The 57,671-nt window shown below is 52.0% G+C and carries 43 protein-coding genes (1 of these 43 running past the window's edge); 28 read left to right on the top strand and 15 right to left on the bottom strand.

The genetic code is table 11. The features are described 5' to 3' along the window. From OGX91_RS01245 to OGX91_RS01260, 4 genes are all read left to right on the top strand, one after another. On the top strand, window positions 1-482 hold a 482-nt coding region (locus OGX91_RS01245), incomplete at its 5' end, for a 4Fe-4S dicluster domain-containing protein (protein ID WP_155022056.1). A 1-nt stretch (window position 483) separates the two neighbouring features. Then, a complete protein-coding gene (locus tag OGX91_RS01250; protein ID WP_005123569.1) occupies window positions 484-1,347 on the top strand; it encodes a dimethyl sulfoxide reductase anchor subunit family protein in 864 nt (287 codons plus the stop codon). 331 nt (window positions 1,348-1,678) lie between these two features. Further along, on the top strand, window positions 1,679-2,827 hold the full coding sequence (locus tag OGX91_RS01255) for an MFS transporter (protein WP_005123568.1): 1,149 nt from the start codon (window positions 1,679-1,681) through the stop codon (window positions 2,825-2,827). A 207-nt stretch (window positions 2,828-3,034) separates the two neighbouring features. Continuing rightward, entirely contained in the window at window positions 3,035-4,456 is a 1,422-nt protein-coding gene (locus OGX91_RS01260; RefSeq protein ID WP_005123567.1) for an amino acid permease, read from the top strand. A 43-nt stretch (window positions 4,457-4,499) separates the two neighbouring features. Here OGX91_RS01260 and pflA read toward each other — a convergent pair whose 3' ends face one another. From pflA to ycaO, 4 genes are all read right to left on the bottom strand, one after another. Continuing rightward, window positions 4,500-5,240 carry a pyruvate formate lyase 1-activating protein gene (gene pflA, locus OGX91_RS01265; protein WP_003035751.1) on the bottom strand — a complete coding sequence of 247 codons (741 nt, stop codon included), beginning with the start codon at window positions 5,238-5,240 and terminating at the stop codon, window positions 4,500-4,502. Window positions 5,241-5,425: 185 nt separating this feature from the next. Next, complete coding sequence (pflB, locus tag OGX91_RS01270; protein ID WP_005123565.1) at window positions 5,426-7,708, bottom strand: formate C-acetyltransferase; 2,283 nt, start codon at window positions 7,706-7,708, stop codon at window positions 5,426-5,428. A 59-nt stretch (window positions 7,709-7,767) separates the two neighbouring features. After that, window positions 7,768-8,625, bottom strand: coding sequence for a formate transporter FocA (gene focA / locus OGX91_RS01275; RefSeq protein WP_003831909.1), 858 nt, complete (start codon window positions 8,623-8,625; stop codon window positions 7,768-7,770). Between the two features lie 404 nt (window positions 8,626-9,029). Continuing rightward, window positions 9,030-10,790: a 30S ribosomal protein S12 methylthiotransferase accessory factor YcaO gene (gene ycaO, locus OGX91_RS01280; protein WP_149692501.1), complete on the bottom strand. Its 1,761-nt coding sequence runs from the start codon at window positions 10,788-10,790 to the stop codon at window positions 9,030-9,032. Between the two features lie 446 nt (window positions 10,791-11,236). Here ycaO and serC point away from each other — a divergent pair, with 446 nt between their 5' ends. The 12 genes from serC to OGX91_RS01340 all read left to right on the top strand — a co-directional run bounded on the left by serC (window position 11,237) and on the right by OGX91_RS01340 (window position 25,356). Then, window positions 11,237-12,325, top strand: coding sequence for a 3-phosphoserine/phosphohydroxythreonine transaminase (gene serC / locus OGX91_RS01285; RefSeq protein ID WP_005123563.1), 1,089 nt, complete (start codon window positions 11,237-11,239; stop codon window positions 12,323-12,325). A 69-nt stretch (window positions 12,326-12,394) separates the two neighbouring features. After that, entirely contained in the window at window positions 12,395-13,678 is a 1,284-nt protein-coding gene (aroA, locus tag OGX91_RS01290) for a 3-phosphoshikimate 1-carboxyvinyltransferase (RefSeq protein ID WP_286625248.1), read from the top strand. A 171-nt stretch (window positions 13,679-13,849) separates the two neighbouring features. Continuing rightward, window positions 13,850-14,533: a (d)CMP kinase gene (gene cmk / locus OGX91_RS01295; protein WP_005123561.1), complete on the top strand. Its 684-nt coding sequence runs from the start codon at window positions 13,850-13,852 to the stop codon at window positions 14,531-14,533. 113 nt (window positions 14,534-14,646) lie between these two features. After that, entirely contained in the window at window positions 14,647-16,320 is a 1,674-nt protein-coding gene (gene rpsA / locus OGX91_RS01300; protein ID WP_003035776.1) for a 30S ribosomal protein S1, read from the top strand. A gap of 159 nt (window positions 16,321-16,479) precedes the next feature. Continuing rightward, a complete protein-coding gene (gene ihfB, locus OGX91_RS01305) occupies window positions 16,480-16,764 on the top strand; it encodes an integration host factor subunit beta (protein ID WP_003035780.1) in 285 nt (94 codons plus the stop codon). A 206-nt stretch (window positions 16,765-16,970) separates the two neighbouring features. Next, on the top strand, window positions 16,971-19,235 hold the full coding sequence (locus OGX91_RS01310; RefSeq protein ID WP_286625249.1) for a ComEC family protein: 2,265 nt from the start codon (window positions 16,971-16,973) through the stop codon (window positions 19,233-19,235). Window positions 19,236-19,271: 36 nt separating this feature from the next. Then, window positions 19,272-21,020: a lipid A ABC transporter ATP-binding protein/permease MsbA gene (gene msbA / locus OGX91_RS01315; protein ID WP_040231807.1), complete on the top strand. Its 1,749-nt coding sequence runs from the start codon at window positions 19,272-19,274 to the stop codon at window positions 21,018-21,020. Further along, on the top strand, window positions 21,017-21,994 hold the full coding sequence (lpxK, locus tag OGX91_RS01320) for a tetraacyldisaccharide 4'-kinase (RefSeq protein ID WP_286625250.1): 978 nt from the start codon (window positions 21,017-21,019) through the stop codon (window positions 21,992-21,994). The genes msbA and lpxK overlap by 4 nt, the downstream gene beginning before the upstream one ends. A gap of 41 nt (window positions 21,995-22,035) precedes the next feature. Further along, window positions 22,036-23,268, top strand: coding sequence for a winged helix-turn-helix domain-containing protein (locus OGX91_RS01325; RefSeq protein ID WP_286625251.1), 1,233 nt, complete (start codon window positions 22,036-22,038; stop codon window positions 23,266-23,268). A gap of 51 nt (window positions 23,269-23,319) precedes the next feature. Further along, on the top strand, window positions 23,320-23,502 hold the full coding sequence (ycaR, locus tag OGX91_RS01330) for a protein YcaR (protein WP_003035793.1): 183 nt from the start codon (window positions 23,320-23,322) through the stop codon (window positions 23,500-23,502). Continuing rightward, complete coding sequence (gene kdsB / locus OGX91_RS01335) at window positions 23,499-24,245, top strand: 3-deoxy-manno-octulosonate cytidylyltransferase (RefSeq protein WP_005123554.1); 747 nt, start codon at window positions 23,499-23,501, stop codon at window positions 24,243-24,245. The genes ycaR and kdsB overlap by 4 nt, the downstream gene beginning before the upstream one ends. Before the next feature lie 217 nt (window positions 24,246-24,462). After that, complete coding sequence (locus OGX91_RS01340; protein ID WP_005123553.1) at window positions 24,463-25,356, top strand: YcbJ family phosphotransferase; 894 nt, start codon at window positions 24,463-24,465, stop codon at window positions 25,354-25,356. Here OGX91_RS01340 and elyC read toward each other — a convergent pair. Further along, window positions 25,333-26,109, bottom strand: coding sequence for an envelope biogenesis factor ElyC (elyC, locus tag OGX91_RS01345; RefSeq protein WP_005123552.1), 777 nt, complete (start codon window positions 26,107-26,109; stop codon window positions 25,333-25,335). The two genes, OGX91_RS01340 and elyC, sit on opposite strands and share 24 nt — an antisense overlap. Before the next feature lie 135 nt (window positions 26,110-26,244). Between elyC and cmoM the strand changes: the two genes are divergently transcribed. The 7 genes from cmoM to OGX91_RS01380 all read left to right on the top strand — a co-directional run bounded on the left by cmoM (window position 26,245) and on the right by OGX91_RS01380 (window position 36,909). Then, window positions 26,245-27,024 (top strand): tRNA uridine 5-oxyacetic acid(34) methyltransferase CmoM, encoded by a 780-nt coding sequence (cmoM, locus tag OGX91_RS01350; protein ID WP_040231810.1) that lies wholly within the window; start codon window positions 26,245-26,247, stop codon window positions 27,022-27,024. A gap of 3 nt (window positions 27,025-27,027) precedes the next feature. After that, the gene (mukF, locus tag OGX91_RS01355) at window positions 27,028-28,350 is read left to right on the top strand and encodes a chromosome partition protein MukF (RefSeq protein ID WP_005123549.1); all 1,323 of its coding nucleotides are present in this window, start codon (window positions 27,028-27,030) and stop codon (window positions 28,348-28,350) included. Continuing rightward, on the top strand, window positions 28,331-29,035 hold the full coding sequence (gene mukE, locus OGX91_RS01360; RefSeq protein WP_005123548.1) for a chromosome partition protein MukE: 705 nt from the start codon (window positions 28,331-28,333) through the stop codon (window positions 29,033-29,035). Before mukF ends, mukE begins: the two co-directional genes overlap by 20 nt. Then, window positions 29,035-33,495, top strand: coding sequence for a chromosome partition protein MukB (gene mukB, locus OGX91_RS01365; protein ID WP_286625254.1), 4,461 nt, complete (start codon window positions 29,035-29,037; stop codon window positions 33,493-33,495). Before mukE ends, mukB begins: the two co-directional genes overlap by 1 nt. A gap of 261 nt (window positions 33,496-33,756) precedes the next feature. After that, the gene (gene ldtD, locus OGX91_RS01370; RefSeq protein ID WP_005123544.1) at window positions 33,757-35,508 is read left to right on the top strand and encodes a L,D-transpeptidase; all 1,752 of its coding nucleotides are present in this window, start codon (window positions 33,757-33,759) and stop codon (window positions 35,506-35,508) included. 176 nt (window positions 35,509-35,684) lie between these two features. Next, the gene (mepK, locus tag OGX91_RS01375) at window positions 35,685-36,233 is read left to right on the top strand and encodes a peptidoglycan L,D-endopeptidase MepK (RefSeq protein WP_003831948.1); all 549 of its coding nucleotides are present in this window, start codon (window positions 35,685-35,687) and stop codon (window positions 36,231-36,233) included. A gap of 28 nt (window positions 36,234-36,261) precedes the next feature. Then, window positions 36,262-36,909: an MBL fold metallo-hydrolase gene (locus OGX91_RS01380; protein WP_086523635.1), complete on the top strand. Its 648-nt coding sequence runs from the start codon at window positions 36,262-36,264 to the stop codon at window positions 36,907-36,909. Between the two features lie 603 nt (window positions 36,910-37,512). On the opposite strand, the gene aspC is transcribed toward OGX91_RS01380, so the two are convergent. The 4 genes from aspC to pncB all read right to left on the bottom strand — a co-directional run bounded on the left by aspC (window position 37,513) and on the right by pncB (window position 43,345). After that, window positions 37,513-38,703, bottom strand: coding sequence for an aspartate transaminase (gene aspC / locus OGX91_RS01385; RefSeq protein WP_005123542.1), 1,191 nt, complete (start codon window positions 38,701-38,703; stop codon window positions 37,513-37,515). Between the two features lie 183 nt (window positions 38,704-38,886). Continuing rightward, window positions 38,887-39,963: a porin OmpF gene (ompF, locus tag OGX91_RS01390; RefSeq protein ID WP_040231815.1), complete on the bottom strand. Its 1,077-nt coding sequence runs from the start codon at window positions 39,961-39,963 to the stop codon at window positions 38,887-38,889. A 613-nt stretch (window positions 39,964-40,576) separates the two neighbouring features. Next, window positions 40,577-41,977: an asparagine--tRNA ligase gene (asnS, locus tag OGX91_RS01395; RefSeq protein ID WP_005123540.1), complete on the bottom strand. Its 1,401-nt coding sequence runs from the start codon at window positions 41,975-41,977 to the stop codon at window positions 40,577-40,579. Between the two features lie 165 nt (window positions 41,978-42,142). After that, window positions 42,143-43,345: a nicotinate phosphoribosyltransferase gene (pncB, locus tag OGX91_RS01400; protein ID WP_005123539.1), complete on the bottom strand. Its 1,203-nt coding sequence runs from the start codon at window positions 43,343-43,345 to the stop codon at window positions 42,143-42,145. Between the two features lie 265 nt (window positions 43,346-43,610). On the opposite strand from pncB, the gene pepN reads away from it, so the two are divergent. Next, window positions 43,611-46,223 (top strand): aminopeptidase N, encoded by a 2,613-nt coding sequence (gene pepN / locus OGX91_RS01405; protein ID WP_040231816.1) that lies wholly within the window; start codon window positions 43,611-43,613, stop codon window positions 46,221-46,223. Between the two features lie 71 nt (window positions 46,224-46,294). Here the strand turns inward: pepN and ssuB are convergent, their stop codons facing one another. The 5 genes from ssuB to ssuE are packed head-to-tail and all read right to left on the bottom strand — an operon-like array spanning window position 46,295 to window position 50,545. Then, complete coding sequence (gene ssuB, locus OGX91_RS01410; protein ID WP_040231817.1) at window positions 46,295-47,062, bottom strand: aliphatic sulfonates ABC transporter ATP-binding protein; 768 nt, start codon at window positions 47,060-47,062, stop codon at window positions 46,295-46,297. After that, window positions 47,059-47,850 carry an aliphatic sulfonate ABC transporter permease SsuC gene (ssuC, locus tag OGX91_RS01415; RefSeq protein ID WP_005123536.1) on the bottom strand — a complete coding sequence of 264 codons (792 nt, stop codon included), beginning with the start codon at window positions 47,848-47,850 and terminating at the stop codon, window positions 47,059-47,061. Before ssuC ends, ssuB begins: the two co-directional genes overlap by 4 nt. A 10-nt stretch (window positions 47,851-47,860) precedes the next feature. After that, window positions 47,861-49,006, bottom strand: a complete 1,146-nt coding sequence (ssuD, locus tag OGX91_RS01420) for an FMNH2-dependent alkanesulfonate monooxygenase (protein ID WP_286625432.1) — start codon at window positions 49,004-49,006, stop codon at window positions 47,861-47,863. Beyond that, a complete protein-coding gene (locus tag OGX91_RS01425; protein WP_149691716.1) occupies window positions 49,006-49,977 on the bottom strand; it encodes a sulfonate ABC transporter substrate-binding protein in 972 nt (323 codons plus the stop codon). Before OGX91_RS01425 ends, ssuD begins: the two co-directional genes overlap by 1 nt. Next, a complete protein-coding gene (gene ssuE, locus OGX91_RS01430; protein ID WP_005123533.1) occupies window positions 49,970-50,545 on the bottom strand; it encodes an NADPH-dependent FMN reductase in 576 nt (191 codons plus the stop codon). The genes OGX91_RS01425 and ssuE overlap by 8 nt, the downstream gene beginning before the upstream one ends. Before the next feature lie 243 nt (window positions 50,546-50,788). Here ssuE and pyrD point away from each other — a divergent pair, with 243 nt between their 5' ends. Continuing rightward, window positions 50,789-51,799, top strand: coding sequence for a quinone-dependent dihydroorotate dehydrogenase (pyrD, locus tag OGX91_RS01435; RefSeq protein ID WP_286625262.1), 1,011 nt, complete (start codon window positions 50,789-50,791; stop codon window positions 51,797-51,799). A gap of 166 nt (window positions 51,800-51,965) precedes the next feature. Then, window positions 51,966-52,508, top strand: a complete 543-nt coding sequence (zapC, locus tag OGX91_RS01440; protein ID WP_005123531.1) for a cell division protein ZapC — start codon at window positions 51,966-51,968, stop codon at window positions 52,506-52,508. Here the strand turns inward: zapC and OGX91_RS01445 are convergent. Then, on the bottom strand, window positions 52,505-53,611 hold the full coding sequence (locus tag OGX91_RS01445) for a YcbX family protein (RefSeq protein WP_121584425.1): 1,107 nt from the start codon (window positions 53,609-53,611) through the stop codon (window positions 52,505-52,507). The genes zapC and OGX91_RS01445 overlap by 4 nt on opposite strands. A 98-nt stretch (window positions 53,612-53,709) precedes the next feature. On the opposite strand from OGX91_RS01445, the gene rlmKL reads away from it, so the two are divergent. Then, entirely contained in the window at window positions 53,710-55,818 is a 2,109-nt protein-coding gene (gene rlmKL, locus OGX91_RS01450; RefSeq protein ID WP_286625263.1) for a bifunctional 23S rRNA (guanine(2069)-N(7))-methyltransferase RlmK/23S rRNA (guanine(2445)-N(2))-methyltransferase RlmL, read from the top strand. Between the two features lie 12 nt (window positions 55,819-55,830). Then, window positions 55,831-57,671, top strand: partial view of an ABC transporter ATP-binding protein gene (locus tag OGX91_RS01455; protein ID WP_005123526.1) — the 5' portion only. 67 nt of this gene lie beyond the right edge of the window; the window shows 1,841 of its 1,908 coding nt (coding positions 1-1,841); its start codon is at window positions 55,831-55,833; the stop codon falls past the right edge of the window.

Raw genomic sequence — 57,671 nt, forward strand, 5'->3', positions numbered from 1 at the left:
ACTGGCAGGAAGATAACGGTGTCTGGCACCAGAACGTTTTCGCCTACTACCTCTCCATTGCGTGTAACCACTGTGAAGACCCGGCCTGTACCAAGGTGTGTCCAAGCGGCGCGATGCACAAACGTGAAGATGGTTTTGTGGTCGTGGATGAAGACGTGTGCATTGGCTGTCGCTATTGCCACATGGCCTGCCCGTATGGCGCACCGCAATACAATGCCGCCAAAGGACACATGACCAAGTGCGATGGCTGTCATGAACGTGTTGCTGAGGGTAAGAAACCCATCTGTGTCGAATCCTGCCCGCTGCGTGCGCTGGACTTCGGCCCGATAGAGGAACTGCGTAAAAAACACGGCACCCTGGCCGCGGTTGCGCCGCTCCCTGGCGCGCACTTTACCAAACCGAGCATCGTCATCAAACCAAATGCCAATAGCCGCCCGACCGGGGATACCACGGGTTATCTGGCTAATCCGAAGGAGGTGTAAGATGGGAAGTGGATGGCATGAATGGCCGCTGATGATCTTCACTGTTTTCGGGCAGTGTGTGGTTGGCGGCTTTATCGTTCTGGCGCTGGCGCTGATGAAAGGCGACTTACGCCCTGATTCACAACAGCGTGTGATTGCCTGCATGTTTGGCCTGTGGGTATTGATGGGCATCGGTTTTATTGCTTCCATGCTTCATCTGGGCTCACCGATGCGGGCGTTTAACTCCCTCAACCGTGTCGGTTCTTCCGCGCTAAGTAACGAAATCGCCAGCGGCTCGATCTTCTTTGCCGTTGGCGGTATTGGCTGGTTACTGGCGGTGTTGAAAAAAATGTCGCCGGCATTACGCAATCTGTGGTTAGTTCTCACCATGGTGCTGGGCGTCGTTTTTGTCTGGATGATGGTGCGCGTATATAACACTATTGATACGGTGCCTACCTGGTATAGTGTCTGGACGCCGATTGGATTCTTCCTGACGTTGTTTATGGGAGGTCCGCTGCTGGGATATCTGCTATTACGCGTTGCCGGAATTGACGGCTGGGCGATGCGACTGCTGCCTGCTATTTCAGTGCTAGCGCTGGTCGTGAGTGGCATCATGTCCGTGATGCAGGGTGCCGAGCTGGCGACAATCCACAGCTCAATTCAGCAGGCATCTGCGCTGGTGCCCGATTACGGTTCGCTGATGGCATGGCGGATTGTGGCGCTGGCTTTAGCGTTATGCTGCTGGATTGTTCCGCAGGTGAAAGGCTACCAGCCGGCAATACCGCTGCTTTCCGTCGCGTTTATTCTGCTGTTAGTCGGTGAGCTGATTGGCCGCGGCGTGTTCTATGGTCTGCATATGACCGTCGGCATGGCGGTCGCCAGCTAACCTGAAAATGCCGAATGGCATCGCGATTGTCCGGCCTACACATTACAGTACTGAACGTGTAGGTCGGATAAGGCGTTAATACGGTCATCCCACAAATAAAAGATGCCGATTATCCATGAATTTTTTCGACTGAACGTAGCGGGGTAATTTTGTTTTAGATCAATTAAAACAAATAGATGTACTTTCCCATTTTTTATCAATCCGCATTAAGAATCAGTAATACGAATCGATCCCCCTGAAAGCGCCTCAGGCCCCTGATTGCGCCGATTGACAATGTTTTTTGCAGTGGCATGATGCGCATGAAATTTGAACTTCCTCACGGTTTTTATTCATGTCCACCTATACCCGTCCCGTTATGCTATTGCTGTGCGGGCTGCTTCTGTTGACCCTGGCGATCGCCGTGTTAAACACGCTCGTCCCGCTTTGGCTCGCCCATGAAAATCTGCCAACCTGGCAGGTAGGTGTGGTCAGTTCGTCTTATTTCACCGGAAATCTGGTTGGGACGTTACTGACCGGGTACTTAATTAAACACCTCGGTTTTAACCGCAGCTATTACATCGCTTCGCTTATTTTTGCCGCGGGCTGTGTCGGACTGGGCGTCATGGTAGGTTTTTGGAGCTGGATGACCTGGCGTTTTATTGCGGGTATCGGTTGTGCCATGATCTGGGTGGTGGTGGAAAGTGCGTTGATGTGCAGCGGGACGTCGCGTAACCGTGGACGCTTACTTGCCGCCTATATGATGGTCTATTACGTAGGGACGTTTTTAGGACAATTATTGGTCAGTAAAGTCTCGACAGAATTAATGAATGTTCTGCCGTGGGTGACCGGCACTATCCTTGCCGGAGTATTACCGCTGCTCTTTACCCGCATTGTGAATCAGCAGGGTGATGAACAACAGTCAACCCCCATTGTCTCTATGCTGAAGCTTCGCCAGGCTCGTCTGGGTGTGAATGGCTGCATTATTTCCGGGATTGTGCTGGGGTCGTTGTATGGCCTGATGCCGCTGTACCTCAACCATCAGGGTGTCAGCAATGCCAGCATTGGTTTCTGGATGGCGGTACTGGTCAGTGCAGGTATTCTGGGACAATGGCCAATTGGTCGTCTGGCCGATAAGTTAGGTCGCCTGCTGGTTTTGCGCGTTCAGGTCTTTGTGGTAATCGTCGGGAGTATCGCCATGCTGAATCAGGCGGCGATGGCACCCGCATTGTTTATGCTGGGCGCGGCAGGTTTCACCCTTTATCCGGTGGCGATGGCCTGGGCCTGCGAGAAAGTAGAACATCATCAGTTGGTCGCTATGAACCAGGCATTGTTATTAAGCTATACCGTGGGTAGCCTGCTTGGGCCGTCATTTACCGCCATGCTGATGCAAAATTATTCTGACAGTTTACTGTTTATAATGATTGCCAGCGTATCGTTTATTTATTTACTGATGCTGCTGCGTAAGACAGGGCATACACCGAATTCTGTGGCGCATATCTGAACAGGATAAAAACAGGTTCCCATACATGCTGTTTATGTATCCTTTATAGGAGCCTGTTTTATTTAATCATCGCTATTCTTTCCTGAAAATAAAATGTGCAGAAGATTATAGTTTTACATTCTGCCGTTTCCGCTTGGCCATTTTACCGCGCATAATTCCTCGCTTCATTTATTGATTATCAAAAGTAGCGTCTACGAAGGATCGCCAATGGCAAGTGTGCAGGAAAAACAATTGCGGTGGTACAACATCGCATTGATGTCTTTTATTACCGTATGGGGATTCGGCAATGTTGTAAACAACTATGCTAATCAGGGATTAGTGGTTGTCTCTTCATGGATATTTATTTTTGCCCTCTATTTTATCCCTTATGCACTGATTGTCGGACAACTTGGCTCCACGTTTAAAGACGGTAAGGGTGGGGTTAGTACATGGATTAAACACACAATGGGTCCGGGACTGGCTTATCTCGCAGCGTGGACCTATTGGGTGGTGCATATCCCTTATCTGGCGCAAAAGCCACAGGCTATTCTGATTGCGCTGGGGTGGGCGCTGAAAGGCGATGGTTCGCTGATTAAAGAGTATACCGTGGTGGCGTTGCAGGGGCTGACGTTAGCGCTGTTTGTCTTTTTCATGTGGGTTGCATCCCGTGGCATGAAATCGCTTAAAATCGTTGGATCGGTTGCGGGGATTGCGATGTTTGTGATGTCCATTCTGTATGTCGTAATGGCCGTCACCGCCCCGGCGATTACTGATGTGCAAATCGCCACAACCAATATCACCTGGGAATCTTTTATCCCGCACATCGATTTTACCTATATTACAACGATCTCGATGCTGGTCTTTGCGGTCGGTGGCGCGGAGAAAATCTCTCCATACGTTAACCAGACGCGTAACCCTGGCAAAGAGTTCCCGAAAGGGATGTTAGTTCTGGCGGTTATGGTGGCGGTGTGCGCGATCCTGGGTTCTCTGGCAATGGGGATGATGTTTGACTCTCAGCATATTCCTGATGACTTAATGACTAATGGCCAGTATTACGCTTTCCAGAAACTCGGGGAGTATTACGGCATGGGTAACACATTGATGGTTATTTATGCAGTTGCCAACACGTTAGGTCAAATTGCGGCTTTGGTGTTTTCTATTGATGCGCCGCTTAAAGTTTTACTGGGCGATGCCGATCGCAAATATATTCCTGAAAGCCTGTGTAAAACCAATGCCTCTGGAACACCGGTGAATGGCTATATTCTGACACTGGTGCTGGTGGCCATTTTGATTATGTTGCCAACCCTGGGGATTGGCGACATGAACAATCTCTACAAATGGTTGCTAAATCTCAACTCTGTCGTGATGCCATTGCGTTATTTATGGGTGTTTGTGGCGTTTATTGCTGTTATTCGCTTAGCGCAGAAATATAAGCCGGAATATGTCTTCATTCGTAACCGATCGCTGGCGATGACGGTGGGAATTTGGTGTTTTGCGTTTACTGCGTTTGCCTGCCTCACGGGGATCTTTCCGAAAATGGAAGCCTTTACTCCAGAGTGGACATTCCAGCTCACGCTGAACATCGTGACGCCGTTTGTGCTGGTTGGACTGGGATTGATTTTCCCGCTGCTGGCAAGAAGAGGGCGTTAAAGGGAAATGTGGTGGGTAACAGGCTCGTTACCCACCACAAAGCTTAGTACATCACTTTGTGACCATACTGCTCAAGGATGCCTTTTACGCGTTCCATGGTCTCTTTTTTCGGCGGCTTCACGCCGTCGAGTTTGTACTCTTCACCCATTGCCACCCATTTGTGTTTGCCAAGTTCGTGGTATGGCAGCAGTTCAATTTTTTCGACATTGCCCATGTCACGGGTAAACTCGCCCAAACGGTGTGCTGAATCATCATCATCGGACCAGCCAGGCACGACAACGTAGCGGATCCACACTTTGATGTCTTTGTTAGACAGGTAACGAGCGAACTCCAGCGTACGATGGTTAGATACGCCGACCAGGTTCTGGTGGATCTCGTCGTTCATCTGTTTCAGATCGAGCATCACCAGGTCGGTGACTTCCAGCAGTTCATCAATCACTGGATCGTAACGGCGAACAAAACCGTTAGTATCAAGACAGGTATGAATCCCTTCTTTTTTACAGGCACGGAACCAGTCACGGACGAATTCAGCTTGCAGAATGGCCTCTCCGCCGGATGCCGTTACGCCACCACCGGATGCGTTCATAAAGTGACGATAGGTCACGACTTCTTTCATTAATTCATCGACGGTGACTTCTTTACCGCCGTGCGTATCCCATGTGTCACGGTTGTGGCAGTACAGGCAGCGCATCAGGCAGCCCTGGAAGAAGGTAATAAAACGGATGCCCGGGCCATCAACAGTGCCACAGGATTCAAAGGAGTGAATGCGACCAATAACTGACATTGCGGTGTTTCTCCAGGTGTGGCCCATCCGGGGCCAGTGTTAGTGCACAGTTATTAACTGTGTCGAGTCTGTTTTGGCTGTTATCCATAAGTATAGATAGCTGACAAAGCAGGCTATTAAAAAGGCCCCACTTACGTGGAGCCTTTATTGTACGCTTTTTAAAGTACGATTTCAGTCAAAACCAATTACATGGTCTGAGTGAAGGTACGAGTAATAACGTCCTGCTGCTGTTCTTTAGTCAGGGAGTTAAAACGTACTGCGTAGCCAGAAACACGGATGGTCAGCTGCGGATATTTTTCCGGATGTTCCATCGCATCCAGCAGCATTTCACGGTTCATGACGTTCACGTTCAGGTGCTGACCACCTTCGATGGACGCTTCGTGGTGGAAGTAACCATCCATCAGACCAGCCAGGTTGGTCTTACGAACTTCGTCGTCTTTACCCAGCGCGTTCGGAACGATAGAGAAGGTGTAAGAGATACCATCTTTAGCGTAAGCAAACGGCAGTTTAGCAACGGAGGTCAGAGAGGCAACAGCACCTTTCTGGTCACGACCGTGCATTGGGTTAGCACCCGGTCCGAACGGCGCGCCAGCACGGCGACCATCTGGGGTGTTACCAGTTTTCTTACCATAAACCACGTTAGAGGTGATGGTCAGAACAGACTGAGTCGGGATAGCGTTACGATAAGTAGTCAGTTTCTGAATTTTCTTCATGAAACGTTCTACCAGGTCAACCGCCATGTCATCAACGCGAGAGTCGTTGTTACCAAACTGCGGGTATTCGCCTTCGATTTCGAAGTCGATAGCCAGACCGTCTTCGTCACGAATCGGTTTAACTTTCGCATATTTGATTGCAGACAGGGAGTCAGCAGCAACGGACAGACCAGCGATACCACACGCCATGGTGCGGATAACGTCACGGTCGTGCAGCGCCATCAGAGAGGCTTCGTAGCTGTACTTGTCGTGCATGTAGTGAATAACGTTCAGTGCGGTGACGTACTGTTTAGCCAGCCAGTCCATGAAGTGATCCATGCGGTCCATAACTTCGTCGAAGTTCAGAACGTCGCCTTTGATCGGTTCAGATTTAGGACCAACCTGCATTTTCAGTTTTTCATCAACGCCACCGTTGATTGCGTACAGCATGGTTTTCGCCAGGTTTGCACGCGCACCGAAGAACTGCATTTGTTTACCAACAACCATCGGGCTTACGCAGCAAGCGATAGCGTAGTCGTCGTTGTTGAAGTCCGGACGCATCAGGTCATCGTTCTCGTACTGCAGAGAAGAGGTGTCGATGGACACTTTAGCGGCGAATTTCTTGAAGTTCAGAGGCAGTTTTTCAGACCACAGAACAGTGATGTTCGGCTCCGGAGAAGGACCCATGGTGTACAGGGTGTTCAGGAAGCGGAAGCTGTTTTTGGTAACCAGAGTACGGCCGTCAACGCCCATACCACCGATAGATTCAGTTGCCCAAATCGGGTCACCGGAGAACAGTTCATCATATTCAGGCGTACGCAGGAAACGAACCATACGCAGTTTCATGACCAGGTGGTCAATCATTTCCTGAGCGTCTTGCTCGGTGATTTTGCCCGCTTTGATATCACGTTCGATGTAAGCATCCAGGAAGGTGGATACGCGACCGAAGGACATTGCTGCACCGTTCTGAGATTTAACCGCGGCCAGGTAGCCGAAGTAAGTCCACTGGATAGCTTCCTGAGCGTTGGTAGCCGGACCAGAGATATCGCAGCCATATTTAGCCGCCATTTCTTTGATCTGACCCAGAGCGCGGTGCTGTTCAGCGATTTCTTCACGCAGACGGATAGTTGCTTCCAGGTTTACGCCGTTTTCCAGATCGGACTGCAGAGAGACGAACTGAGCATATTTGTCTTTCATCAGGTAGTCGATACCGTACAGCGCAACGCGACGGTAGTCACCGATGATACGGCCACGGCCATACGCATCAGGCAGACCAGTCAGAACACCGGATTTACGGCAGTTCAGAATGTCTTTGGTGTAAACATCGAATACGCCCTGGTTGTGGGTTTTGCGGTATTCGGTGAAGATTTTTTTCAGCATCGGGTCCAGTTCGCGATTGTACGCTTTGCAGGAACCTTCAACCATTTTGATGCCGCCAAACGGAATGATCGCACGTTTCAGCGGAGCTTCAGTCTGCAGACCAACAATTTTCTCGAGCGCTTTGTTGATGTAGCCAGCGTCGTGAGAAGTGATGGTAGAAGCAACGGAGGTGTCAAAGTCAACAGGCGCATGAGTGCGGTTTTCCTGTTTAACGCCTTCCATCACGCTGTCCCACAGTGCAGTGGTCGCATCAGTTGCGCCAGCCAGGAAGGACTCGTCACCCTCATATGGAGTGTAGTTTTTCTGAATGAAGTCACGGACGTTTACTTCATTCTGCCAGTCACCTTTGGTAAAACCTTCCCAGGCTGTGGCTAACTTTTCATTAAGCTCGGACATGTAACACCTACCTTCTTAAGTGGATTTTTTATTTACTGCGTGTAATGGGCATCATCAGATTAATGATGATCGTTACCACGCAGGTAAATGACCCAGTATGTCAACCCGACCAACAAACCGCCGCCGATAATGTTACCGATCGTAACCGGAATCAGGTTATCGGTGATGAAATTCATCACGGTCAGGTGAGAAAAATTCTCCGGAGAAGAACCGACAGCGGTCCAGAATTCCGGGGTGGCGAAATCACGTATTACGATACCCATAGGGATCATAAACATGTTTGCGATACTGTGCTCAAAACCGCTGGCAACGAACATTGCGACCGGTAATACCATGATAAACGCTTTGTCCATCAGGCTGCGGCCAGAGTAGCTCATCCATACCGCCAGGCACACCATCAGGTTAGCCAGAATACCAAGGCTTACAGCTTCAACAAAAGTATGGTGCACTTTGTGGTCGGCAGTTTGCAGGACGTTGAGCCCCCACGCGCCGTTGGCGGTCATATACTCGCCAGAAAGCCACATGAGTAACACAAAAATCAGCGCACCAATCAGGTTACCGACATAAACGTTAAGCCAGTTCTTCGCTAACTGACCCCAGGTAATACGACCACTGGCTTTAGCGACGACAATCAGTACGGTTGAAGTGAAGAGGTCAGCGCCGCAGACAACGCAAAGGATCAGCCCCAGGGAAAAGCAGATACCACCTACCAGCTTTGCCATGCCGAAAGGCATTGTGCCGGTACCGGTTGTGGCAGTGATATAGAAAACAAAGGCAATTGAAATGAACACACCGGCAGTAATTGCCAGATAGAACGTCTTAAGCGGATGTTTCGTTGCTTTATAGACGCCTGCTTCTTCGGCAACTTTGGCCATAGCAGCAGGAAGTATAAGATCAAAAGGGTTGTCAGCTTTCACACTAACTCTCTCTTTATTAAGTCGGCGACGAGATACTAACAAAGCATTATAGATGAGAATTTGATATAGATCATATCTCGCCTGGCTTATAGGCCCGCAAGGCGCATGGTTTTTATGCGATTACGGAGTAACTTGTTGATTATCCATATAAAAATAAATTTTAAAAATTATAAGGTGAGTTGAATTTTTTCTTTTTGTCTCCTGTCAGACAGTTAATTAAAATGGAGTAATTGAGATAAAAAAACACATTAATACGCTATTTTTTTTAATATCAACTACTAATATTTAACCTTGTTTTTACATTTATTTTCCGATTTGACCAAAATAAAAAACAGGGCGCTTAAAGCGCCCCGTAATATATCCCAGACAATACCTTTAGCCTACTTAGCGCAGGCTGACTGTCACTATTTTGACCAATGTGCAGCTTTCGCGCGTTGCAGCTTCTCATAGGCTTTCAGCAGAGACTGATGTGCCGGGAAAGCCTGCAGATCGCTATCAACGGTTTGCAGCCCGTAGAATGGCGCTTCGCCACTCAATGCCGCACTTGCCGCTTCAACCGCCTCGGCACCGTACATGCGGACAAACGCATTCAGATATTGCAGCGGCTGACGATCTTCTTCCTGAGAGAGCAGCAGTAGCGTTTGCAGACAGCGGTAGTAGTTGGCACGTTCAGCGCTAAAGACGGAGGCATTGAATTCCATCGTCCATTCCGTCCAGACCAGCGCCTGCTCCAGGTCGCCACCGGCCAGCGCCAGCATCACTTTTAGCTCGCCAATGCGCAGGGTATACCAGCCGTTATCCGCACCGGTTGCCAGACCAAGCAGTTCGCGTACGCGGGTGAAGTCGTCAAAGCCTTCTTCATCCAGCTGTTCGATCAGATTGAGATAGTCTTCTTTATCCCATTCACTGCCCGGCAGAGAGAGGATGGTGTCACGTAGATGGGCGCCCATGGCGTTGTTGGCTAACCACAGATCTTCAGCCGGGTAGATGTCAGACATTCCCGGAACAATAATACGGCAGGCGTAAACGCTCAGATGCTCATAGTCGGCGATGTAGACTTCCTTATCTTCCGCTTTGAAGATGGCCATCAGGGTGGCGAACTCTTCTTCTGTTGTACCGGAGAAACTCCAGTCAACGAACGGGTAATCGGCATCCTGCTTGAACAGATCCCAGGAGATCAGACCGCTGGAATCGATGAAGTGCGTTTCGAGGTTAGTGTGCTCAGCCACTTCTTCATCGTCGAAGGTTGGGGGAGTGAAGACATCAAGATCTTTCAGACCACGGCCCTGCAACAGTTCAGTGACGGTACGCTCCAGTGCAACACCGAAATCCGGGTGCGCACCGAAAGAGGCAAAACAGGTACCGTTAGCCGGGTTGAACAGTACAACGCAGATAACCGGGTATTTGCCGCCCAGCGAGCCGTCGTATGCGAAGATTGGGAATCCTTCGGCTTCCAGCTTTGCGATGGATTCAACGACTGCCGGGTAACGCGCCATCACTTCGGCCGGAATTTCCGGCAGGCTGATGCTTTCCGCGATAATGCGGTTCTTCACATAGCGCTCAAAAACTTCAGACAGCCCCTGAACGCGGGCTTCATTCGGTGTGTTACCCGCAGACATACCGTTAGATACGTACAGGTTACCGATAATGTTCATCGGAATGTAAACGGTCTGATTATCTGACTGACGGGTAAACGGCAGGCCGCAAACGCCGCGTTCTTCATTGCCGGATTGCAGATCGATAAGCATGCTGCCGGTCAGTTCATTGTCTGGATCGTAGAATGCACGCAGACGCGCATCCAGCAAACCTTCAGGTACGTCATCATCTTCTGTCAGTGGGAACCATTTTTCGTTCGGGTAATGTACGAACGGACCGTTGGCGATGGTGTCGCCCAGCCAGAAATCCGCAAAGAAGTAGTTAGTCGACAGACGCTCAAAATATTCACCCAGTGCGGAGGCCAGCGCCGCTTTTTTCGTCGCACCTTTACCGTTGGTAAAGCACAGCGCGCATTCTTTGTCGCGAATATGTACAGACCAGACGTTAGGAACGGGGTTCAACCATGAGGCTTCTTCAATTTGAAAACCGAGGTCGAGTAATTTTTGCTGGAAGCGAGCGATGGAATCTTCCAGTGCGGCATCTTTGCCGGGGATAAATGTTTGCGTCATGAAAATCACTTTTGTCGTACGGAAAGCGCGCAATGATACGGGTTTTCAATGAATGGCGCTATCGCCGCCGGAGCCTCGGCGTAAATAAAGCATTTGATTCACACCGTAGCGTGTTCAGTTGAATGTCTGCGGACTATCTGCTGAAGGGAAGGGGGGCTTCTTTCTTTATATATCTCTGCGCTATGCAAAACCAGAATGGTCGAAGGCCAGTCGGGCAAAACGGGCCACCTGATAGCGAAAATCTCGGTTTTTATCCGTCAATCCGATAGATTCTGTTGTGTGACGCATCGCTCATTTTTGCCCTGGTCGGTTTTACCCATTGCGGCGCGTGTCACTGAATGATAAAACCGATATCCACAGGAATAACTTATACCCAATGTCTGTCACAGGAATTATCGTAAACGACAGGATGTTGATTGGACAACAACACAACGTGGTGAGGGGAAATGGCTCAGGTCTTCAATTTTAGTTCAGGTCCGGCAATGCTACCGGCAGAAGTACTTAAACTGGCTCAACAGGATCTTTGTGACTGGAACGGTCTTGGCACGTCGGTAATGGAAATTAGCCACCGTGGCAAAGAGTTCATCCAGGTTGCAGAGGAAGCGGAGCAGGATTTTCGCGATCTTCTCAGTATCCCCTCCAACTATAAAGTGTTGTTCTGCCATGGCGGTGGTCGTGGGCAGTTTGCGGGTATTCCGTTAAATATTCTGGGTGATAAAACGACGGCGGATTACGTCGATGCCGGTTACTGGGCAGCCAGCGCGATTAAAGAAGCGAAAAAGTACTGCACGCCAAACGTTATTGATGCCAAAGTCACCGTTGACGGCCTGCGCGCTGTTAAGCCGATGAGTGAATGGCAGCTTTCTGACAACGCGGCGTATCTGCACTATTGCCCGAACGAAACCATCGACGGTATCGCGATTGATGAAACGCCGAATTTTGCCAGCAATGTGGTGGTTACGGCGGATCTGTCCTCGACTATTCTTTCCGCACCGCTTGACGTTAGCCGTTATGGCGTAATTTATGCCGGAGCGCAGAAAAACATCGGCCCGGCCGGGCTGACGATTGTCATCGTACGCGAAGATTTACTGGGTAAAGCCCACGTGTCTTGCCCGTCGATCCTTGACTATACCGTACTGAATGACAACGACTCCATGTTTAACACGCCACCGACCTTTGCCTGGTATCTGTCTGGCCTGGTCTTTAAATGGCTGAAAGGGCAAGGCGGTGTTAACGCGATGGATAAAATTAACCAGCAAAAAGCGGAACTGCTGTACGGCGTGATTGATAACAGCGATTTCTACCGCAACGATGTGGCGAAATCGAACCGTTCACGCATGAACGTCCCGTTCCAGTTGGCTGACAGCGCACTGGATAAACTTTTCCTGGAAGAGTCTTTCGCTGCGGGCCTGCACGCGCTGAAAGGGCACCGTGTGGTCGGCGGTATGCGCGCGTCCATCTACAATGCTATGCCGCTGGAAGGCGTGAAAGCGCTGACCGATTTCATGATCGATTTTGAGCGTCGCCGCGGCTAATCTGCTGTACTTTTCATCCCCGCAGCCAGCCTGTGGGGTTTTTATGTCTGTTTTTGAGAGTTGAGTTTCATGGAATCCCTGACGTTACAACCCATTGCGCGGGTGGATGGCACCATCAATCTGCCTGGATCCAAAAGTGTTTCTAACCGCGCTTTGCTGCTGGCTGCATTAGCAAATGGCACCACTGTCCTGACCAACCTGCTGGACAGTGATGATGTCCGCCATATGCTGAATGCGCTGAATGCGTTAGGGATTAGCTACACCCTTTCTGCCGATCGCACGCGTTGCGAGATAATCGGTAGTGGCGGCGCGCTGCATGCAGAAGGCGCTGTAGAGCTGTTCCTTGGTAATGCCGGAACCGCAATGCGCCCGCTGGCTGCCGCTCTGTGCCTGGGCAGCAATGACATCGTGCTGACGGGCGAACCGCGCATGAAAGAGCGCCCGATTGGTCATCTGGTTGATGCGCTACGCCAGGGCGGAGCCAACATTGAATACCTGGAGCAGGAAAACTATCCGCCTTTACGTCTGCGTGGTGGTTTCACCGGAGGACAAGTTGAGGTTGACGGCAGCGTATCCAGCCAGTTCCTCACTGCATTGCTGATGACTGCGCCGCTGGCGCCGCAGGATACGACAATCGCGATTAAAGGCGAGCTGGTATCCAAACCTTACATTGATATCACACTGAACCTGATGAAAACGTTTGGTGTTGAAATTGAGAATCAGAACTACCAGCGTTTTGTCGTGCAGGGTCAGCAGCAGTATCAGTCGCCGGGTGCATATCTGGTTGAAGGCGATGCTTCTTCAGCTTCCTATTTCCTCGCGGCAGGCGCTATTAAAGGCGGTACGGTGAAGGTTACCGGGATTGGGCGTCATAGCATGCAGGGTGATATTCGCTTTGCCGATGTGCTGGAAAAAATGGGCGCGACCGTGACATGGGGTGATGATTTTATTGCCTGTACTCGCGGTGAGTTGAACGCTGTCGATATGGATATGAATCATATTCCTGATGCGGCAATGACCATTGCGACCGCCGCGCTGTTTGCAAAGGGCACAACGACTTTACGGAACATATACAACTGGCGTGTCAAAGAGACCGACCGTCTGTTTGCGATGGCAACGGAGTTGCGTAAAGTGGGGGCGACGGTGGAAGAGGGCGAGGACTATATTCGCGTTACGCCGCCAGCGACGTTACAGTTTGCAGATATCGAGACCTACAACGATCACCGCATGGCGATGTGTTTCTCGCTGGTGGCGTTGTCTGACACGCCGGTAACCATTCTGGATCCTAAATGCACCGCCAAGACCTTCCCGGATTATTTCGAACAGCTGGCGCGTATTAGTACTCCTGCCTGATTTTGTTGCCGCACTAACTGGTGCGGCACATTCTAACATCTCCGATTGCCTATTTATTCTACACTCAGCTTCAATGATTCTGCATTTTTCACACAAAGATAACGATCATTGTCGTTGGCGCGTATAATGCGCGGCGTTCACGTTAACGTATGCCCGTTTAAGGAGAAAAAGATGACGGCAATTGCCCCGGTTATTACCATTGATGGCCCAAGCGGTGCAGGAAAAGGCACCTTGTGCAAGGCAATGGCGGAAGCATTGCAGTGGCATCTGTTAGATTCAGGCGCGATCTACCGCGTACTGGCGCTCGCAGCGTTACATCACCATGTTGATGTCACTTCTGAAGATGCTCTGGTACCGCTTGCCTCACACCTGGATGTGCGTTTTATCTCAACGGACGGCAACCTGGAAGTCATTCTGGAAGGCGAAGATGTCAGCGGTGAAATCCGCACCCAGGAAGTGGCGAATGCCGCCTCTCAGGTCGCTGCGTTTCCTCGCGTACGCGAAGCGCTGTTACGTCGTCAACGCGCGTTTCGTGAAGCGCCCGGCCTGATTGCCGACGGACGTGACATGGGGACCGTGGTATTCCCGGATGCACCAGTGAAAATTTTTCTGGACGCCTCCTCGCAAGAACGTGCGCATAGACGTATGCTACAGTTGCAGGAAAAGGGCTTTAGTGTTAACTTTGAACGCCTTTTGGCCGAGATCGAAGAACGCGATTACCGCGATCGTAACCGTGCTGTAGCGCCGCTGGTTCCCGCTGCTGATGCTTTAGTTTTGGATTCAACCCGATTAAGCATTGAGCAAGTGATTGAAAAAGCGTTACAATACGCGCGCCAAAAACTGGCTCTCGCATAAGTGCGACCGAATTTGCAGTACCCCCGTTGCAATGGATTGACAGCGGGTATGTTAAACAACCCCATCCGGCATGGAGCCAGGTGGACGTTAAATATGAAACCTGAAGATTAAACATGACTGAATCTTTTGCTCAACTGTTTGAAGAATCCTTAAAAGAAATCGAAACCCGTCCGGGTTCCATCGTTCGTGGTGTTGTTGTTGCTATCGACAAAGACGTAGTACTGGTTGACGCCGGTCTGAAATCTGAGTCCGCCATTCCGGCAGAGCAGTTCAAAAACGCCCAGGGCGAGCTGGAAATCCAGGTTGGTGACGAAGTTGACGTTGCTCTGGATGCAGTAGAAGACGGCTTCGGTGAAACCCTGCTGTCCCGTGAAAAAGCTAAACGTCACGAAGCTTGGATCACGCTGGAAAAAGCTTACGAAGAAGCTGCAACCGTTACTGGTGTTATCAATGGCAAAGTCAAGGGTGGCTTCACTGTTGAGCTGAATGGTATTCGCGCGTTCCTGCCGGGTTCCCTGGTAGACGTTCGTCCGGTCCGCGACACGCTGCACCTGGAAGGCAAAGAGCTTGAATTCAAAGTAATCAAGCTGGATCAGAAGCGTAACAACGTTGTTGTTTCCCGTCGTGCCGTTATCGAATCCGAAAACAGCGCAGAACGCGATCAACTGCTGGAAAACCTGCAGGAAGGCATGGAAGTTAAAGGTATCGTTAAGAACCTCACTGACTACGGTGCATTCGTTGATCTGGGTGGCGTTGACGGCCTGCTGCACATCACCGACATGGCATGGAAACGCGTTAAGCATCCGAGCGAAATCGTAAACGTTGGCGACGAAATCACTGTTAAAGTGCTGAAGTTCGACCGCGAGCGTACTCGTGTATCTCTGGGCCTGAAACAGCTGGGCGAAGATCCATGGGTAGCTATCGCTAAGCGTTATCCGGAAGGTACCAAACTGACTGGTCGCGTGACCAACCTGACCGACTACGGCTGCTTCGTTGAAATCGAAGAAGGCGTTGAAGGCCTGGTTCACGTTTCCGAAATGGATTGGACCAACAAAAACATCCACCCGTCCAAAGTTGTTAACGTTGGCGACGTAGTGGAAGTTATGGTTCTGGATATCGACGAAGAACGTCGTCGTATCTCCCTGGGTCTGAAGCAGTGCAAAAACAACCCATGGCAGCAGTTCGCGGAAACCCACAACAAAGGCGACCGTGTTGAAGGTAAAATCAAGTCTATCACTGACTTCGGTATCTTCATCGGCCTGGACGGCGGCATCGACGGCCTGGTTCACCTGTCTGACATCTCCTGGAACGTTGCAGGCGAAGAAGCAGTACGTGAATACAAAAAAGGCGACGAAATCGCAGCAGTTGTTCTGCAGGTTGATGCAGAACGTGAGCGTATCTCTCTGGGCGTTAAACAGCTCGCAGAAGATCCGTTCAACAACTGGGTTGCACTGAACAAGAAAGGCGCAATCGTAAACGGTAAAGTCACTGCAGTTGACGCTAAAGGCGCAACCGTAGAACTGGCTGACGGCGTTGAAGGTTACCTGCGCGCTTCTGAAGCTTCCCGCGACCGCGTTGAAGATGCAACTCTGGTTCTGAGCGTAGGCGACGACGTTGAAGCTAAATTCACCGGCGTTGATCGTAAGAACCGTGCAATCAGCCTGTCTGTTCGTGCTAAAGACGAAGCTGATGAGAAAGATGCAATCGCAACTGTTAACAAACAGGAAGATGCTAACTTCTCTAACAACGCAATGGCTGAAGCTTTCAAAGCAGCTAAAGGCGAGTAATATCGAGTGCTCTAAATCCTTTGTGCTGTTAACAGCACAAAGGGTGACGAGTAGCTTGACAGATTACAGGATTCGTCCTGTAATCAATGACAAAGGGCGGCTACGGCCGCCCTTAATCAATGCAGCAGCTAATTTTGCCTTTAAGGAACCGGAGGAATCATGACCAAGTCAGAATTGATTGAAAGACTTGCAACCCAGCAACCTCATATTCCCGCGAAAGCGGTTGAAGATGCAGTAAAAGAGATGCTGGAACATATGGCCTCGACTCTTGCGCAGGGCGAGCGTATTGAAATCCGCGGTTTCGGCAGCTTCTCTTTGCATTACCGCGCACCACGCACCGGACGTAATCCGAAGACCGGCGATAAAGTGGACCTGGAAGGAAAATACGTTCCGCACTTTAAGCCGGGTAAAGAACTGCGCGATCGCGCCAATATTTACGGTTAAGTCCTCAGCAAGACTTAGCCCCGAGAAAAGCACCTGTATGGGTGCTTTTTTCATTTTTACCTCTCTGTACTGGAATCTCTCTCCCAACTTATTTGTATGTTACATCTGCAGTTAAATAACAGCGGAATGCACCTCGTTTACCGGTAATTAGCTGCCAGACATCTGCTGAGTTGTCCTGCACACTCCCTGTCACAGGGAGGTGTCATATGAAAATAACAACAGTTAGTACGTGTGCGTTATGCGGCATTCTCCCGCTGACGGTATTACCCGTATTACCTGACATGCTGTGTGTCAGCTTTGTATTTGGTCTGGCGTGTCTGCTTTGCCTCATTCCTCATCGATATATGCATTACGCCGGGTTAGTCCTGCTGTTTTTCCTGTGGGGAATACTGGCAGCGAAAGAGGTTATCTGGACTGGTGATGCGCTCCCAGCCAAAACGCAGCAGGCTATCGTTCAAATAACCGGGACTGACAATATGACCACGCACTACGGTCAGATTACACACCTTCAGGGGAGCCGGATATTTCCTGCCGTTGGCGTCGTACTGTATGGGCAGTATTTACCCGGCGATGTTTGCGCTGGTCAGACATGGGCGATGACGCTGAAAGTTCGCGCTGTGCATGGGCAACTGAATGAAGGTGGATTTGATAGCCAGCGCTATGCATTGGCACAGCATCAGCCGCTGACGGGGCGTTTTCTGCAGGCCTCAGTGATTACGCCGCAATGCAGTCTGCGTGCACGTTATCTCTCCTCGCTAAAAACCACGCTTGCCGCCTATCCCTGGCAGCAAGTCATACTGGGGCTGGGGATGGGAGAACGTTTGTCTGTATCGCAGGCGGTAAAAAATATAATGCGTGATACCGGAACAGCACATTTGATGGCCATTTCCGGGCTGCATATTGCTTTTGCCGCACTCCTCGCTGGCGGACTGATACGAGGTGGACAATTTTTAATGCCGACACGCTGGATCTGCTGGCAGGCTCCGCTAGTCGGGGGTGTGCTCTGCGCTGCATTTTATGCCTGGCTGACGGGCCTGCAACCACCGGCATTACGCACGGTCATCGCGCTAATGGTATGGGGGGCACTAAAACTAAGCGGCAGGCAGTGGAGTGACTGGACGGTCTGGATTACCTGCCTGGCAGCAATTGTGGTAGTGGATCCGGTCGCGGTGCTTTCACAAAGTCTGTGGTTGTCTGCTTTCGCTGTGACGGCACTGATATTCTGGTATCAGTGGATGCCGATGCCGTACTGGCCGCTCTCGCGTATCGGACGTGCAGTGCTGGCGCTTGCTCATTTGCAATTTGGCATTACGCTTCTGCTTCTGCCTGCCCAAATCGCATTATTTCACGGTGTTAGCCTGAGCTCATTTCTGGCCAATTTATTTGCGGTACCGCTGGTCACATTTGTTTCAGTTCCTCTGATATTAGCGGGTATGGTCGTGCATTTAACCGGTCAGGTGATGATTGAGGCAGGCCTGTGGTATCTCGCTGACCGTTCCCTGGCGCTGTTATTTTGGGGTCTCAATAGCTTACCGGAAGGATGGCTCAACATTGATGCGCGTTGGCGATGGTTTGCACTGTCCCCATGGCTGATGCTTATTGCATGGCGATTAAATGCCTGGAAAACGCTACCGGTTGCCTGTTTTACCGGGCTTTTGTTATTGAGTGGGCCGTTCTGGAGAACACCCCGCGCTGATTTGTGGCAGGTACATATGCTGGATGTAGGACAGGGGTTGGCAATGGTGATTGTCCGTAATGGCAAAGCGATTCTCTATGATACCGGGTTGGCCTGGCCCGAGGGCGATAGTGCGCAGCAGTTGATCATTCCCTGGCTACGTTGGCACAACCTGGAACCGCAAGGGGTAATTCTAAGCCACGAACATTTGGATCATCGGGGAGGGTTGCAATCACTACGGCAAGCCTGGCCGTCACTGTGGGTCAGAAGTCCGTTGGGCTGGAAAGGGCATCTCCCTTGTTTTCGCGGGGAGCGTTGGCAATGGCAGGGATTAACATTTAGCGCACATTGGCCAGTCAGTGGAAATAAAGAGCAGGGGAATAACCATTCCTGCGTGGTAAAGGTGGATGACGGACATCAGAGTATTCTCCTGACAGGTGATATTGAATCCTCTGCTGAACAAAAAATGCTAAGTCACTACTGGCAGCATCTGCAGGCTACGTTTGTGCAGGTTCCACACCATGGGAGTAACACATCATCCTCACTGGCGCTGATTCAACGCGTTAGCGGACAGGCCGCAATAGCCTCAGCATCCCGCTACAATGCCTGGCGTCTACCGTCATGGAAAGTCCGACAGCGTTACCGGCAACAAAATTATCAGTGGCTGGACACACCCCACCAGGGGCAAATCACGCTGGATATTTATCAAAAAAGTTGGCGAATACGCAGCTTACGGGATCAGATTTTACCCCGTTGGTATCATCAGTGGTTTGGCGTGTTGGAGGATAACGGGTAGAATATGCGGCTATTCTAACAAATGCTGGTTTTTTGAATGCATAACGATAAAGATCTCTCTACGTGGCAGACGTTTCGCCGACTATGGCCAACCATAGCGCCTTTTAAATCGGGTCTGATCGTGGCGGGTATAGCGTTAGTCCTTAACGCGGCCAGCGATACCTTCATGTTATCGCTCCTCAAGCCATTACTGGATGATGGTTTTGGTAAAACTGATCGCTCTGTACTGCTGTGGATGCCTCTGGTGGTCATTGGGCTAATGATAGTTCGCGGTATTACGAGCTATGTCTCCAGCTACTGCATTTCATGGGTGTCAGGTAAAGTGGTCATGACCATGCGTCGCCGCCTGTTTGGTCATATGATGGGCATGCCTGTCGCCTTTTTTGATAAACAGTCTACAGGCACGTTGCTATCACGTATTACCTATGATTCCGAGCAGGTCGCGTCTTCGTCTTCCGGCGCATTGATCACTGTGGTACGTGAAGGGGCCTCAATTATTGGCCTGTTTATCATGATGTTCTACTACAGTTGGCAGCTGTCATTGATCCTAATTGTGCTGGCGCCCATCGTATCGGTGGCCATTCGAGTGGTCTCCAGGCGTTTTCGTAGCATCAGTAAAAACATGCAAAACACCATGGGGCAGGTGACCACCAGCGCAGAGCAAATGCTGAAAGGCCACAAAGAAGTTTTGATTTTTGGTGGTCAGGAAGTTGAAACCAAGCGTTTTGACAAAGTCAGCAACAAGATGCGTCTGCAGGGTATGAAGATGGTTTCCGCCTCTTCTATCTCTGACCCTATCATCCAGCTGATTGCGTCTCTGGCTCTGGCCTTCGTGTTATATGCGGCCAGTTTCCCAAGCGTAATGGAAAACCTGACGGCAGGGACAATCACCGTTGTCTTCTCTTCAATGATCGCCCTGATGCGTCCGCTGAAGTCACTGACTAACGTCAATGCACAGTTCCAGCGCGGTATGGCGGCATGCCAGACCTTATTTACGATTCTGGATAGTGAACAAGAGAAAGATGAAGGTAAACGCGTCATTGAGCGCGCTTCCGGCGATCTGGAGTTCCGTAATGTGACCTTTACCTACCCGGGCCGTGACATTCCTGCGTTACGTAACATCAACCTGAATATTCCGGCGGGCAAAACCGTTGCCCTGGTTGGACGTTCTGGTTCGGGTAAATCCACTATTGCCAGCCTGATCACGCGCTTCTACGATATCGATGAAGGGCAGATTCTGATGGATGGGCACGACCTGCGTGAATACACCCTGTCATCTCTGCGCGATCAGGTGGCTCTGGTATCGCAGAACGTTCACCTGTTCAATGATACGGTTGCCAACAATATTGCCTACGCGCGTACCGATATGTATAGCCGTGAGCAGATCGAAAAAGCTGCGCAGATGGCCTACGCCATGGATTTCATCAACAAGATGGATGATGGTCTGGATACGGTGATTGGCGAAAACGGCGTGCTGCTTTCAGGTGGTCAGCGCCAGCGTATCGCCATTGCTCGCGCCTTGCTGCGCGACAGTCCGATCCTGATCCTCGATGAAGCTACGTCGGCGCTGGATACCGAATCCGAACGCGCGATTCAGTCTGCACTTGATGAGCTACAGAAAAACCGTACCTCTCTGGTTATTGCTCACCGCCTTTCTACCATTGAACAGGCGGATGAGATCATCGTGGTAGAAGACGGGCTGATTGTTGAGCGCGGAACCCATAGCGAACTGCTTGAGCAGCGTGGGGTTTATGCACAATTACATAAAATGCAATTTGGTCAATGATCGCACGTATCTGGTCCGGTGAATCGCCGTTGTGGCGATTATTATTGCCACTTTCCTGGCTGTATGGTCTGGTGAGTGGCGGGATTCGTCTATGCTACAAGCTTGGGCTTAAACGTGCATGGCGTGCGCCAGTACCGGTGGTGGTGGTCGGCAATCTTACCGCAGGCGGCAATGGTAAAACACCGGTAGTCATCTGGCTGGTTGAACAGCTGCAGCAACGCGGTATTCGTGTGGGCGTAGTGTCTCGTGGCTATGGCGGGAAAGCGGCGACGTATCCGCTATTGCTAACAGCAGACACTACTAGCGCAGAAGCGGGTGATGAGCCTGTGCTTATCTTTCAACGTACCGGCGTACCCGTAGCGGTATCTCCGGTAAGATCGGATGCGGTAAAAGCGATCCTTGCTCACCATGATGTGCAGATTATTGTGACAGACGATGGGTTACAGCACTATCGTCTGGCACGTGATGTGGAAATCGTGGTGATTGACGGTGTTCGTCGGTTTGGTAACGGCTGGTGGCTCCCTGCGGGCCCAATGCGTGAGCGTGCGGGTCGGCTGAAATCGGTGGATGCCACGATCGTTAATGGCGGCGTGGCGCGACCGGGTGAAATTCCCATGCTTCTTGAGCCGGGGCTGGCCGTTAATTTACGTACTGGTGAACGCCGCGATGTCGCGCAACTGCCTGATATTGTCGCCATGGCGGGTATCGGCCATCCCCCCCGTTTTTTTGCCACGCTTGAGGCATGTGGCGCCAGGCCACAAAAATGTGTCGCACTGGCGGACCATCAGTCTCTGACCTACAGTGACGTCAGTGCGTTGTTAGCCGAAGGACAAACGCTGGTGATGACGGAAAAAGATGCCGTGAAATGCCGCGCATTTGCCGATGATAACTGGTGGTATTTACCCGTTGACGCACATCTGTCAGGCGAACGGCCTGATGCGTTGCTGGATAGCTTAATCTCGCTGACTCGCTGACTGATTCACGCTGCGGCAGCGAATCATTTATGAGGCCATAAATGTTGTTGCCGCGTCTTTCTCTGACGGATGCCCGTCATCTTCACCTTGCTGCCCAGGGGCTGCTGAAAAAAACACGCCGTCGGGCAACGCCTGCAGATATTCTTCCCACCATTTCGCGCATGTCGTTACTGCAAATCGATACCATCAATATTGTCGCGCGCAGCCCCTATCTGGTGCTGTTTAGTCGTTTGGGCGACTATTCCCCCCAATGGCTCGATGACTCCTTAATGCAGGGCGAACTGATGGAGTATTGGGCGCATGAAGCCTGTTTTTTACCGCGCAGCGACTTTACGCTGATACGCCATCGTATGTTGGCTCCGGAAAAAATGGGCTGGAAATACAAAGCGGCGTGGATGAAAGAACATGCTCATGAAATAGAGCAACTGTTGCAGCATATCCAGCATAACGGGCCGGTACGTTCAGCCGATTTCGAGCATTCGCGTAAGGGGGCCAGCGGCTGGTGGGAATGGAAACCACAAAAGCGGCATCTGGAAGGGCTTTTTACATCCGGGAAAGTGATGGTGGTGGAGCGGCGTAATTTTCAGCGAGTGTATGATTTAACGCATCGCGTCATGCCTCATTGGGATGATGAGCGTGACCGGCTGTCGCAGGATGAAGCCGAAATTATGATGCTGGATAACAGCGCCCGTAGTTTGGGTATTTTCCGTGAGCAGTGGCTGGCGGACTACTATCGCCTGAAGCGTCCGGCGTTAAAAAACTGGTGCGATATGCGAAGGGAACAGCGACATATAATTCCTGTTGATGTAGAAGGGCTGGGCACCTTGTGGCTGCATAGCCACCTTCAGCCGCAACTGGAACTTGCTCTGGCGGGAAAGTTGACTGCCACCCACAGCGCTGTTTTATCCCCGTTTGATCCGGTGGTCTGGGATCGTAAACGGGCAGAACAGCTGTTTGATTTTAGCTACCGACTGGAATGCTATACGCCAGCGCCCAAACGTCAGTATGGTTATTTCGTCTTGCCGCTGCTGTATCGCGGGCAGTTAGTTGGGCGCATGGACGCCAAAATGCACCGTAAAACCGGCGTGCTGGAGGTTATTTCGCTGTGGTTGCAGGATGACATCAAACCTGGGGTTACTCTGCAAAAAGGCTTGCTCCAGGCCATCAGTGATTTTGCTCGCTGGCAGCAGGCGACGCGAGTGACATTGGGGAATTGCCCGGACGGTTTATTTGCTGACTCCCGGCACGGTTGGGAAATAGACCCAGCCTCTTAATTGATTATGTTAATATTTACGGATTCACAATCCGGTCCATCTGGAGGAACTATGGATCATCGTCTGCTTGAAATCATTGCCTGCCCGGTATGCAATGGCAAACTCTGGTTTAACCAGGAAAAACAGGAACTGATTTGTAAACTGGATAACCTTGCTTTCCCACTGCGCGATGGCATTCCAGTTTTGCTGGAAACCGAAGCCCGTGTTCTGACTGCTGATGAGAGTAAATCATGAGTTTTGTGGTCATTATTCCTGCGCGTTATGCGTCCACACGTTTACCGGGTAAGCCGCTGCTGGATATCAACGGCAAGCCCATGATTGTGCATGTGCTGGAGCGAGCGCGTGAATCTGGCGCTGAGCGTATTATTGTTGCTACCGATCATGAAGATGTCGCTCGTGCGGTAGAAGCGGTGGGTGGCGAAGTGTGCATGACACGTGCCGATCACCAGTCTGGCACGGAGCGACTGGCGGAAGTTGTCGAGAAATGTGGTTTTAGCGATGATACCGTTATCGTGAACGTACAGGGTGATGAGCCGATGATCCCGGCGGTCATTATTCGCCAGGTCGCTGAGAATCTGGCGCAGCGCCAGGTTGGTATGGCGACCCTTGCAGCCCCGATTCACAGCGCGGAAGAGGCATTTAATCCGAATGCGGTAAAAGTTGTGCTGGATGCCGAAGGTTATGCGCTCTATTTTTCACGCGCGACCATTCCGTGGGATCGCGACCGTTTCGCCAAAAGCCTCGAAACGGTGGGCGATACTTTCCTGCGTCACCTGGGCATTTACGGTTATCGCGCCGGATTTATTCGCCGTTATGTAAACTGGCAGCCGAGTCCGCTTGAGCATATTGAAATGCTGGAGCAACTGCGTGTGCTGTGGTACGGCGAAAAAATTCACGTCGCCGTTGCTAAGGAAGTTCCTGGCACAGGGGTTGATACCGCTGAAGATCTTGAGCGTGTTCGCGCTGAGATGCCTTAGTTTTTCTCACGATTCTCCATTAAGATACGCTGAATAATTTAAGTTGCAGGAGGCTTGACTCACCTGCAGCTTGAAGTATGACGCGTATTTTTGGGAGGCGTATCGTATCGTTACGCTTTTCCTCCACTTTTCTTTTCATCAATTGATCTCATCCGGGTGACATCTGTCTGCACGACGCTCATTATGAAAGCAGTAGCATTTATGAGGGCAATCTGAAATGGAACAGTTGCGTGCCGAACTCAGCCATCTGCTGGGTGAAAAACTCAGTCGTATTGAATGCGTAAATGAAAAAGTGGATACGGCTCTGTGGTCACTGTATGACAGCCAGGGAAATCCGATGCCACTGATGGCGAGAAGTTTCACCACACCGGGGATGGCGCAGCAGTTAGCATGGAAAACCACCATGCTGGCACGCAGCGGAACGGTGCGTATGCCAGTCATTTATGGTGTCTTAACGCACGAAGAGCATCCCGGCCCTGATGTCCTGTTGCTTGAGCGTTTACGCGGTGTGCCGGTAGAAGCGCCTGCCAGAACGCCCGAACGCTGGGAACATTTAAAGGATCAGATTGTAGAAGGTCTGCTTTCATGGCATCGGCAGGATAGCCGCGGCTGTGTGGGAATGGTGGATAACACGCAAGAGAATATCTGGCCATCCTGGTATCGTCAGCGAGTAGAGGTGCTGTGGACTACGCTAAGTCAGTTCAACAATACCGGGCTGACGATGCAGGACAAACGGATCCTGTTTCGCACCCGTGAGTGTTTGCCCGCTTTATTTGAAGGATTCAATGATAACTGTGTGCTGATCCACGGTAATTTCAGCTTACGCAGTATGCTTAAAGACGCCCGTAGCGATCAGCTTCTGGCGATGGTGGGGCCTGGGTTGATGTTGTGGGCGCCGAGGGAATATGAACTGTTTCGCTTAATGGATAATGCGCTGGCGGAAAGCCTGCTATGGCAATACCTGCAGCGCGCGCCAGTGGCGGAGTCGTTCATCTGGCGGCGCTGGTTGTATGTGTTATGGGATGAGGTTGCGCAACTGGTCAATACCGGACGTTTTAATCGTTCCAACTTTGACCTGGCAACGAAATCACTGCTGCCGTGGCTCGCCTGAACCTTTTAGCCACTGCCAGATGCGCCCCAACGTTTCGTAACCAACACGATCGCTATGCATCAGCCAGACAGGCGAAGGAATTGCCCGCTCCCACGGATTGAGTGGGGAATCGATGGCCAGTTGATTGGCGGGTGCAGGCAAAGGATACAGTCCGGCCTGCTGGAAGAAAATCATCGCACGCGGTAAGTGCGATGCGGATGTCACCAGCAGGAACGGCGCATCGCCAATGGCCTGTTTCACTGCGGTCGCTTCTTCTTCGGTATCTTTAGGTTTATCCAGCGTAATGATCTCGCTGCGGGGGACGCCCAGCGACTGCGCCACGCGAGCGCCAGCTTCAGCCGTGCTGACAGTATTGGTCTTTGCGGCAGCGCCGGTAAAGATAAGCTTCGATCCCGGGTTTGCGCGCCATAGGCGAATACCTTCATTCAGACGTGGAAGGCTGTTGTTGATCAGGTTTGAACTCGGCGCCCACTGCGGATTCCAGGTATATCCGCCACCCAACACCACAATGTACTCCACTTTTTGCCTATCCTGCCAGGTTGGATAACTATCCTCAAGCGGTTTCAACAGGCTATCGGCGACGGGCTGCAAACTAAGAAGTAACAGCGCCAGCCAACTCAGACTAATACACACTTTCCCCGTTTTCTGAAAGCGGCTAAACCAGATTAACCCCAGGCCGATGCCCATCACAAGCAGCATCAACGGAAGCGGCAGCATCATACCGCCAATCACTTTCTTCAGCGTAAAAAGCATCCTTTTTGGTTCCTTTTTTAACCATACAGCAGGGGATCTGCAGGGATATTACACCAGGAAGGTTCATTCTCGGCGTGGGTGTGACAAAATAGCGGTTTTACTTAGTCGCCCTAAAGCCAGCCTGTGGAGAGCCCGATGCGGGATCGCAATTTTGATGACATTGCAGAGAAGTTTTCCCGTAACATTTACGGCACCACCAAAGGTCAATTAAGACAGGCTATTCTCTGGCAGGATTTGGATCGCCTACTGCCCACGCTCGGTGAACAGAAATTACATATTCTGGATGCAGGGGGGGGCGAAGGGCAAACGGCCATCAAAATGGCGGAGCGCGGTCACTTCGTGACATTATGCGACCTGTCCGGTGAGATGATCGCCCGTGCGCAACAGGCAGCAGAGGCAAAAGGTGTGAGCGGAAACATGCATTTCATACAATGCGCCGCTCAGGATGTTGCTGCGCATTTGGAAAGCCCGGTTGATCTGATATTGTTTCATGCTGTGCTGGAATGGGTGGCCGAACCGGTTTGCGTGCTGCAAACCCTGTGGTCGGTATTACGTCCCGGCGGCGCGTTATCGTTAATGTTCTACAATGCTAACGGTCTGCTGATGCACAACATGGTCGCAGGGAATTTCGACTATGTGCAGGTTGGGATGCCAAAACGTAAAAAACGTACGCTTTCACCAGACTATCCGCGTGAACCAGGACAGGTTTATCAGTGGCTGGAAGAGATCGGTTGGCAGATAACCGGTAAGACAGGCGTACGCGTGTTTCATGATTATCTGCGAGATAAGCATCAACAGCGTGACGGTTATGAAATGTTACTTGAGTTAGAAACGCGCTATTGCCGCCAGGAACCGTATATCAGCCTTGGCCGCTATATTCATGTCACCGCGCGCAAACCGCAGATGCAAGGATAACCTATGAGTGAATTTTCCCAGACAGTCCCCGAACTGGTTGCCTGGGCCAGAAAAAATGACTTCTCCATTTCTCTGCCGGTAGACAGACTTTCGTTCCTGCTGGCGGTAGCCACGCTGAACGGTGAGCGACTTGACGGTGAGATGAGTGAAGGCGAGCTGGTGGATGCGTTCCGCCATGTGAGTGATGCGTTTGAGCAAACCAGCGAAACCATCGGTGTTCGCGCCAATAACGCGATTAACGACATGGTACGTCAACGTCTGCTGAACCGCTTTACCAGCGAGCAGGCGGAAGGTAACGCTATTTATCGTTTAACGCCGCTGGGAATTGGCATCACGGATTACTATATTCGTCAGCGCGAATTCTCTACATTGCGTTTGTCGATGCAGTTGTCGATTGTTGCTGGTGAGCTGAAGCGTGCGGCAGATGCTGCCGCGGAAGGTGGTGATGAATTCCACTGGCACCGCAACGTCTATGCGCCATTGAAGTATTCGGTAGCGGAAATTTTCGACAGTATTGATTTGACTCAGCGCATTATGGATGAGCAGCAGCAGCAGGTAAAAGACGATATCGCACAGTTGCTGAATAAGGACTGGCGGGCGGCAATTTCCAGCTGTGAAATGCTGCTGTCTGAAACGTCTGGTACGCTGCGTGAGCTGCAGGATACGCTGGAAGCGGCAGGGGATAAGCTCCAGGCGAACCTGTTACGCATTCAGGATGCGACGATGGCACATGACGATCTGCATTTTGTCGACCGGTTGGTGTTTGACTTACAAAGCAAGCTCGATCGCATTATCAGCTGGGGTCAGCAATCCATCGATTTGTGGATCGGTTACGATCGTCACGTGCACAAGTTTATCCGTACCGCGATCGATATGGACAAAAACCGCGTCTTTGCCCAGCGTCTGCGCCAGTCCGTGCAGACCTACTTTGACGATCCGTGGGCGCTGACCTATGCCAACGCCGATCGTCTACTGGATATGCGCGACGAAGAGATGGTGCTGCGTGATGAAGAGGTCACCGGCGAGTTGCCCGCCGATCTGGAATATGAAGAATTTAACGAGATCCGCGAACAGCTGGCGGCAATTATCGAAGAGCAGTTGGCTATCTATAAATCCAGACAAACGCCACTGGATCTCGGATTGGTCGTGCGCGAGTATCTGGCGCAATACCCACGTGCGCGTCACTTCGACGTAGCGCGTATTGTTATTGATCAGGCGGTACGTCTTGGCGTAGCGCAAGCAGACTTCACCGGACTGCCCGCGAAATGGCAGCCGATTAATGATTACGGAGCCAAGGTACAGGCGCATGTCATTGACAAATATTGAACAAGTGATGCCGGTAAAGCTGGCGCAGGCGCTGGCGAATCCGTTATTTCCAGCGCTGGATAGCGCTTTACGTTCGGGTCGCCATATCGGCCTGGATGAACTGGATAATCATGCCTTCCTGATGGATTTTCAGGAATATTTTGAAGAGTTTTACAGCCGCTATAACGTGGAATTGATCCGTGCCCCGGAAGGGTTCTTCTACCTTCGTCCACGTTCAACGACGCTCATTCCCCGTTCGGTTCTGTCTGAACTGGATATGATGGTCGGTAAAATTCTTTGCTATCTCTATCTCAGCCCGGAACGCCTGGCGAACGAAGGGATTTTTACCCAGCAAGAGCTGTATGACGAGCTATTAACGCTGGCGGATGAAGCCAAACTGCTGAAGCTGGTGAACAACCGTTCAACCGGTTCGGACGTTGATCGCCAGAAACTCCAGGAAAAGGTTCGTTCTTCGCTAAACCGTCTCCGCCGCTTAGGCATGGTATGGTTTATGGGTCATGACAGCAGCAAATTCCGTATTACGGAATCAGTCTTCCGCTTTGGCGCGGATGTACGCAGCGGTGACGATCCGCGCGAAGCGCAGCGTCGCTTGATTCGTGATGGCGAAGCGATGCCGGTCGAGAACCGCCTGCAGCTTAACGATGAGCCAGAAGATAATCAGCCGGACAGTGGAGAAGAAGAATAATGATTGAACGCGGTAAATTTCGCTCACTTACGCTGATTAACTGGAATGGTTTTTTTGCCCGTACGTTTGACCTTGATGAACTGGTTACCACGCTGTCCGGCGGTAACGGTGCGGGTAAATCCACTACCATGGCGGCATTTGTTACGGCGCTCATCCCTGACTTGACTCTGCTGCATTTCCGTAACACCACCGAAGCCGGTGCAACCAGCGGCTCACGTGATAAAGGCCTGCACGGTAAGCTGAAAGCAGGTGTCTGTTACTCAATGCTTGACGTGCTCAACTCGCGCCATCAGCGTGTGGTCGTCGGCGTGCGTCTGCAGCAGGTTGCCGGGCGCGATCGTAAAGTGGACATCAAGCCGTTTGCGATTCAGGGGTTGCCGATGTCGGTGCAGCCAACCCAACTGGTTACGGAAACCCTGAACGAACGCCAGGCTCGCGTTCTGTCTCTCGCAGAGCTGAAAGAGAAGCTTGATGAGATGGAAGGTGTGCAGTTTAAGCAGTTTAACTCAATCACCGATTATCACTCGTTGATGTTCGATCTGGGGATCATCGCCCGTCGTCTGCGCTCTGCCTCTGACCGTAGTAAATTCTATCGCCTGATTGAAGCCTCACTGTACGGCGGTATTTCCAGCGCCATTACCCGCTCGCTGCGTGACTACCTGCTGCCGGAAAACGGCGGCGTGCGTAAAGCGTTCCAGGATATGGAAGCGGCGCTACGTGAAAACCGCATGACGCTGGAAGCGATTCGCGTCACCCAGTCAGATCGTGACCTGTTTAAGCATTTGATCAGCGAAGCGACCAACTATGTGGCTGCGGATTATATGCGCCACGCCAACGAACGTCGTATCCATCTTGATAAAGCGCTGGAATATCGTCGTGAGCTGCATACCTCACGCAAGCAGTTGGCCGCAGAGCAGTACAAGCACGTGGATATGGCGCGTGAACTGGGCGAGCATAACGGCGCGGAAGGCGATCTGGAAGCGGATTATCAGGCGGCAAGCGATCACCTGAATCTGGTGCAAACCGCGCTGCGTCAGCAGGAAAAAATTGAACGCTACGAAGCGGATCTCGAAGAACTGCAGGTTCGTCTCGAAGAACAAAATGAGGTGGTCGCGGAAGCCGTTGACCGCCAGGATGAAAACGAAGCCCGCGCGGAAGCCGCCGAACTGGAAGTGGATGAGCTGAAAAGCCAGCTTGCCGATTACCAGCAGGCGCTGGACGTTCAGCAAACGCGCGCCATCCAGTACACTCAGGCGATTCAGGCGCTAAATCGGGCGAAAGAGCTCTGTCACTTACCGGATCTGACGCCCGACAGTGCTGCCGAATGGCTGGAGACGTTCCAGGCGAAAGAGCAGGAAGCCACTGAAAAACTGCTGACGCTGGAACAAAAAATGAGCGTGGCACAAACCGCGCACAGTCAGTTCGAGCAGGCTTATCAACTGGTGGCGGCTATCAACGGCCCACTGGCACGTGGTGATGCCTGGGGCGTCGCACGTGAGCTGCTGCGCGAAGGTGTTGAACAGCGCCACCTGGCTGAACAGGTTCAGCCATTGCGCATGCGTTTGAGCGAGCTGGAACAGCGTTTGCGCGAACAGCAGGAAGCCGAGCGTCTGCTGGCTGAATTCTGCAAGCGTCAGGGTAAACAGTTCGATATCGATGAGCTGGAAGCACTGCACCAGGAGCTGGAAGCGCGTATCGCCGCCTTGTCGGACAGCGTCTCTTCTGCCAGCGAACAACGTATGACGTTGCGCCAGGAGCAGGAGCAGTTGCAGTCTCGTATCCAGCATTTGATGCAACGCGCGCCGGTCTGGCTGGCCGCGCAAAATAGCCTAAACCAGCTTAGCGAACAGTGTGGCGAAGAATTTACCTCCAGCCAGGACGTCACCGAGTACCTGCAACAGTTGCTGGAGCGCGAGCGTGAAGCCATTGTTGAGCGTGATGAAGTCGGCGCGCGTAAAAATGCAGTTGATGAAGAGATTGAACGTCTAAGCCAGCCGGGCGGGGCGGAAGATCAGCGTCTGAACGCGCTGGCAGAACGCTTCGGCGGCGTGTTGCTGTCTGAAATCTATGACGATGTTAGCCTTGAAGATGCGCCGTACTTCTCTGCGCTTTACGGTCCTTCGCGTCATGCCATCGTGGTGCCGGATCTGTCGCTGATTACTGAGCAACTTGATGGGCTGACGGATTGCCCGGAAGACCTCTACTTCATCGAAGGGGATCCGCAGTCGTTTGATGACAGCGTTTTCAGTGTCGATGAGCTGGAAAAAGCGGTGGTGGTGAAAACCGCCGAGCGCCAGTGGCGTTACTCCCGCTTCCCAACGGTGCCGATTTTTGGTCGTGCCGCGCGTGAAAGCCGCATCGAAACGCTACACGCCGAGCGTGAGGGGCTGTCTGAACGTTTTGCAACGCTCTCTTTTGACGTCCAGAAAACCCAACGTCTGCACCAGGCGTTTAGCCGCTTTATCGGCAGCCATCTGTCGGTGGCGTTTGAGGCCGATCCGGAAGCCGAAATTCGTCAGTTGAACAGCCGTCGCGTTGAACTCGAACGTGCGCTGACCAACCATGAAAATGATAATCAGCAAAGCCGCACGCAGTTTGAACAGGCGAAAGAGGGGGTTTCTGCTCTTAACCGCCTGCTGCCGCGTTTGAATCTGCTGGCGGATGACACGCTGGCCGATCGTGTGGACGAAATTCGCGAACGTCTGGATGAAGCCCAGGAAGCGGCGCGTTTTGTGCAGCAGCACGGCAATCAGTTAGCCAGGCTGGAGCCGATGGTTTCCGTTCTGCAAAATGACCCGGAGCAGTTTGAACAGCTGAAAGAAGACTACGCGTATTCTCAGCAGACGCAGCGTGATGCACGCCAGCAGGCCTTTGCACTCACTGAAGTCGTTCAGCGCCGGGCGCACTTTAGCTATTCCGACTCCGCCGAAATGCTGAGCGGCAACAGCGATCTGAATGAGAAACTGCGTGAACGTCTGGAACAGGCGGAAGCTGAACGTACCCGCGCCCGTGAAGCGTTGCGCAGCCACGCCGCGCAGTTGAGCCAGTACAATCAGGTTATGGCCTCGCTGAAAAGCTCCTACGACACCAAGAAAGAGCTGCTTAACGATTTACAACGCGAATTGCAGGATATCGGCGTTCGCGCAGACAGCGGCGCTGAAGAGCGTGCGCGTATCCGTCGTGATGAACTGCACGCACAGCTCAGTAATAACCGCGCTCGTCGCAACCAACTGGAAAAAGCGCTGACCTTCTGCGAAGCAGAGATGGAAAACCTGACCCGCAGATTGCGCAAGCTTGAGCGCGATTATTTTGAGATGCGTGAGCAGGTGGTGACTGCGAAAGCCGGCTGGTGTGCCGTGATGCGGATGGTGAAAGACAACGGCGTTGAGCGCCGTCTGCACCGTCGCGAGTTGGCGTATCTGTCCGGTGATGAACTGCGCTCGATGTCGGATAAGGCGCTCGGCGCGCTGCGTCTGGCCGTTGCGGATAACGAACATTTGCGCGATGTGCTGCGCATGTCTGAAGATCCCAAACGTCCAGAACGTAAAATTCAGTTTTTTGTCGCGGTTTACCAGCATCTGCGTGAACGTATTCGCCAGGATATTATCCGTACCGACGATCCGGTCGAAGCCATCGAGCAGATGGAGATTGAATTGAGCCGTCTGACGGAAGAGTTAACCTCCCGTGAACAGAAGTTGGCTATCAGCTCTCGCAGCGTGGCGAATATTATTCGTAAGACGATTCAGCGCGAACAGAACCGTATTCGTATGTTGAACCAGGGTCTGCAAAGCGTGTCGTTTGGTCAGGTAAACAGCGTTCGTCTGAACGTAAACGTGCGAGAAACGCACGCTACTTTGTTGGATGTCCTGTCCGAGCAGCATGAACAGCATCAGGACCTGTTTAACAGCAACCGTCTGACCTTCTCTGAAGCGCTGGCGAAGTTGTATCAGCGTCTTAATCCGCAGATCGACATGGGACAGCGTACGCCGCAAACCATTGGTGAAGAACTGCTCGACTACCGCAACTACCTGGAAATGGAAGTTGAGGTTAACCGTGGTTCTGACGGTTGGCTGCGTGCCGAATCGGGCGCGCTGTCCACAGGGGAAGCGATCGGTACCGGGATGTCAATCCTCGTGATGGTTGTTCAAAGCTGGGAAGATGAAGGTCGTAGACTGCGTGGGAAAGATATCTCGCCATGCCGCCTGTTGTTCCTTGATGAAGCCGCACGACTCGATGCCCGCTCCATCGCAACCCTGTTTGAACTGTGCGAGCGTTTGCAGATGCAGCTGATTATTGCTGCGCCGGAAAATATCAGCCCGGAGAAAGGCACAACCTACAAACTGGTGCGTAAAGTCTTCCAGAATACCGAACACGTTCACGTGGTGGGTCTGCGTGGTTTTGCCCCTCAGTTGCCTGAGCCGTTACCTGGGATAGAAGATGCCTCTTCGCAGGCAAGCTAAGTAAAAAGGCGGCGCTAAAGCCGCCTTTTTCTTTTCCGATATGCTCATGATACCTGGTGTAATTTCTTTAGACTTCTTTACATTAGGTTAGGCAAAAATGATTTGATGTTTATATACTGAAGGTAAGCCTAACGCGTCACCGGGCTTGCTCGTCATACTTCAGAATGTATTGGCGTTTGACAGGCCCGCTCCCGTGAGAGTAACGGGGAATACAGGCGGTCTGGCTACTCAAAGTATGATAAAGAAAACAGGGGGCAAGGGATGTTGCTTAATAAAATGTGTGGTCGTCGGCTGTCGGCAATCAGTTTGTGCCTGGCCGTAACATTCGCTCCACTGTTCAATGCGCAGGCCGATGAGCCTGAAATGATTCCTGGCGACAGCTCTGCGGCCGTTAGCGAACAGCCTACAGCGTTATCGCAACCGCAGGTACAATCTTCCGCGACGGCGATCATGGCGGGGATTCAACCGCTGCCGCAGGGCGTGTCAGTTGATCAAGCCCGCGCTGAATTGCAATCTCAGCTACCAGCAGGCTATACGCCGGTTTATATGAGCCAGCTGGAATTACTGTATGCCGCACGCGAAATGAAACCGATGTGGGAAAATCGTGATGCGGTAAAAGCCTTTCAACAACAGTTAGCCGAGGTGGCGATTGCCGGCTTTCAGCCGCAGTTCACCTCGTGGGTTGCACTTCTGACTGACCCGGCAGTCACTGGCCTGGCACGTGATACTGTGCTTTCTGATGCGATGATGGGCTATCTGCACTTTATTGCCAATATCCCCGTCAAAGGTAGCCGCTGGCTGTATAGCGATAAGCCTTATGCTCTGGCAACGCCACCGCTCTCCGTTGTTAACCAATGGCAGGTGGCGCTGGACAATGGTCAGCTAACGTCATTTATCACCAGCCTTACACCTCAACATCCACAGTATGCAGCGATGCATGAGTCGTTGCTGAAGCTGGTGGGGGATTCGCGACCCTGGCCACGGTTAACCAGCACCACGACGTTGCGTCCCGGTGAATGGAGTAATGATATCCCGGCGCTGCGCGAAATTCTGCGTCGCACCGGAATGCTGAACGCCGGTGTCAGCACTTCTGCCAAAGAAGGGCGTAGCGCCTACGATCGCGAACTTGTTGATGCGGTGAAACGTTTTCAGACATGGCAGGGGCTGGGGGCCGATGGCACGATTGGTCCTGCAACACGCGACTGGCTGAACGTGACGCCTGCTCAACGCGCGGGCGTACTGGCGTTAAATATTCAGCGTTTGCGCCTGCTGCCGAGCGATCTGTCTACCGGCATCATGGTAAACATCCCAGCCTACTCGCTGGTTTATTATCAGAACGGAAATCAGGTGCTGGCTTCCCGTGTTATTGTCGGACGTCCCGATCGTAAAACGCCGATGATGAGCAGCGCGTTGAATAATGTGGTTGTAAACCCACCGTGGAACGTACCGCCGACGCTGGCCCGAAAAGATATTCTGCCTAAATTGTGGAACGATCCGGGGTACCTTGAGCGTCACGGGTATACTGTAATGCGCGGCTGGAACAGCAAAGAGACGATAGATCCGTGGCAGGTCGACTGGGCTACAATCACCGCCTCAAATCTGCCGTTCCGCTTCCAGCAGGCACCGGGCGCGCGTAATTCGCTGGGGCGCTATAAATTTAACATGCCGAGTTCTGATGCCATTTATCTGCACGATACGCCAAACCATAATTTGTTCCAGAAGGATACTCGGGCGCTAAGTTCTGGCTGTGTGCGCGTGAATAAGGCCTCGGAACTGGCGAATATGCTGCTGCAGGATGCTGGCTGGAATGATACGCGCATCTCGGATGCCCTGAAGCAAGGGGATACGCGGTATGTAAATATCCGCCAGAATATTCCGGTCAACCTCTACTATCTGACTGCCTTTGTGGGAAGCGATGGACGCACTCAGTATCGTACAGATATTTACAATTACGATCAGACAGCGCGATCCAGCGCACAAATCATGTCGAAAGCTGAGCAATTAATCAGATAAATGAAGCAGTTCGAGGAAAATGATTGTCGTAAGTTATGACGAAAACGGGGCAGGATGGCTGTAAGCCCCGTATTTCCTGGGTTTGGGAGCCTTGACGTGGACTACTTAGCCAGATAAGGTTTCCCGCGTGCGCTAGAGCATACATACGATAACATTGACCTGTAGACCTTAATACCATGGACAAATTTGACGCTAATCGCCGCAAATTGCTGGCGCTTGGTGGTATTGCCCTCGGCGCTGCCATCCTGCCCACGCCTGCGTTTGCAACACTCTCCACCCCACGTCCGCGTATATTGACGTTGAATAACCTGCATACCGGTGAGTCAATTAAAGCAGAGTTTTTTGATGGCAGGGGCTATATTCAGGACGAATTAGCAAAACTTAATCACTTTTTCCGTGACTTTCGGGCGAATAAAGTGAAATCCATCGACCCGGGATTGTTTGATCAACTCTTCCGTCTGCAGGGACTGCTGGGTACGCGTAAACCCGTACAACTGATCTCCGGCTATCGCTCCATCGATACCAATAACGAACTCCGTGCACGTAGTCGTGGTGTGGCAAAGAAAAGCTACCACACGAAAGGACAGGCTATGGATTTCCATATTGAAGGCATCGCATTAAGTAATATTCGCAAAGCTGCGTTATCTATGCGCGCAGGTGGTGTAGGATACTACCCCAGCAGTAACTTTGTGCATATTGACACCGGGCCTGCACGGCACTGGTGATCCGTAAGCTTAATGAAACAGGAGCTGTATGAACTATCGTATTATTCCGGTCACTGCATTCGCCCAGAACTGCTCGCTAATCTGGTGTGAGCAGACGCGTCTGGCCGCACTGGTCGATCCCGGCGGTGATGCCGAGAAAATCAAACAGGAAGTCGATGCCAGCGGTCTGACGCTCATGCAGATCCTGCTTACCCACGGTCATCTCGATCATGTTGGGGCGGCGGCAGAACTGGCACAGCATTACGGTGTACCGGTTATTGGGCCGGAAAAAGAAGATGAGTTCTGGCTGCAGGGGCTGCCTGCGCAAAGTCGCATGTTTGGCCTGGGTGACTGTGAGCCGTTGACGCCCGATCGCTGGCTAAACGAAGGCGATCGGATTAGCGTCGGCAACGTAACCTTACAGGTGCTGCATTGCCCGGGTCACACGCCAGGGCATGTTGTCTTCTTTGATGAACAATCAAAGTTATTGATTTCAGGCGACGTGATTTTCAAAGGCGGCGTAGGGCGCAGCGATTTTCCACGCGGAGATCACAACCAATTGATTGATTCGATTAAACGTAAACTCTTACCATTGGGTGATGACGTGACGTTTATTCCGGGTCACGGCCCACTTTCTACACTGGGTAACGAACGGCTACATAATCCGTTCCTGCAGGATGAAATGCCTGTCTGGTAATAGCTTAGATAAGTAAAAGGGCTGCGACTGCGGTAATGCTAGTTAGTTAACGGACCGGAGGTAATGAATCTGTTGCCTCCTGCGTATTGCTACGTTCGCCTTAAAGCGCGCCCTGAGCCAGCATCCATGCTGGCTCTCCCTGCCTTACGGAAACACGTCGGCAATTTTCAGCCGGACCAGCCCACACCTGACCATCTGCATTTTTATTTGAACAGGTTTGAACAGCAAAACAGATTGAACTGGAAGTCAGAGCGTTGCAGCGATGACACCGGTTCGGCTGAAAATCGATGAGGCGTTGACGGCTGCCCGGGTCTGCCCGCAGGGATGCGGGCAGAGGGGACGGCCTGCATGGACGCAGGCTCGACCCCGACCCGACCGGCAGACGGCATAAGACGAATGAATCGCGTAGCGACGATTTTCCCGCCGGGAGCCTGGGATGTAAGGGAGGCGGCGGTGAGCCTCCCTTACACGTTCACGGGTTTCTGTGCCTCAGAGAAGTGACAAACATAGGGTGAACGGAACCCTGAGCCTGAATTACATATTCTCAATAATGCTTAACTGACAGGCATTACGGCTATTGAGGCCTTTTCTGTACGCGATAGATTACAGCACTGCGACAATCGCTTCGCATAACGGCGCCATGTTGTCTGGCGTCATTCCTGCGACGTTTACGCGTCCGGAAGCAACAGCATAAACACCAAACTCTTCACGCAGGCGCAGAACCTGTTCTTTCGTCAGTCCGCTGAATGAGAACATACCGTTCTGTTTGATGATAAAGCTGAAGTCGCGGTTCGCACCTTTCTCCTGCAGCGTATTGACGAACAGTAAACGCATGCGCTGAATGCGTTGGCGCATATCGGTCAGTTCCTGTTCCCAGATGGCACGCAGCGCGTCGTTGCTCAGAATCGTGGCGACTACAGATGCGCCGTGGGCTGGCGGGTTGGAATAGTTAGCGCGGATGGCGGATTTCATCTGACTAAACGCACGGTCGACGGTTTCAGCATCAGCTGCAACCAGCGTACAGGCACCTACGCGCTCATTGTACAGACCAAAGTTCTTGGAGTAGGAGCTGGCGACAATCAGCTCTTTATGCAGCGCGGCAAATGCACGCAGACCTTCTGCATCTTCTTCCAGACCGCGGGCAAAGCCCTGGTATGCGAAGTCAAACAGCGGCAACCATCCTTTTTCGACAGAAAGCTGAGCCAGCGTTTGCCACTGCTCAAGCGTCGGATCGATACCGGTTGGGTTATGGCAGCAGCCGTGGAACAGTACTACATCGCCAGCCTGCGCTTCGCTGAGGCTTGCCAGCAGCGCATCAAAGTCTAACGAGTGGTTCGCCGCATCGTAATAGTTATATTCACGCACTTCCAGACCAGCAGAATTAAATACGCTCTTATGGTTCGGCCAGCTTGGGTTGCTGACCCACACGCGTTTTGCACTGGTGTTTTTTGCCAGGAAATCAGCGGCCACACGCAGGGCTCCTGTACCACCAGGGGTCTGTGCTGTACGCGCGCGTTTTTCATTAATCAGTGCACTTTCTTTACCAAACAGTAATTCCTGAGTGCAGCGACCAAACTCTGGAATACCGTCAATGCCAAGATAGTTTTTGGTGGTTTCATTTTCCAGGATATATTGCTCGGCTTTTTTAACGCTGGTCAATACCGGCGTTTTGCCTGTCTCATCTTTATATACACCGATTCCGAGGTTTATTTTCCCCGGGCGATCATCGGCACGAAACAAATCAGCCAGGCCCAAAATGGGGTCGGCAGGAGCGGCGGTAATGTTCTCAAACATGACGAGGTTCCATTGTGGTTACAGAAGGGAAGTCCGCTATCAGGTTAACGGTAGATTTACAAAATGCCAACCGTTAGTGACGAAAAGCAGGGGTGTTTTTTGAAGACGCAAGAATCCGCTGGCGGATATAAAAAAACAGGACCGAAGTCCTGTTTTTTAGGCATTTAGCAAAGAGGTCTGCTATTAGAACTGGTAAACGATACCTACTGCAACGGTGTCGTCAGAGCCTACGCCCAGTTTGTTGTCAGAATCGATCTGGTTGATGATGTAATCAACATAGGTGGACATGTTTTTGTTGAAGTAGTAAGTCGCACCCACTTCAACGTAGTTCACCAGATCTACGTCACCGATACCTTCGATATCCTTACCTTTAGATTTGGTATAGGCGATGGACGGACGCAGACCGAAGTCGAACTGGTACTGAGCAACTAACAGTACGTCTTCAGTTTTGTTCGCATAACCGTTAGAAATGCGGGTTGCGTTGCGGGTTTCGCTGTAGTTCGCTGCCAGGTAGATGTTGTTAGCATCGTATTTCACGCCGGTAGCCCACTGCTCAGCTTTGTCGCCATGGCCACGCAGAAGCGGGTTTTGCTGAGCATCGGTACGGTCAGCCGCGCCGTATGCACCGACGATACCGAAGCCTTCGAATTCGTAGCTTACAGAACCGCCAACACCGTCACCATTAGAGCGACGAACGTCATCACGCTCGTTTTTACCCAGGTACTGAACAGCGAAGTTCAGGCCTTCAACCAGACCGAAGAAGTTGGAGTTACGGTAGGTCGCGAGGCCACCGTTACGCTGAGAGAAGAACTGGTCGGAAGCCGCAGTATCGCCACCGAATTCTGGCAGCATATCGGTGTAACCCAGTGCATCGTATACGACGCCGTAGTTACGACCGTAATCGAAGGAGCCTGCGTCACCGAATTTCAGACCGGCAAACGCCAGACGGGTTTTGTTCCCATTCTGAGAGTCGTCACCGCCTTCGGAGTTATTGCCGCTGAACTGATATTCCCACTGGCCGTAACCGGTCAGTTGGTCGTTAATCTGAGTTTCCCCTTTGAAACCAAGACGGGCGTAAGTTTGATCGCCATTAGGTGCGTAGGCGTTGTCACCGTTGTGCTTGGAAAAATAGTGCAGACCTACAGCTTTACCGTAGATGTCTACTTTATTGCCATCTTTGTTATAAACTTCTGCAGCGTTAGCTGCCCCGGCTACCAGCAGAGCAGGGATAACCACTGCAAGAATATTGCGCTTCATCATTATTTATTACCCTCATCGGTTTTTATATGACACCTGCCACTGCCGCCAATAAATTCCGTCAATAAAAATTTACGGAACTATTGATGAGAGTTTGGTGTCTTTATGTGTCTGCAGGCATCTTTCCATTCAAACTACCGTTTCGCTACTCTCAAAGTGCTACAAATATAAAGATTTAGTTTCAAAAAGAAAAAATGTGTAACAAAATGTTATTTTTATGCAACTTTGTGAACGACTTCAAATTTCAGCTGTCCCTGCGATTGAATTTTGCTCAGTTTTATCTATTTATATGATTTTCTTATACTTAATTTTGCTAACGACATTTTTATCTAACCCCGCAAAAAAGAGCCATTTTTACAAATGCCTATTTTAGCCGTCCAGAATGCCGTGCGAATGGGGGATAAATGCTCTATTTGATCATGAAATGCTAATCCACAATAAAAATAGTGATTATTTTTTGTTCTCAAATGTTGCAGTGAAACATTGCGTAACAGGAAGGGGGAATTTACGGGTTGAGTTTAGTGCGGGATGAGAACTCATCTAAGGCGACAAATGCAGCAATGCGCTGAACGAAAAAAGGCCAGCAGTGCTGGCCTTTAAGGTTAAAGCGACAACGTTAGAAGCTGGCGTTACGCGGTGTACGCGGGAACGGAATAACATCGCGGACGTTCTGTACGCCGGTGACGTAAGCAATCAGACGCTCAAAGCCCAAACCAAAACCGGAATGCGGAACGGTACCGTAGCGACGCAGATCGCGATACCACCAGTAATCTTCTTTGTTCAGACCCATCTCCAGCATACGGGCATCCAGCACGTCCAGACGCTCTTCACGCTGAGAACCACCGATGATTTCACCGATTCCCGGTGCCAGCACGTCCATTGCCGCAACGGTTTTACCGTCTTCGTTAAGGCGCATATAAAACGCCTTAATATCTTTCGGATAGTTTTTAACAACCACCGGCGCTTTAAAGTGTTCTTCGGCAAGATAGCGTTCGTGCTCAGAAGACAGATCGACACCCCAGTAAACCGGGTTTTCGAACTGTTTGCCGCATTTTTCCAGAATGCTTACCGCATCGGTGTAATCCACCTGCGCGAAGTCAGCATCAATAAAACGTTCCAGGCGTGATACCGCGTCTTTGTCGACACGTTCGGCGAAGAACTTCATATCATCCGCGCGCTCTGCCAGTACGGCTTTGAACGCGTATTTCAGCATCGCTTCAGCCAGACCTGCAACATCGTTCAGATCGGCAAAAGCGACTTCCGGCTCAAGCATCCAAAACTCTGCGAGGTGACGGCTGGTGTTGGAGTTTTCCGCACGGAAAGTCGGTCCAAATGTATAAATTTTGGACAGTGCGCAGGCATAGGTTTCGCCGTTCAACTGACCGGAAACCGTCAGGAAGGCTTCTTTACCAAAGAAGTCTTTATCGAAATCGACTTTACCCTGATCGTTGCGTGGCAGGTTTTCCAGATCCAGCGTTGATACGCGGAACATTTCACCGGCACCTTCGGTATCGGAAGCGGTGATCAGTGGAGTAGAAACCCAAAAGAAACCCTGCTCGTGGAAGAAGCGATGCAGCGCTTGCGCCAGCGTATGACGTACGCGCGCTACCGCACCAATCATATTGGTGCGCGGACGCATGTGCGCCACTTCACGCAGGTACTCAATACTGTGACGCTTTGCTGCCATGGGATAGGTGTCAGGATCTTCAACCCAGCCCGCGACTTCAACTTCAGTGGCCTGAATTTCAAAGCTCTGTCCTTGTCCTGGTGACGCAACGACTTTACCCGTCACGATAACCGAACAACCCGTCGTCAGGCGCAGCACGTCCTGATTGTAATTGGGCAGAGAATTATTGATGACGGCCTGTACAGGATCAAAGCAGGAACCGTCATAAACGGCAAGGAAGGAGATGCCAGCTTTTGAATCTCGGCGGGTACGCACCCATCCGCGCACGGTGACTTCGCTGTCAACGGCTACGCGGCCCTGGAGTACGTCGGCTACAGGCACAACGCTCATAATATTCTCTCTGTTAATAGTCGGATATATAAACACATGTCCACCCGTAATGGGGGGATACCTATGTTACCTGGCATCTGCAATCAGACAAGCAGAATTCGTAGCTGGAGTGAAAGATTTCGGAAATAAACGTGAAAAGGGAACCAAAGTGGCTCCCTGAAAGGACTAGCTGGCTTTTTTAATATGCGGAAGATCGAAAGCTTTACGCAGCGCACGAACAAATGCTTTATCGTGGCAAATGGTTTTACCTGGACTATCTGACAACTTGGCTACCGGCTTACCGTTACATTCGACCAGCTTGATAACGATATTCAGCGGCTTAACCTGGGGGATATTACACGTCAGGCGTGTCCCGATACCAAAGCTCAGTTGCACGCGAGAAGAGAAGTGACGGTAGAGTTCAATCGCTTTATTCAGATCGAGGTTATCTGAAAACACCAGCGTTTTGCTTTGCGGGTCAATACCCAGTTTTTCATAATGGGCGATGGCTTTCTCACCCCATTCAACCGGATCGCCAGAGTCGTGGCGCAACCCCTGGTAGCGGGTTGCAAACTCAACGCCAAAGTCGCGCAAAAACGCGTCCATGGTGATGCAATCGGTCAGGGCGATGCCGAGCTGGTCGGGATATTCGTTCAGCCAGGCGGCCAGGGCAACGCGCTGGCTGGTAGCAAGCTCAGGGCTGATTTGCTGGTGTGCCTGGAACCATTCATGTGCCTGGGTTCCCATCGGCGTTAATGACAAACGACGGGCAAGATCGTAGTTGCTGGTGCCAACAAACCACGGTTCCTGCTGCAGACGCTGAACAATAGCTTGCTGCACTTCGCGTGAAAAACGACGACGCGTGCCGAAATCCATCAGATGGAAGCGGGACATATCGACATCTTTCGTTAATGTAGTGAATTCTGCTAATTTGTTTTCCAGCTCAGCCAGTGCCTGCGGCACGCCAGATTCTGGCGAACGGTAACGGTGCACCAGCTCACTAATTACCGCCAGCAGCGGAACTTCCCACATGATGACTTCACGCCATGGACCGGTTAAGCGGATGTTCAGCTTACCGTTATCATTGGTGACGCGAACCTGTTCCGGGTTGTAGCGGAAATCACGTAACCAGGTGAGGTAATCAGCTTTAAAGAAAGGCAGGCCGGAGAGCCACTGGTACTCGTCCTCCTGAAGTCGCAGGTACTGCATAGCGTTAACCTGCTCACGAATAGTGTCGGCGTAAATACCGAGCAGGTCATCGCCACGGCAACGAAATTCAGCCGCTACTTGTACATCATAGTAGTGGTGAAAAACGGCTTGCTGCATATGCAACTTATAAGCGTCTGTATCCAGCAGCGAGTGCAGAACAGGAGAAGCGAATTGTGTCATAGGTGCGCAGTAGCATCCTCTCGCGGGAGCGTTTAGTACAATAAACAACTAAGAAAACCGCTGGAGTATACCCTGTTTAGCGATTTATTGAACCCCGATCACACCATAAGCTGTCTTTCTGGTCGAGGGCATTTCGTGCCGCGTGTTATTAAAATGTAGCAAAAAGGGTGTTTGTGCCTGAAAAGATGAACATTCTGCGTAGCGCGATTTACGCAACAGGAATAGACTGAAGCCGAGACTCTACCAAAGATGCTAAAGGTTTTTTATGACACAACAGCCACAAGCCAAATACCGTCACGACTATCGTGCACCGGATTACCAGATTACTGATATTGACTTGACCTTTGACCTGGATGCTGAAAAAACCGTGGTCACCGCAGTGAGCCAGGCTGTCCGTCATGGTGCGTCTGATGCTCCCCTTCGCCTGAATGGTGAAGATCTGACCCTGGTGTCAATCCACGTGAACGATGACCCGTGGACAGAGTATAAAGAAGAAGAAGGTGCTCTGGTCATCAGCCAACTGCCGGAACGTTTTACGCTGCGTATCGTGAATGAAATCAGCCCAGCGGCGAATACCGCGCTGGAAGGGCTGTATCAGTCCGGCGATGCGCTGTGTACCCAGTGCGAAGCGGAAGGGTTTCGCCATATTACCTGGTATCTCGACAGGCCGGACGTGCTGGCGCGTTTTACGACCAAAATTATTGCCGATAAAACCAGATATCCATTCCTGCTTTCCAACGGCAACCGTGTCGCGCAGGGCGAACTGGAAAACGGTCGCCACTGGGTGCAGTGGCAGGATCCATTCCCGAAACCGTGCTATCTGTTTGCGCTGGTCGCCGGTGATTTCGATGTGCTGAGCGATACCTTTACGACCCGATCCGGGCGTGAAGTCGCGTTGGAGTTGTACGTTGATCGCGGCAACCTGGACCGTGCGCCGTGGGCGATGACGTCGCTGAAAAATTCCATGAAATGGGATGAAGAGCGTTTTGGTCTGGAGTATGACCTCGATATCTACATGATTGTCGCCGTGGACTTCTTTAATATGGGGGCGATGGAGAATAAAGGTCTGAACATCTTTAACTCCAAATACGTGCTGGCGCGTACCGATACAGCCACCGACAAAGACTATCTCGATATTGAGCGCGTTATCGGCCACGAATATTTCCATAACTGGACCGGCAACCGCGTCACCTGCCGTGACTGGTTCCAGTTAAGCCTGAAAGAAGGTCTAACCGTATTTCGTGATCAGGAATTTAGCTCCGATCTTGGTTCTCGCGCGGTAAACCGTATTAGCAACGTGCGTACCATGCGCGGCTTGCAGTTTGCCGAAGACGCCAGCCCGATGGCCCATCCAATTCGTCCGGATATGGTCATTGAGATGAACAACTTCTACACCCTGACCGTGTACGAAAAGGGCGCTGAAGTGATTCGTATGATCCACACCCTACTGGGTGAGGCGAATTTCCAGAAGGGAATGCAGCTTTACTTTGAACGTCACGATGGTAGCGCCGCGACCTGTGATGATTTCGTGCAGGCAATGGAAGATGCGTCGAACGTTGACCTTTCACATTTCCGCCGCTGGTACAGCCAGTCCGGTACGCCGATTTTGACCGTGCGAGATGACTACAATCCAGCGACGGAACAGTACATGCTGACTATCAGCCAGCGTACGCCAGCCACGCCGGATCAGGCTGAAAAACAACCGCTGCATATTCCTTTCGCCCTCGAGTTGTATGACAACGAAGGGAAAGTGATCCCGCTACAAAAAGGCGGGCATCCGGTCAATTCCGTACTCAACGTGACCCAGGCTGAGCAGACGTTTGTTTTCGATAACGTCTACTTCCAGCCGGTTCCGGCACTGCTGTGTGAGTTTTCAGCGCCGGTGAAACTGGAATATAAATGGAGCGACCAGCAACTGACCTTCCTGATGCGTCATGCTCGCAATGATTTCTCCCGTTGGGATGCGGCGCAGAGCCTGTTGGCGACCTATATTAAACTGAATGTTGCCCGACATCAGCAGGGACTGCCGCTGTCACTGCCGGTACACGTTGCTGACGCATTCCGGGCGATTCTGCTCGATGAGAAAATCGATCCGGCACTGGCGGCAGAGATCCTGACGCTGCCTTCCGTCAACGAGATTGCTGAGCTGTTTGAGATTATCGATCCAGTTGCGATCGCCGAGGTTCGTGAAGCGTTAACCCGCACGCTGGCTGCTGAACTGGCAGATGAATTCCTGGCGATTTATAACGCCAATCATCTCGATGAGTATCGCGTTGAGCATGCTGATATCGGCAAACGTACGCTGCGCAACGCCTGCCTGCGCTTCCTGGCATTTGGCGAAGCCCATCTGGCTGACACGCTGGTAAGCAGGCAGTACCGTGAAGCGAATAACATGACTGATGCGCTGGCAGCGCTGTCTGCGGCGGTCGCAGCACAGTTGCCGTGTCGTGACGCGCTGATGCAGGAATACGACGACAAATGGCATCACGACGGTCTGGTGATGGATAAATGGTTTATCCTGCAATCTACCAGCCCGGCAGATAACGTGTTGGAGACGGTACGCGGCCTGTTGAAGCATCGCTCCTTCAGTATGAGTAACCCGAACCGCATCCGTTCGCTGATCGGTGCCTTTGCGGGCAGCAACCCGGCGGCATTCCATGCGGAAGATGGTAGCGGCTATCAGTTCCTGGTCGACATGTTGACCGAACTGAACAGCCGAAATCCACAGGTGGCATCTCGTTTGATTGAGCCGCTGATTCGTTTAAAACGCTATGATGCCAAACGTCAGGCGAAGATGCGTGCGGCGCTGGAACAGTTGAAAGGTCTGGAGAATCTGTCAGGCGATCTGTTCGAGAAGATAACTAAAGCATTAGCCTGATAATGTCGCCGGATGGGTCCGGCCTACCATTCACGTGTAGGCCGGATAAGCGGTAGCGCCATCCGGCATTTTTAACCATGCCTTCGTAGCTGAACTTCATTTTCGCCGCGTTGCATCACCCGGTTCAACACCTCGGCTTCCAGTTCTGCCAGACGCACCGAACCAATCCGACGCGGTCGTGCAATATCCACCGTTAAATCCAGCCCGATTTTTCCATCCTCAATCAGCAAGACGCGATCGGCCATTGCCACCGCTTCGCTGACATCATGGGTGACCAGAAGTACGGTAAAGCCGTGCTCTTGCCATAAAGAGACGATCAGCTCCTGCATTTCAAGGCGGGTTAAGGCATCCAGTGCGCCGAGGGGTTCATCCAGCAGCAGCAGACCAGGGCGATGAATTAATGCCCGGGCAAGGGCCACGCGCTGTTTTTGTCCGCCAGAAAGCGCTGCGGGCCACTCCTGAGCTCGATTCTCCAGTCCAACGGCGGCCAGCGCATCTCGGGCCGCATTGCGCCAGTGACCTTTCAGACCCAGACCGACGTTATCGATAACCGTCTTCCAGGGCAGCAGACGCGCATCCTGAAACATCATACGCGTATCATCCTGAATTTCCGCCAGTGGGGTGGTTCCGGCAAGTAATGCGCCTGAGGTGGGCGACTCCAACCCTGCCAGCAGACGCAGCAACGTGCTTTTACCACCACCGCTGCGGCCAACCACGGCAACGAATTGCCCGGCCTGTATATGCAAATCTAACTGATTGAGCACCGTATTGGCGGCGTATTGTTTCGTCACTGCGCTCAGCACAAGCGGAGTGCCCTGGTTCAGGCGAGCGGTGTTCATACAGTAGCCTCCTTCACATGGTAAGCCGGGTTCCAGCGTAGCCAGATTCGCTCCAGCAGTTGGGCACTGACATCGGCAAGTTTACCCAGCAGGGCGTAGAGAATAATGGCCACCACGACCACATCGGTTTGTAGAAACTCGCGAGCGTTCATCGCCAGGTAGCCAATACCGGCATTGGCTGAAATGGTTTCCGCCACAATGAGCGTCAGCCACATCAGTCCGAGAGCAAAACGCACTCCAACCATAATCGAGGGCAGGGCGCCGGGGAGGATCACATGAATAAACAGTGAAAAACCAGACAACCCATAGCTGCGCGCCATCTCAACCAGCCCGCGGTCAATATTACGGATGCCATGCCAGGTGTTGATGTAAATCGGGAACAGCGTGCCCAGCGCGACGAGAAAGATCTTGGCGGACTCATCAATACCGAACCACAAAATGACCAGTGGGATCAGCGCCAGATGCGGGACGTTACGCAGCATCTGCACCGACGTATCCAGCAGGCGTTCTCCCCAACGCGAAAGGCCGCTGATCAGTCCCAGCGTCAGGCCAATCGATCCACCGATGGAGAATCCGATCAGCGCCCGCCAGGAACTGATGGCCAGATGCTGCCAAAGTTCGCCGCTGGCGGAAAGCGTCCAGAAAGCTTCGACCACGCCTTCCGGAGAGGGCAGGATGCGGGTGGAGAGCCAGCCCACTGATGATGCGAGCTGCCAGAGCGCCACCAGACCTACCGGTAAAAACCAGGGTGCGAGGCGCAATAACCATCTGTTTTTCGGCGTTGCCATTAGCCGCTCCTTAGCTTTGAGCGACTTTGCGCGGGATGAATTCGTTCGCAACCGCTTCGCCTTGCTGTTGCAGGCGCTGTGGTTGCGGAATTTCGGGTATCGCGACATCCAGATGCGGGAACAGCAGTTCACCAACCTTGTACGCCTCTTCCAGATGCGGATACCCGGACAGCACAAAGCTGTCTATTCCCAGCGCGACATACTCGTTAATACGCGCTGCGACCGTAGGACCATCTCCGACCAGTGCGGTCCCTGCGCCACCGCGCACCAATCCTACCCCTGCCCACAGGTTCGGGCTAATTTCCAGTTTGTCGCGTTTACCGTTGTGCAGTGCAGCCATTCGCTGCTGACCGACCGAATCCGTTTTTGAGAAGGCGGCCTGGGCTTTGGCGATGGTGTCGTCATCCAGATGGGCTATCAGACGACCTGCGGCCTGCCACGCCTCTTGCGTTGTCTCCCGTACGATCACATGCAGACGAATACCAAAGCGGATCTTGCGGCCGAGCGCCGCCGCTTTGGCTCGTACTTGTTCAATCTTCTGCTTCACCTGTTCAGGCGGTTCACCCCAGGTCAGATAGAGATCAACCTGCCCGGCAGCCAGATCTTGTGCGACGTCAGACGAGCCGCCGAAATAGAGTGGAGGATGCGGCTGCTGGATCGGCGGGAAGAACAGTTTTGCCCCGCGAACATGAATATGTTTGCCGTTGAAATCCACGGTTTCACCTTGCAGTAAGCGTCGCCAGACCTGAGTAAATTCGCCAGAGGCTTCATAGCGCTCGGTGTGATCGAGGAACACGCCGTCACCAGCCAATTCCTGCGGATCGCTGCCGGTCACCAGGTTAAATAACGCCCGACCGTTAGAAAGTCTGTCGAGCGTTGCTGCCTGGCGCGCGGCAACCGTCGGCGAGGTTACACCTGGACGCAGCGCGACCAGAAATTTTAATCGCTGGGTGACCGGGATCATCGAGGCGGCGACCAGCCAGGCATCTTCGCAGGAGCGCCCGGTTGGGATCAACACACCGGTAAATCCCAGACGATCGGCCGTTTGCGCAATTTGTTGCAGATATCCGTGATCGACCGGGCGCGAACCTTCTTCCGTTCCAAGATAATGACCGTCACCGTGGGTGGGTAAAAACCAGAACATGTTCAGACTCATCATTTTTCTCCTGCCTGCTGAGTGGGTTGCCAGATACGCTGGCGAATATCGATTTTTTTCGGCACCAAACGGTTGTCATAAAACAGATCCGCGGTTTGTTGTTGCAGTGCGGCAACAGAGTCGCTGACGGGCGTAATGGTGGTTGGCGGGCGGTGATCCAGATAGGAGGCAATCACTGGCTCAGGCAGGCCCATGGTTTTAGCCAGCAGGGCAATGCTTTGCTGGCGCTGGCTGAGGGTTAACGCATCGGCCTGGCTAAAGGTATTCAGTACGCCAAGAACAAAAGCGCCATTTTTCTCGGCATAAGGACGTGCTGCGAGATAAAACGAACCGGTCTGCTTAAGGTCTGAGCCGTCTTTCAGCACGCGTACATCACCTTGCAATAACGCGGCGGAATAGTAGGGATCCCAGATAGCCCACGCATCAACGTTTCCTTGCTGGAAGGCCGCTCGCGCATCGGCTGGCGTCAGATAAGTCGGTTGAATATCGGTAAATTTCAGCCCGGCCTGTTGCAGTGCACGGAGCAGTAAATTGTGGGCGCTGGACCCTTTCTGGAAAGCGACTTTATGTCCTTTAAGCTGCGCGACGTTCTGGATCGGGCTATTTTTCGGCACCAGAATCACTTCGGCTTTCGGTTTGGGTGGCTCAACACCCACGTAAACCAGATCGGCTCCGGCAGCCTGGGCGAAAATTGGTGGAATGTCACCCGTACTGCCGAGATCGATACTGCCGATATTTAGCGCCTCCAGCATTTGCGGCCCGGCGGGGAACTCAACCCACGAGATTTTGGTCTGCGGGTAGCGTTTTTCCAACAATTGATGGCTTTTTGCCAGCACCATGCTGACGCTTCCTTTCTGATAACCAATACGCAGGGCATCGGGTGCAGACTCAGCGGCATGCGTCAGCGTTGACAGTGACAGCAGCCCGGTTAGTGCCAGCCACGACCTGTGGCGCTTGAGCAGATTAAGCATGGGCAGTACCCCGCAGGGTATTCAGTTGAGGGAGTTGGATATCGCGACGATGCAATGCCAGCCAGAAAGTCTCGAGCGCACTATCCAGGCGCTGCTGCAGGTTGGGCGTAAACTGCGGTTTATGCTGATAATCGATGACCTGCGAATCATCGGCAAATACGCCGTGCAGGATCTCCTGGGCTTTTAACGCACTCAGTACCGGTTTCAGCGCGTAATCGACGGCCAGTAAATGCGCCACGCTGCCGCCGGTCGCCAGCGGCAACACCACTTTTCCTTCCAGCGCTCGCTCGGGGAGCAGATCGAGCAGCGTTTTCAGTGCGCCAGAGTAAGCTGCCTTGTAGACCGGCGTGGCGACAATCAGCCCGTCAGCATCCTGTAATTGTTCAATAAATGTCTTCAGCGCCGGACTATCAAAACGGGCATAGATCAGGTCTTCTGGGGCAAAATTGTGCAAGTTCCAGTGAAAGACTTCGACATCCTGACCGTTGAGCTTTTCTCGGGCATATTCCAGTAACGCGCTGGAGCGAGAGGGAAAGCGTGGGCTTCCCGCCAGAGTGATGACGCGCATAATTTCAATCTCCGCTTATAACTAATTGTTTGCTTTTATTTAACATTAATAACAATTTATGCAGTCTGGCAGAGAGGCTCTGTTTATCGAAATAATTTATGCGGGATAGAAAAGTTGAAAATTGCATAAAACGAGGAGCCGAAAGAAAACGTTTGCTTTTTATTGCCGCAGGTCAATTCCCTTTTTGCTCCCGATCGCACATAATACGCCCCCGGTTTGCACACCGGGAATCCAGGAGAGTTCATGTACTACCCCTTCGTTCGTAAAGCCCTTTTTCAGCTCGATCCAGAGCGCGCTCATGAATTGACATTCCAGCAATTACGTCGCATTACCGGCACGCCGCTTGAAGCGCTTGTGCGCCAGAAGGTACCGGCAAAACCGGTTACCTGTATGGGGCTGACGTTTAAAAATCCGCTCGGGCTTGCTGCCGGACTGGATAAAGACGGGGAGTGTATTGATGCGCTCGGCGCGATGGGATTCGGTTCCATTGAGATTGGTACCGTAACGCCGCGTCCTCAACCGGGTAACGATAAACCGCGTCTGTTCCGTCTGGTTGATGCAGAAGGTTTGATCAACCGTATGGGGTTTAATAACCACGGGGTTGATAACCTGGTCGAGAACGTTAAAAAATCGCATTTTGACGGTATTCTGGGAATTAATATTGGCAAGAATAAAGATACCCCGATAGAGAATGGCAAAGATGACTATCTGATTTGTATGGAAAAAGTCTATGCTTATGCCGGTTATATCGCGATTAATATCTCTTCACCGAATACGCCGGGATTACGTACGCTGCAATACGGCGAGGCGCTGGACGACCTCCTGGCTGCAATTAAAAATAAGCAAAACGATCTGCAAGCGATCCACCATAAATATGTGCCGGTGGCGGTAAAGATCGCGCCGGATCTTTCTGTGGAAGAACTGATCCAGGTTGCTGACAGTTTAGTTCGGCATAATATTGATGGCGTAATTGCGACTAACACCACGCTCGATCGTTCTCTCGTTCAGGGAATGAAAAATTGCGATCAAATGGGTGGTCTTAGCGGGCGACCATTGCAATTAAAAAGTACAGAAATTATTCGCCAGTTGTCTCAGGAATTAAAAGGTCAACTGCCGATTATCGGAGTTGGTGGTATCGACTCGGTGATTGCCGCGCGGGAAAAAATGGCGGCCGGCGCAACCCTCGTACAGATTTATTCGGGATTTATTTTTAAAGGTCCGCCGTTGATTAAAGAAATCGTCAGCAATATCTGATCTATGCCTTAATCCGACAACCAGGGCTTTATTTCTAGCCCTGGTTGTTTTATATTCCTTTACTGTTGCTTATTTAAACATTCTGAGCTTTTATTATTAGGGCAATAAACGAAGCGGCAAAAGGATACTGTCGTAATGGCGATGATTAAGGAAAGGAGAGAGACTGATGCGAATTAAACCCGACGATAACTGGCGCTGGTATTATGATGAAGAGCACGATCGAATGATGCTCGATTTAGCCAATGGCATGTTATTCCGCTCGCGTTTTGCGCGTAAAATGCTCACTCCTGATGCTTTTTCTCCGTCTGGTTTTTGTGTCGATGACGCTGCGCTTTATTTCTCCTTCGAAGAAAAATGCCGTTACCTGGATTTAGCTAAAGAACAAAAAGCGGAACTGGTGCTAAATGCGCTGGTGGCTATTCGGTATCTTAAACCGCAAATGCCAAAAAGCTGGCACTTTGTCGCGCACGGCGAGAACTGGTCGCCAGTGGTCGGCGACGCTGCCTGTGTTTATTTGAGCGATACTGAAGAACAGGTAAATCTGTTAGTGGTAGAGCCGGGTGAAAATGCCGCACTGTGTTTGCTTGCGCAGCCGGGAGTGGTCATTGCCGGTCGCACCATGCAACTTGGCGATGCGATTAAAATCATGAATGACAGACTGAAACCGCAGGCAATTGTCGACAGTTTCAGCCTTGAGCAGGCGGTCTAACTTTCCAGTCTGATTGCCGTTTTGGGTACACAACTGCAGCACAGAATCGTTCCGTCATCACCAATCGCTGATTTTTTCAGCGGGCTAACTTCGCCTTCTACCAGTCGAATTCGACAGCATCCGCAAATTCCTGCCCGGCATGAATAGGGAACCCGAATTCCCTGGTTTTCCAGCTGTTCAAGCAATACCTGCTGATTATTGCCACGAAAGGTCTGCCCCTGCCAGTCAATCAGTACCGTGGCATCGGGCTGCTGCTCGGCGACGGTATCATCAGATTCCGCTGCGCCGTATGCTCTGGCGGGGCCGGTTGCTAAAATTTCGACTTCATCGCCAACGCGAATCACGCCGCTGTTACGGGCGATGAGATTCTGGCCGAAATCAACATCGCCGTTATCCGCCGCCGTGCGGAAAGTTTGCAGCGTGGCGAGCGGCTCGCCAGACGGATGTTTCTGGCCTTTCTCTGGGCTGACGGTGGTGAATATGCAGCGGCTACAGGGTTTTGCCACATCAAAAATGACGTCGCCAATGCGAATCACTTTCCAGGTATCTTCTTCCCAGGCGCCAGCACCTGAAATCACCAGATTAGGGCGAAACTGTTCCATTTTGACGCTTGCCGGGCAGCGTTGCTGCAGATCGCGCAGCGACGCTTCGTTGGTCAGCAGGTAGGGATAACCGTCGGCGAAGGATAAAGGAACATCATCGTGGCGCTTCACCCGGCGCGTCAATTGTGGGCCAACCCAGCGCAACTGCACGTCACGGGAGAAAAAGCCGCTCAGCCATTGGTTGATAGCGGCTGGCGCGATACGCGCGGTAAAATGGTTTCCCCACACTTCTGTCGGCGCATCCTGGGTGGCGAAGTCGGCGAATCGCACCAGCGCGCTGCTACCGTCTGGCGCCGTAAGATGCAGTCCATCGTGAAAAGGGGAAGGGGTAAAGCGGACCATTTGCGGGAACTGTCGGGCGGTAATAAACGTTCCGTCAGGTTCGGTAATCATAAATATACGGTCAAAGGCGAGACCGCTGACGTCTGCCAGGGCGTGCGTGAGTCCAATTCCACGCATAGATTTAACCGGATGAATAAAAAGTCGGGTCAACGTTACCACTGTACAGCCCCTTGAACGAAAATAAGCCTTCAACTTTATGACATACAGCCCATATTAGCTATAATGCGCAGCAATTTTCTCGGAGTAAAAGTGACATTATGAATTCTCTGTTTGCCAGTACGGCCCGTGGGCTGGAAGAGCTGTTAAAAACTGAACTGGAAAACCTCGGCGCGCTGGAGTGCCAGGTCGTTCAGGGTGGGGTCCATTTTAAGGGCGACACGCGGCTTGTTTACCAGAGCCTGATGTGGAGCCGCCTGGCCTCGCGCATTATCCTGCCGATGGGAGAGTGCAAGGTCTACAGCGATCTTGATCTGTACCTCGGCGTTCAGGCAATCGACTGGACAGAGATATTTAATCCTGGTGCCACCTTTGCCGTGCATTTTAGCGGGCTGAACGAGACGATTCGTAATAGCCAGTATGGTGCACTGAAAGTAAAGGATGCGATTGTCGATGCCTTTACCCGTAAAAACCTGCCGCGTCCGAACGTAGATCGTGAATCACCCGATCTGCGCATTAACGTTTGGCTGAATAAAGATACCGCCAGTATTGCACTCGATCTTAGCGGTGACGGTTTGCATCAGCGTGGTTATCGCGATCGCGCTGGTCAGGCGCCGATCAAAGAGACGCTGGCTGCGGCTATCGTTATGCGTTCTGGCTGGCAGCCGGGTACGCCGCTGCTCGATCCGATGTGTGGTTCCGGTACGTTGCTGATTGAAGCAGCAATGTGGGCAACCGATCGCGCGCCGGGCCTGCACCGCGGGTACTGGGGCTTCAGTGGTTGGGCGCAGCACGATGAAGTCGTCTGGCAAGAAGTCAAAGCCGAAGCGCAGGTTCGTGCGCGTAAAGGGCTGGCTGATTACTCCTCGCATTTCTACGGCTCCGACAGCGATGCTCGGGTGATTGAAAAAGCGCGCAGTAACGCCCGCCGCGCCGGTATTGCCGATCTGATGACGTTTGAGGTTAAAGATGTCGCCAAACTGAGCAATCCGCTGCCGAAAGGACCGTATGGTACGGTTATCAGCAACCCGCCATACGGCGAACGTCTGGATAGCGAACCGGCGCTGATAGCCCTGCACAGCCTGCTGGGTCGGACGATGAAAAACCAGTTTGGCGGCTGGAATTTATCGCTGTTCAGCGCCTCGCCGGATCTGCTCAGCAGCCTGCAATTACGTGCCGACAAGCAGTTCAAAGCGAAAAACGGCCCGCTGGATTGCGTACAGAAGAACTATCACGTTGCAGAGACCACCGCAGACAGCAAACCTGCCACGGTGGCGGAAGATTATGCTAACCGCCTGCGCAAGAACATCAAGAAGCTGGAAAAATGGGCGCGGCAGGAAGGCATTGAATGCTATCGCCTGTATGACGCTGACCTGCCGGAATACAACGTTGCAGTGGACCGCTATGGTGAGTGGGTCGTGGTTCAGGAATATGCTCCGCCGAAGACGGTTGATGCGCAAAAAGCACGTCAACGCCTGTTCGACATTATCGCCGCAACGCTGTCGGTACTGGAAATTGCGCCAAATAAACTGGTGCTGAAAACCCGTGAACGGCAGAAAGGGAAGAATCAGTATCAGAAGATGAATGAGAAGGGTGAATTCATTGAGGTAAGCGAGTACAACGCGCGCCTGTGGGTCAACCTGACAGACTATCTTGATACCGGTTTGTTCCTCGATCACCGTATTGCGCGCCGCATGCTCGGTCAGATGAGCAAGGGTAAGGATTTCCTTAACCTGTTCTCCTACACCGGCAGCGCCAGCGTACATGCGGGATTGGGCGGTGCGCGTAGCACCACGACGGTTGATATGTCGCGTACCTACCTGGAATGGGCGGAACGTAACCTGCGTCTGAACGGCCTGAGCGGTCGCGCGCACCGTTTAATTCAGGCCGATTGCCTGGGCTGGCTGCGCGAAGCCAATGAACAGTTTGATCTGATTTTCATCGATCCGCCGACGTTCTCTAACTCAAAACGTATGGAAGACTCGTTTGACGTGCAGCGCGATCATCTGGCGCTGATGAAAGATCTGAAACGCCTGCTGCGTAAAGACGGTACGATCATGTTCTCCAACAACAAACGTGGATTCCGTATGGATCTCGACGGTCTGGCTGTACTGGGATTGAAAGCACAAGAAATCACCCAAAAAACGCTTTCCCAGGACTTTGCCCGTAACCGACAGATCCACAACTGCTGGCTGATTACCGCAGCCTGAAAGGAAAATTAAATGTCATTAATCAGTATGCATGGTGCATGGCTGTCGTTCAGCGATGCGCCGCTTCTTGATAATGCTGAACTGCATATCGAAGATAACGAACGCGTCTGCCTGGTTGGCCGTAACGGCGCAGGCAAGTCGACGCTGATGAAGATCCTGAACCGTGAACAGGGTCTTGACGATGGGCGTATTATTTATGAGCAGGATCTGGTTGTGGCGCGTCTGCAGCAGGATCCGCCGCGCAACGTGCAGGGTAGCGTCTACGATTTCGTCGCCGAAGGGATTGCAGAACAGGCGGTTTACCTCAAGCGTTATCATGATATCTCGCATCTGGTGATCACCGATCCGAGTGATAAAAACCTCCAGGAACTGGCGAAGGTTCAGGAACAGCTGGATCACCATAATCTGTGGCAGCTGGAAAACCGTATTAATGAAGTACTGGAACAGCTTGGCCTGGAAGCAGACATGGAGCTGGCATCGCTTTCCGGCGGCTGGTTACGTAAGGCGGCGCTGGGTCGCGCGTTAGTGAGTAACCCGCGCGTACTGCTGCTGGATGAACCGACGAACCACCTGGATATTGAAACCATCGACTGGCTGGAAGGGTTCCTGAAAACCTTCAATGGGACAATCATTTTCATCTCCCACGACCGTTCATTTATCCGCAATATGGCGACGCGCATTGTCGATCTCGACCGCGGTAAGCTGGTGACCTATCCCGGGAACTACGATCAGTATCTGCTGGATAAAGAAGAAGCGTTGCGCGTAGAAGAGTTACAAAACGCGGAATTTGATCGCAAGTTGGCGCAGGAAGAAGTCTGGATCCGTCAGGGTATCAAAGCGCGTCGTACGCGTAACGAAGGTCGTGTGCGTGCGCTGAAAGCCATGCGTCGCGAGCGTGGCGAACGTCGCGAAGTGATGGGCACAGCGAAGATGCAGGTCGAAGAGGCTAGCCGTTCTGGCAAGATTGTCTTCGAAATGGAGAATGTTGATTACCAGGTTGACGGAAAGCAGCTGGTGAAAGATTTCTCCGCGCAGGTGCAGCGCAGCGATAAAATTGCCTTAATTGGGCCTAACGGCTGCGGCAAAACGACGCTGCTTAAGCTGATGCTGGGACAATTACAGGCCGACAGTGGTCGCATTCACGTCGGGACGAAGCTGGAAGTTGCCTATTTCGATCAGCACCGCGCCGAACTGGATCCGGATAAAACCGTGATGGACAACCTTGCTGAAGGTAAGCAAGAGGTGATGGTTAACGGCAAACCTCGCCATGTTCTGGGCTATCTCCAGGACTTCCTGTTCCATCCGAAACGTGCGATGACGCCAGTACGTGCGCTCTCTGGCGGGGAACGCAATCGCCTGCTGTTGGCGCGTTTATTCCTGAAGCCCAGCAATCTGTTAATTCTCGATGAACCAACCAACGATCTGGACGTCGAAACGCTGGAACTGCTTGAAGAATTAATTGATAGCTATCAGGGCACCGTGCTGTTGGTGAGCCACGACCGTCAGTTTGTTGATAATACCGTGACCGAATGCTGGATCTTCGAAGGCGGCGGTAAAATTGGTCGTTATGTCGGCGGTTATCATGATGCGCGCAGCCAGCAATCGCAGTATGTGGCGTTTAAACAGCCAGTTGCGAAAAAAACAGAGGAAACTGTTGCTCCTAAAGCAGAAATTGTCAAACGCGGCACGAGCAAACTAAGCTATAAACTGCAGCGCGAACTGGAGCAGCTCCCCGCGTTGCTTGAAGAACTGGAAGCTAAGCTGGAAGCCTTACAGGCTCAGGTTGCTGACGCCGCGTTTTTCAGTCAGCCTCACGAGCAAACGCAACAGGTATTGGCTAATCTGAACGAAGC

Origin of the sequence: Citrobacter sp. Cpa228, from assembly GCF_030333085.1 — a bacterium.
Taxonomy (GTDB): Bacteria; Pseudomonadota; Gammaproteobacteria; order Enterobacterales; family Enterobacteriaceae; genus Citrobacter; species Citrobacter pasteurii.

Excerpts from the sequence above, each read along its gene's own strand:
- OGX91_RS01250 (WP_005123569.1), top strand. The coding sequence starts at position 484 with ATGGGAAGTGGATGGCATGAATGGCCGCTGATGATCTTCACTGTTTTC.
- OGX91_RS01255 (WP_005123568.1), top strand. The coding sequence starts at position 1,679 with ATGTCCACCTATACCCGTCCCGTTATGCTATTGCTGTGCGGGCTGCTT.
- OGX91_RS01260 (WP_005123567.1), top strand. The coding sequence starts at position 3,035 with ATGGCAAGTGTGCAGGAAAAACAATTGCGGTGGTACAACATCGCATTG.
- pflA (WP_003035751.1), bottom strand. The coding sequence starts at position 5,240 with ATGTCAGTTATTGGTCGCATTCACTCCTTTGAATCCTGTGGCACTGTT.
- pflB (WP_005123565.1), bottom strand. The coding sequence starts at position 7,708 with ATGTCCGAGCTTAATGAAAAGTTAGCCACAGCCTGGGAAGGTTTTACC.
- ycaO (WP_149692501.1), bottom strand. The coding sequence starts at position 10,790 with ATGACGCAAACATTTATCCCCGGCAAAGATGCCGCACTGGAAGATTCC.
- serC (WP_005123563.1), top strand. The coding sequence starts at position 11,237 with ATGGCTCAGGTCTTCAATTTTAGTTCAGGTCCGGCAATGCTACCGGCA.
- aroA (WP_286625248.1), top strand. The coding sequence starts at position 12,395 with ATGGAATCCCTGACGTTACAACCCATTGCGCGGGTGGATGGCACCATC.
- cmk (WP_005123561.1), top strand. The coding sequence starts at position 13,850 with ATGACGGCAATTGCCCCGGTTATTACCATTGATGGCCCAAGCGGTGCA.
- rpsA (WP_003035776.1), top strand. The coding sequence starts at position 14,647 with ATGACTGAATCTTTTGCTCAACTGTTTGAAGAATCCTTAAAAGAAATC.
- ihfB (WP_003035780.1), top strand. The coding sequence starts at position 16,480 with ATGACCAAGTCAGAATTGATTGAAAGACTTGCAACCCAGCAACCTCAT.
- OGX91_RS01310 (WP_286625249.1), top strand. The coding sequence starts at position 16,971 with ATGAAAATAACAACAGTTAGTACGTGTGCGTTATGCGGCATTCTCCCG.
- msbA (WP_040231807.1), top strand. The coding sequence starts at position 19,272 with ATGCATAACGATAAAGATCTCTCTACGTGGCAGACGTTTCGCCGACTA.
- lpxK (WP_286625250.1), top strand. The coding sequence starts at position 21,017 with ATGATCGCACGTATCTGGTCCGGTGAATCGCCGTTGTGGCGATTATTA.
- OGX91_RS01325 (WP_286625251.1), top strand. The coding sequence starts at position 22,036 with ATGTTGTTGCCGCGTCTTTCTCTGACGGATGCCCGTCATCTTCACCTT.
- ycaR (WP_003035793.1), top strand. The coding sequence starts at position 23,320 with ATGGATCATCGTCTGCTTGAAATCATTGCCTGCCCGGTATGCAATGGC.
- kdsB (WP_005123554.1), top strand. The coding sequence starts at position 23,499 with ATGAGTTTTGTGGTCATTATTCCTGCGCGTTATGCGTCCACACGTTTA.
- OGX91_RS01340 (WP_005123553.1), top strand. The coding sequence starts at position 24,463 with ATGGAACAGTTGCGTGCCGAACTCAGCCATCTGCTGGGTGAAAAACTC.
- elyC (WP_005123552.1), bottom strand. The coding sequence starts at position 26,109 with ATGCTTTTTACGCTGAAGAAAGTGATTGGCGGTATGATGCTGCCGCTT.
- cmoM (WP_040231810.1), top strand. The coding sequence starts at position 26,245 with ATGCGGGATCGCAATTTTGATGACATTGCAGAGAAGTTTTCCCGTAAC.
- mukF (WP_005123549.1), top strand. The coding sequence starts at position 27,028 with ATGAGTGAATTTTCCCAGACAGTCCCCGAACTGGTTGCCTGGGCCAGA.
- mukE (WP_005123548.1), top strand. The coding sequence starts at position 28,331 with ATGTCATTGACAAATATTGAACAAGTGATGCCGGTAAAGCTGGCGCAG.
- mukB (WP_286625254.1), top strand. The coding sequence starts at position 29,035 with ATGATTGAACGCGGTAAATTTCGCTCACTTACGCTGATTAACTGGAAT.
- ldtD (WP_005123544.1), top strand. The coding sequence starts at position 33,757 with ATGTTGCTTAATAAAATGTGTGGTCGTCGGCTGTCGGCAATCAGTTTG.
- mepK (WP_003831948.1), top strand. The coding sequence starts at position 35,685 with ATGGACAAATTTGACGCTAATCGCCGCAAATTGCTGGCGCTTGGTGGT.
- OGX91_RS01380 (WP_086523635.1), top strand. The coding sequence starts at position 36,262 with ATGAACTATCGTATTATTCCGGTCACTGCATTCGCCCAGAACTGCTCG.
- aspC (WP_005123542.1), bottom strand. The coding sequence starts at position 38,703 with ATGTTTGAGAACATTACCGCCGCTCCTGCCGACCCCATTTTGGGCCTG.
- ompF (WP_040231815.1), bottom strand. The coding sequence starts at position 39,963 with ATGATGAAGCGCAATATTCTTGCAGTGGTTATCCCTGCTCTGCTGGTA.
- asnS (WP_005123540.1), bottom strand. The coding sequence starts at position 41,977 with ATGAGCGTTGTGCCTGTAGCCGACGTACTCCAGGGCCGCGTAGCCGTT.
- pncB (WP_005123539.1), bottom strand. The coding sequence starts at position 43,345 with ATGACACAATTCGCTTCTCCTGTTCTGCACTCGCTGCTGGATACAGAC.
- pepN (WP_040231816.1), top strand. The coding sequence starts at position 43,611 with ATGACACAACAGCCACAAGCCAAATACCGTCACGACTATCGTGCACCG.
- ssuB (WP_040231817.1), bottom strand. The coding sequence starts at position 47,062 with ATGAACACCGCTCGCCTGAACCAGGGCACTCCGCTTGTGCTGAGCGCA.
- ssuC (WP_005123536.1), bottom strand. The coding sequence starts at position 47,850 with ATGGCAACGCCGAAAAACAGATGGTTATTGCGCCTCGCACCCTGGTTT.
- ssuD (WP_286625432.1), bottom strand. The coding sequence starts at position 49,006 with ATGAGTCTGAACATGTTCTGGTTTTTACCCACCCACGGTGACGGTCAT.
- OGX91_RS01425 (WP_149691716.1), bottom strand. The coding sequence starts at position 49,977 with ATGCTTAATCTGCTCAAGCGCCACAGGTCGTGGCTGGCACTAACCGGG.
- ssuE (WP_005123533.1), bottom strand. The coding sequence starts at position 50,545 with ATGCGCGTCATCACTCTGGCGGGAAGCCCACGCTTTCCCTCTCGCTCC.
- pyrD (WP_286625262.1), top strand. The coding sequence starts at position 50,789 with ATGTACTACCCCTTCGTTCGTAAAGCCCTTTTTCAGCTCGATCCAGAG.
- zapC (WP_005123531.1), top strand. The coding sequence starts at position 51,966 with ATGCGAATTAAACCCGACGATAACTGGCGCTGGTATTATGATGAAGAG.
- rlmKL (WP_286625263.1), top strand. The coding sequence starts at position 53,710 with ATGAATTCTCTGTTTGCCAGTACGGCCCGTGGGCTGGAAGAGCTGTTA.